This window comes from Pseudomonas sp. MT92 (genome assembly GCF_058792515.1).
On the sequence record NZ_JBXAFA010000006.1, the window covers coordinates 325,847 to 378,477 of the forward strand.

The following is a 52,631-nucleotide window of genomic DNA, read 5'->3' on the forward strand; positions in this document are numbered from 1 at the left end:
TTGGCGGGGGTCAGCCGCTTTGCGCCGTTTTCATTTCGTGAACGCGATTACCTCAAGGCGTACACCGGCAACGGCATGCGCCTGATCGACGCCGTGCGCCAGCTGGTCAGCGAAGCCATCGGCCATGTGCCGCAAGGCTCGATCTGCCTGCTGACCCAACCGCGCAGTTGGGGCTTGTCGTTCAATCCGGTGAGTTTTTTCTATTGCCATGAAGCCGATGGGCAACTGGCGGCAATCGTCTGCGAAGTCAGCAACACGCCGTGGCGCGAGCGTTATCACTACGTGTTGCCTGCCAAGGCACCGCAGGACCTGTTGGATTTTCATCAACACTTTGCCGTGCCCAAGGCTTTTCACGTTTCGCCATTCCTGCCGCGCGATATCCAGTACCGCATGAGCTTCAGCCCGGTGGCCAAACGACTTGGCGTGCACTTGGCCGACTGGCAGGGCGAAGAGAAACTGTTCGACGCCACGCTCACGCTCGAACGCGAACCCCTCGATCGCGCCAGCCTGCACCGTTACTTGCGGCGCTTTCCATGGATGACCGCGAAAACTGCCCTGGCCATCTATTGGCAAGCCCTGCGCCTGTTGCTCAAGCGCGTACCGTTGTTTGCTCATCAGACGGCCGACGGCAACGTTCAAATCGCCACCACCCTGCCCAAGGATCGCCACCATGAAAGCCTCTAGCGTCTCGGCCAAAGCCAACTTGTTCAATACCCAGGGCCTGACCGGATCGCTGCTGCGTCGCGGCGTGCTTCGGCAATTGACGCAACTCAAACACGGACAGTTGGTGCTGATCGAAGATGGCGTACGCCATGTGTTCGGCAGTGCCAGCCATGAATTGCTGGGGGAGATCCATATCCTCGATGCCGCAGCCTGGGGACTGGTGGCGAGCAACGGTTCGATTGGCGCGGGCGAAGCGTTCATCCAGGGCTACTGGAGTTCGCCGGACCTGACCTCGGTGGTCAGGGTGTTCGTCAGCAACCTTGATGTGCTCGATGGCCTCGAAGGTGGCCTGGCGAAACTCGGTCGGCCACTGGTCCAGGCCCTGCACTGGCTCAATCGCAACACCCGCAAGGGCTCGCAGAAAAACATCGCCGCCCACTACGACCTGGGTAATGACCTGTTTGAGCAGTTTCTCGACCCAACCATGATGTATTCGGCGGCGCAGTTTTTGACCGATGAGGACAGCCTTGAACAGGCGCAGTTGAACAAACTGCAGCGGATTTGCCAGAAGCTTGCCCTCAAACCAACGGATCACTTGCTGGAGATCGGCACCGGCTGGGGCAGCATGGCGCTGTACGCGGCCCAACACTACGGCTGCAAAGTCACCACCACCACCTTGTCCAAAGAGCAATATGCCTTCACCGCACAACGCATCGATGCCCTCGGACTGCAAGATCAGGTCACGTTGCTGCTCAAGGACTACCGCGACCTCACTGGCCAATACGACAAACTGGTATCGATCGAGATGATCGAGGCTGTCGGCCATCGCTTCCTGCCGACCTACTTCAAGCAATGCGCTCAGCTGCTCAAGAGCAACGGTCTGATGCTCTTGCAAGCCATCACCATCCGCGAGCAGCGCTATGAACAGGCCAGGAACAGCGTCGATTTCATTCAACGCTACATCTTCCCCGGCGGCGCCTTGCCCTGTGTGCAGAAGATGCTGGAGATCGTGAGCCGCGACACCGACATGAACCTGCTGCACATGGAAGACTTCGGCCTGCATTACGCTCGAACCTTGCGTATGTGGCGCGAGAATTTTCGCCGCGCCCAGGGTCGCTTGAGTGAGCTGGGTTACGACGACTATTTCCTGCGACTGTGGGAGTTTTACCTGTGCTACTGCGAAGGCGGCTTTATGGAGCGCACCATCGGCACCGCGCAACTGCTGCTGGCCAAGCCTTCGGCAATCACGGCGCCGCTGTTGGGTCGCTTCGATGCTTGATGACCGGGCGTCCCGTCTGAGTGTTCACACAGCGGCGGGCGACTGACTTACACTGCGCGCCATGAAAACCATACCTCACACGCAAATCGCCGAACCGGCCGTCACGTGCTCGACCTGTGCAGCCTGCTGCTGCCAGCTCGAAGTCATGCTGATCACCGACACAGGCGTGCCCGAGCGGTTCATCGATACCGATGACTGGGGTGGGGAAGTCATGCTGCGCCTGGACGACGGCTGGTGCGCCGCGCTGGATCGCAACACGATGATGTGCACCATCTACGAAAAGCGCCCGCTGATCTGCCGGGAATTCGAGATGGGCGCGCCGGAATGCATCGATGAGCGCCAGGGCATTTCCACGGCGTATCGCTGAATGTGCGCTCTGTGGGGGCCAGCTGGCTCCCACAGAGGGGCACGACAAATTGTCCAGGCCGTGATCGTTACAACGGCATCGTATAGTGCAACGCGTAACTCTCTGTGCCGTCGTTCGGGTTGGTCATCCCTGCGTTGGAATAATGCGTGGCCCGAATACCGACTTCATGCCCGCCGGCAAAACGCAGACCAAAACCCAAGCGGTCCTCAAACTGGAAGGCGCTGCCCAGGTGATTGTCTTCGACCTGGGTGTTGGAGAACAACGCCACGCCTACCCCCAGTTCCACGTACGGTTTGACGCTCTGGCCGGCAAACTCGTAAACGAACACTGGCGAGAACGAAAGACTGTTGTTACTGGCACTCTTGTCGCCTTCCCAGTAGGTGTAGGCGCCACTCCAGTAACCGGTCAGGCGGCCGACATCGCTCTGCCACCAACTCTTGTCCCAATCGAACTGCATGCCCAATCGATAAGTCATGGTCGAGTCGCTGGTCTGGCCGATCCCGAATTCCACACCTGCCGCTTGTGCGGTAAAACTGTGCCCCATCAGTGCGGCCGCAATCGCGGCCAAGCAGAATAGTCGCTTCATTAGAAACTTCCTTTTCCGAACGATTACGTTTGGTTTTTTTGTTGCTCGACACTCACAGCTATAGAAGTCGGCGATTTATCAGAAGTTCACCCCAATTATTCGCTTGCCCCACAACCTTCTTACTCGTTGAAGCTTTGCACAACGCCAGCGGTATTCCACAGTATCGGCAAAATATTTGCGAAGTGTAGGGGATCGGCACTGGTCCAGAATTGCGCCGCGCGAGCAGGGCCTCGAGCGAGCAAATTGCGCTCGGCCAGCAGACGTTGAAGTTGGCGCGCAACAGCGGCGCCGGTGTCAATCAAGCTGATGTCATCGGGGATCATCTGCTTGAGCATCGGCTTGAGGAAAGGGTAATGGGTGCAGCCCAGGATGATGGTGTCAGCACCTTCGGCAAGCAGGGGCTCGACGTAACCGGCCAACAATTGACGCAGTGCGGGACTGTGCAGATCACCCTTTTCAATCAGCTCCACCAGCCCTGGACAAGGCTGGGTGATCACGCGCACATCCGTGGCGAAACGATCGAGCAATGCCGCGAACTTGGCACTCTGCAATGTACCGGTCGTGGCCAGCACGCCGACCACGCCACTGCGGGTCGCGGCAGCGGCCGGCTTGACCGCCGGCTCCATGCCGACGATAGGCCATTGCGGGTAATCGCGTCGCAGGTCGGCAACGCCCGCTACGGTGGCAGTGTTGCAGGCCAGCACCAGGGCCTTGGCGCCCTGCCGTTGAAAGAAACCGGCCATGACGCTACAACGCTGCCGGATGAATTCCGGGGTTTTCTCGCCGTAGGGAATATTGCCGCAATCGGCGACGTACAGCAGTGACTCGTTGGGCAACAAACGCTGGATCTCGGCCAGCACCGACAGCCCACCGACGCCGGAGTCGAACACGCCAATCGGCGCTTCACGCATGCTTTGGCCCACAAACGCTGCAACCCGGGTCGCGCTTGACTCGCAATTCACGAAAGCGTGAGCCCAAGGCATCGATCAACAACAGGCGCCCCACCAGCGGCTCGCCGAAACCCGCCAACAGCTTCAGCGCTTCAAGGGCTTGCAGGCTGCCGACCAGGCCCACCAGCGGACCGACCACCCCGGCCTCGCTGCAGGTCAGTTCGGCCTCGCTGCCGTGTCCGTATAAGCAGTGGTAGCACGGACTCTCCGGACGACGCGGGTCGAACACCGACAACTGCCCTTCAAGGCGAATCGCCGCGCCACTGACCAGCGGCTTTGCGGCGGCTACGCAAGCGGCATTGACCGCTTCACGGGTGGAGAAATTGTCCGAACAGTCGAGGACCAGGTCCACACCCGCCACCGCAGCCGCCAGGGAATCTTCATCCAGCGCCGTGCGGTGGGCGACCAGTTGAACCTCGGGATTGATGGCCGTCAGACGCTGGATCGCCGAATCGACCTTGCTCATGCCGACACTGTCGGTGTCATGAATGATCTGGCGCTGCAGGTTGGTCAGGTCGACTGTATCGAAGTCCGCCAGATGCAACTCGCCGACACCCGCCGCGGCCAGATACAACGCCACCGGCGCACCCAACCCACCGAGGCCGACAATCAGCACGCGGCTTTCTTTCAAGCGCAACTGGCCGTCGATATCGATGTGGTGCAACAGAATCTGCCGGCTGTAGCGCAGCAATTCCTGATCATTCAGCATGGCAGGCGCCCCAGACTGATGCGTTGATGACCGCCCAGATCGGTGCGGCTGTGGACCTCTTCAAAGCCACGGGTCAGCAGCAAATCACGCACCGCCTCGGCCTGGTCGTAACCGTGTTCAAGCATCAGCCAGCCACCGGCCTCCAGATGCTCCGGCGCCTGGGCGACGATCAAGCGCAGATCGTCGAGCCCGTCGACACCGGCCACCAGGGCACTGGCCGGCTCGAAGCGCACATCGCCTTCCACCAGATGCGGATCGGCTGCCGCGATGTAGGGCGGATTGCTGATGATCAACTGAAAACGCTGACCTTCCAGAGCGCTGAACCAATGACTGCTCAACACTGTGGCGTTGTTCAGGTTCAGACGCTGGCGATTGCGTTCGGCCAGAGCCACGGCCTCCGGCACGCGATCGACGGCGGTGACCTTCCACGCCGGACGCTCACTGGCCAGGGCCAGGGCAATGGCACCGCTGCCGGTGCCAAGGTCGAGAACTGTGCACGGTGTGGCCGGCAACAGTTCGAGCGCGGCTTCCACCAACAGCTCGGTGTCCGGACGCGGGATCAGCGTGTGCGGCGCCACTTCCAGGTCGAGCTTCCAGAAACCCTGCTGACCCAGAATGTAGGCCACCGGCTCACCGCTGCGGCGGCGCTGAAGGTATTCGGCGAACGTCAGCGCCGCTTCGCTCGGAACGATACGTTCCGGCCAGGTGTGCAGAAAACTGCGGGACTTGCCCAACGCTGCCGCCAGCAACAATTCGGCATCCAGACGCGCCGTGGGCGAGTCGGGCAGATCGGCGGCGCGCAACAAACTGGCGATGATCGTCATTTACTCACCTATCGCCGCCAGTTGATCGGCCTGATATTCGGCCAGCAACGGCTCGATCACCGCATCGACGCCGCCGGCGAGGATTTCGTCGAGGGAATACAGCGTCAGGTTGACCCGGTGGTCGGTGACCCGACCCTGGGCGAAGTTGTAGGTGCGAATGCGTTCGGAGCGATCACCCGAGCCCACCAGCAATTTACGTTCGCTGGCAATGGCATTGGCGGCGGCACTGGTCTGCTGATCGTTGAGCTTGGCCGACAGCCAGGACATCGCCCGCGCACGGTTCTTGTGCTGGGAACGTTCTTCCTGGCACTCGACCACGATGCCCGACGGCAAGTGGGTGATACGGATCGCCGAGTCGGTCTTGTTGACGTGCTGACCGCCGGCACCGGAGGAACGATAAGTGTCGATCCGCAGGTCCGCCGGGTTGATCTCGATCGCTTCCTGCTCATCCGGCTCGGGCAATACGGCCACTGTGCAGGCCGAGGTATGGATGCGCCCTTGGGATTCGGTGGCCGGAACCCGCTGCACGCGGTGCGCACCGGACTCGAATTTCAGCTTGCCGTAGACGTTGTCGCCTTCCACGCGAGCAATGACTTCTTTATAACCGCCGTGCTCACCCTCGTTCTCGGAGAGGATTTCCACCCGCCAGCCGCGACGCTCGGCGTAACGCGAATACATGCGGAACAGGTCGCCGGAGAAAATCGCCGCCTCGTCACCGCCCGTACCCGCGCGGATTTCCAGAAACACGTTACGCCCGTCATTCGGGTCCTTGGGCAGCAGCATGCGTTGCAGGCCGGCTTCCAGTTCGACCAGGCGCTCCTTGGCTTCGCGGACTTCTTCCACGGCCATCTCGCGCATGTCCGGGTCGCTGTCCTTGAGCAATGCCTGGGCGCCTTCCAGGTCGCCCTGCACTTTGAGCAACTGTTTATAGGTCTCGACGATCGGCTCGACTTCCGCGTATTCCTTGGAATAGGTGCGGAATTTGTTCTGATCGGAAATGACCTCGCCATCGCCAAGCAAGGCGGTCAATTCCTCGAAACGGTCCTGGAGGATGTCCAGCTTATTGAGCAGTGACGCTTTCATTGCGGTTTCTTATCCGAAAAGCTTTCCGATGAGCCCTCACCGAGGGCAAAGAGTTCCTGGGCCATCGCCAGCGCATCGAGGCGACCTTCGGCAGAGAGCTTTTTCAACTGCACGCTGGGTGCGTGCATCAATTTGTTGGTCAATCCACGGGCCAGTTGCAGCAGCACATCTTCGGCGCTGGCACCGTTGGCCAGCAGACGCTGGGCTTTTTGCAATTCTTCGTCGCGCAAGCGTTCGCTTTGTTGACGATAGGCCTTGAGCACGTCCACCGCCGCCAATTCACGCAGGCGGACCATGAAATCTTCGGCACCGACCGACACCATCTCTTCAGCCGCTTGCGCAGCGCCTTGCCGGCTCTTGAGGTTCTCGGCGACCACCTCATGGAGATCGTCGACGCTATACAGGTAAACGTCGTCCAACTCGCCGACTTCTGGCTCGATATCCCGAGGAACGGCGATATCCACCATGAAAATGGGTTTGTGCTTGCGCAGTTTCAGGGCGCTTTCCACGGCGCCCTTGCCCAGGATCGGCAATTGGCTGGCGGTGGAACTGATGACGATGTCGCTGCGCACCAGTTCCGCCGGGATGTCCGACAGCAACACCGCGTGGGCACCGAACTGCTCGGCCAGCAGGCTCGCCCGCTCCAGTGTGCGATTGGCGACCACGATTCGCTTTACGCCGAGGTCATGCAGATGGCGGGCGACCAGGGTGATGGTCTCGCCGGCGCCGATCAGCAAGGCCTGACTGCGTTGCAAGTCGCTGAAAATCTGTTTCGCCAGGCTGACTGCGGCGAACGCCACGGACACCGGGTTTTCACCGATGGCGGTGTCGGTGCGCACCTGCTTGGCGGCATTGAACGTGGCCTGGAACAGGCGTCCGAGCAGCGGGCCGATGGTGCCGGCCTCCCGAGCCACGGCGTAGGCCGATTTCATCTGGCCAAGAATCTGCGGTTCGCCCAACACCAGCGAATCGAGCCCGGAGGCCACCCGCATCATGTGACGAACTGCCGCATCATCTTCGTGCACATAGGCGCTCGCGCGCAGTTCCTCGAGGCTCAAATGATGGTATTCGGCCAGCCAGCGCAGGACGATATCCGCCGACAGGTGATCCTGTTCTATATAGAGCTCACTGCGATTGCAGGTGGAGAGGATCGCAGCTTCGCGGCTGTCGGTGAGTCGGCAGAGCTGCTGCAAGGCCTCCACCAGCTGCTCAGGGGTAAAGGCCACGCGCTCGCGGACGTCTACTGAAGCAGTCTTATGGTTAATACCGAGTGCAAGGAAGGCCATTCAAAGTCGCTGATGGTGACGTGAAGCCGGCAATTGTCCTACTTCGACGGAATCAGAACAACTATTCGATATCTATTGCCATGGCGGGCACATGCCCGTATTGCGAGATATTCTCGTTTACAGGCGTGCACATGCGAAAATGGCAGGCCGGTTATGTTTGACCCAAGGCTTGTGTCATGATGATCCGACCGCAGGTTAGTCGTCCTCTTCCTATATGAATAGATCCTCCGCGTTGCTCCTCGCTTTTGTCTTCCTCAGCGGCTGCCAGGCCTTGGCACCCGTATCGTCGGACAGTACGTCGCCGGCCGAAGACAGCACTCCGGCGCCTGAAAAGCCCAAGGTTTACAGCTCATTCAGCGAAGACACGGTCTTCAGCCTGCTGAGCGCCGAACTGGCTGGCCAGCGCAATCGTTTCGACATTGCCCTGGACAACTATGTGACCCAGGCCATCAATACCCAGGATCCGGGCATTTCCGAGCGGGCATTCCGCATCGCCGAGTACCTGGGCGCCGATCAGGCCGCCCTGGACACCGCACTGATCTGGGCCCGGAACGCCCCGGACGACCTCGAGGCGCAACGGGCCGCTGCCGTACAACTGGCCCGCGCCGGGCGCTACGACGACTCCATGGTCTATATGGAGAAAGTCCTGCAAGGCAAGGGCGACACCCACTTCGACTTCCTGGCCTTGTCCGCGTCCGACACCGACCAGGATACGCGTAACGGTTTGATGAAGAGTTTCGACCGTTTATTGCAGCGCCATCCGCACAATAGTCAGCTGATTTTCGGCAAGGCCTTGCTGATGCAACAGGACGGCGACGCCAAAGGTGCGCTGACCCTGCTCGAAGACAATCCGCCCGACGACGGCGAAATTGCCCCGATTCTGCTGCGCGCACGCCTGCTGCAAACCCTCGATCGCGGTGACGAGGCCTTGCCGCTGCTTCAAAAAAGCATCAAGAAATATCCGGACGACAAACGCCTGCGCCTGACTTATGCGCGCATGCTGGTTGAACAGGACCGGATGGACGACGCCAAAGCCGAGTTCTCGAGCCTGGTCCAGCAATATCCCGAAGACGACGAATTGCGTTACTCCCTGGCGCTGGTTTGCCTGGAAGCCAAGGCCTGGAACGAGGCCAAGGGCTATCTGGAAGACTTGATCGCCCGGGAAAGCCATGTCGATTCGGCACACCTGAACCTCGGCCGGATCGCCGAAGAGCGCAATGACCCGCAGGGCGCGCTGATCGAGTACGGCCAGGTGGGTCCGGGCAACGATTACCTGCCGGCACAATTGCGTCAGGCCGATATTCTGATGAACAACGGCAGGACCGCCGAAGCCCAATCCCGCCTGGCGACGGAACGCGACGAGCAACCGGACTACGCGATCCAGCTGTACCTGATCGAGGCGGAAACCCTGTCCGCCAACAAACAGGGCGACAAAGCCTGGAACGTGCTGGAAAAAGCCCTGCAGCAATACCCCGACGACCTGAACCTGCTTTACACCCGTGCCATGCTGGCGGAAAAACGCAATGACCTGGCGCAGATGGAAAAAGACCTGCGACTGATCATCAAGCACGACCCGGCCAATGCCATGGCGCTCAACGCCCTGGGCTACACCCTGTCCGACCGCACGACACGTTACGCCGAAGCCAAGGCCCTGATCGAACAGGCTCACCAGATCAATCCGGAAGACCCGGCGGTGCTCGACAGCCTCGGCTGGGTGAATTTCCGCATGGGCAACCTCGACGAAGCCGAACGCCTGCTGCGCCAGGCATTGCAACGCTTCCCAGATCAGGAAGTCGCCGCACACCTGGGTGAAGTCCTGTGGGCCAATGGCAAACAGCGCGAAGCCAGGCAAATATGGGGCAAATTCCTCAAGGAACAGCCTGACAGCCCAACACTGCGCGGTACCATCAAGCGCCTGACCGGATCAGAGACTCTTTAAGATTATGTTTTTGCGCCACATCATCGTTTTCAGTTTCATCGCCCTGCTCGCCGGTTGCGCGGGCTTCGGTGCCCGCGAATCCGTCGAGGGCCACGGTAACCCCGCCCAATGGCGCGAGCACAAACAGCAGCTTGCCGCCCTGGATGGCTGGCAGATCGACGGCAAGATCGGCATTCGCGCGCCAAAGGATTCGGGTAGCGGCACGCTGTTCTGGCTGCAGCGCCAGGACTATTACGACATCCGCCTTTCCGGCCCCCTGGGTCGCGGGGCGGCACGCCTGACCGGGCGGCCCGGCAAGGTTTCTCTGGAAGTTGCCAACCAGGGTCGCTATGAAGCGCCAAGCCCGGAAGTCCTGCTTGAAGAACAACTGGGCTGGAAGTTGCCGGTGTCCAATCTGGCCTGGTGGGTTCGCGGGCTTCCGGCTCCGGACAGCAAGAGCCGCCTGACCCTGGATGGCGACAGCCGCCTGGCCAGTCTTGAACAAGATGGCTGGCAGGTCGAGTACACCGCCTACACCGAGCAAAACGGCTACTGGCTGCCCGAGCGCATCAAGCTGCACGGCACCGACCTCGATGTCACGCTGGTGATCAAGGCCTGGCAACCACGCAAGCTGGGGCAATGACATGCCTGCCAGTCGCCTGACCCTGCCCTCCCCGGCCAAGCTCAACCTGATGTTGCACATTCTCGGTCGCCGCGAAGACGGCTACCACGAGTTGCAGACGCTGTTTCAGTTTCTCGACTATGGCGATGAAATCACCTTCGCCGTGCGCGATGACGGCGTCATTCATTTGCACACCGCGTTCGAAGGTGTTCCCCATGACAGCAACCTGATCGTCAAAGCCGCGAAAAAACTTCAGGAGCAATCCGGTTGTAGGCTCGGCATTGATATCTGGATCGACAAAGTTTTGCCCATGGGCGGTGGAATCGGTGGCGGCAGTTCGAATGCCGCGACGACCTTGCTTGGCCTCAATCATCTCTGGCAATTGGGCTGGGATGAAGATCGGCTGGCCGCACTGGGCCTGACACTGGGCGCCGATGTCCCGGTTTTCGTGCGCGGCCACGCGGCTTTCGCCGAAGGCGTGGGGGAGAAACTGACCCCGGTAGACCCGGAAGAACCGTGGTATCTGGTGCTGGTGCCGCAAGTATCTGTAAGTACGGCAGAAATTTTTTCCGATCCGTTGTTGACACGTAACTCGCCGCCCATTAAAGTGCGCCCCGTTCCCAAGGGAAACAGTCGAAATGACTGCTTGCCGGTAGTAGCAAGGCGTTATCCAGAGGTACGTAACGCATTGAATTTGTTAGGTAATTTTACCGAAGCAAAACTCACCGGAACTGGAAGTTGTGTGTTTGGGGGCTTCCCAAGCAAAGCTGAAGCTGATAAAGTCTCGGCCCTTCTTACAGAGACCCTTACAGGGTTTGTAGCAAAAGGAAGCAACGTTTCGATGTTGCATCGCAAGCTGCAAAGTCTGCTCTAAAGGAATCGATTACTGGGTAATCGTTGCAACAGATACAGGGGCGTCGCCAAGCGGTAAGGCAGCAGGTTTTGATCCTGCCATGCGTTGGTTCGAATCCAGCCGCCCCTGCCATTTTCCTATACTCATCCAGGTTACCCTCAGCCTTCAGGTACTGCGCGTGTCCAAGATGATGGTCTTTACGGGGAACGCTAACCCCGATCTGGCTCGGCGTGTCGTACGTCAGCTGCATATCCCTCTCGGTGACATCTCTGTCGGTAAGTTTTCCGACGGCGAAATTACAGCCGAGATCAATGAAAACGTCCGCGGTAAAGACGTCTTCATTATTCAGCCGACTTGCGCTCCGACCAACGATAACCTGATGGAACTGGTAGTGATGGCTGATGCCTTCCGCCGCTCCTCAGCTACTCGTATCACTGCTGTTATTCCTTACTTTGGTTATGCCCGTCAGGATCGCCGTCCGCGTTCCGCACGTGTGGCTATCAGCGCGAAAGTCGTCGCTGACATGCTTACCGTAGTCGGCATCGACCGTGTTCTCACGGTTGATCTGCATGCTGACCAAATCCAGGGTTTCTTCGATATTCCGGTAGATAACATCTACGGCTCCCCGGTTCTGGTGGATGACATTGAAGATCAGCGCTTCGAAAACCTGATGATCGTGTCCCCGGACATTGGTGGCGTCGTGCGTGCACGTGCCGTTGCCAAATCCCTGGGCGTGGATCTCGGGATCATCGACAAACGCCGTGAGAAAGCCAATCACTCTGAAGTGATGCATATCATCGGTGATGTCGAAGGGCGCACCTGTATTCTGGTCGATGACATGGTCGATACCGCCGGCACCCTGTGCCACGCGGCCAAGGCCCTGAAAGAGCATGGCGCTGCCAAGGTTTTCGCCTACTGCACGCACCCTGTGCTGTCGGGTCGGGCGATCGAAAACATTGAAAATTCCGTGCTGGACGAGCTGGTGGTGACCAACACCATTCCGCTGTCCGCTGCAGCACAAGCCTGTGCGCGTATCCGTCAACTGGATATCGCACCGGTAGTTGCCGAGGCGGTACGCCGCATCAGCAATGAAGAATCGATCAGCGCGATGTTCCGCTAAGGGCCCTGCCCTTCTCGAACATCTCGTTGACGAAAAGCGCCCCGCCCCGGCATTCCTGTCGGGGCGGGGCTTTTTTGCCCATATCGCCTTTAGCGCTGGTCGCAAACGCTGGGGCGAATGTGGTTATTTTGGAGATACAACATGAACGATTTTACTCTGAATGCTGAAGTGCGTTCCGACCTGGGGAAAGGTGCGAGCCGCCGCCTGCGTCGTCTCGCAAGCCTGGTTCCAGCTGTAGTTTACGGTGGCGAAAAAGCCCCTGAATCCATCAGCATGCTGGCTAAAGAAGTTGCCAAACTGCTCGAAAACGAAGCGGCTTACAGCCACATCATCGAGCTGAACGTTGGTGGCACCAAGCAAAACGTAATCATCAAGGCTCTGCAGCGTCACCCGGCCAAAGGCCACGTGATGCACGCTGACTTCGTACGCGTAGTAGCCGGCCAGAAGCTGACTGCTGTCGTTCCAGTGCACTTCATCAACGAAGCTGCCCCGGTGAAGAAAGGCGGCGAGATTTCGCACGTTGTTGCTGAAATCGAAGTGTCCTGCCTGCCGAAAGACCTGCCTGAATTCATCGAAGTTGACCTGGCTAACGCCGAAGTCGGCTCGATCATTCACCTGTCCGACATCAGCGCTCCTAAAGGCGTTGAGTTCGTTGCTCTGGCTCACGGTAACGACCTGGCTGTTGCCAACGTTCACGCTCCACGTGTTGCTCCAGAAGCTACCGAAGAAGGCGCAGCAGAGTAATTTCACTCTGTTCGCCGGAGTGACGGAAACATCGCGGACTGGAACGTAGCGAGAAAGCGGGCGAGAACGCGGAGTTTACATAATGGTAAATGAGCAACTTTCGTCCACTTTCGCCGCGTTCTCCACTTGCGGCGATGTTATCCACCACTCCTAGGAAGGGCCCCTATCGTGACTGCCATTAAACTGATCGTTGGCTTGGGAAATCCAGGCGCAGAATACGAACAGACCCGGCATAACGCAGGGGCCCTTTTTGTTGAGCGCATCGCGAACGCACAAGGCGTAAACCTTGTGGCCGATCGCAAATATTTCGGCCTGACCGGGCGCTATACGCACCAGGGTCAGGATGTTCGTCTGCTGATCCCCACCACCTACATGAACCGCAGCGGCCAGGCCGTAGCGGCACTCGCCGGATTCTTCCGCATCAAGCCCGAAGAGATCCTGGTGGCGCACGACGAACTCGACCTGCCTCCGGGCGTCGCCAAGCTCAAACAGGGCGGCGGCCATGGCGGTCACAACGGGTTGCGCGACATCATCGCGCAACTGGGCAATCAGAATACCTTTCACCGCTTGCGGCTTGGCATTGGCCACCCGGGCGTTGCCAGTATGGTTTCAAATTTCGTCCTGGGTCGTGCGCCACGCGCCGAACAGGAAAAACTCGATGCCAGCATCGACTTTGCCCTCGGCGTGCTGCCGGATATCCTCGCCGGTGAATGGAACCGCGCGATGAAAAACCTGCACAGCCAGAAGGCCTGACTCTTATCCGAGGGGAAACACCATGGGATTCAATTGCGGCATCGTCGGCCTGCCTAACGTCGGCAAGTCCACCCTGTTCAACGCCCTGACCAAATCCGGTATCGCGGCCGAGAACTTCCCCTTCTGCACCATCGAGCCCAACAGCGGTATCGTGCCGATGCCTGACCCGCGCCTGGAAGCCCTGGCCGCGATCGTCAATCCGAAGCGCATCCTGCCGACCACCATGGAATTCGTCGACATCGCCGGCCTGGTGGCTGGTGCGTCGAAAGGTGAAGGCCTGGGCAACAAATTCCTGGCCAACATCCGCGAAACCGATGCCATCGCCCACGTGGTCCGCTGCTTCGAAGACGAGAACGTGATTCACGTCTCCAACAGCGTCGACCCGAAACGCGACATCGAAATCATCGACCTGGAACTGATCTTCGCCGACCTCGACAGCTGCGAGAAGCAACTGCAGAAAGTCGCGCGCAACGCCAAGGGTGGTGACAAGGACGCTGTGGTCCAGAAAGGCCTGCTGGAGCAATTGATCGCTCACTTCACCCTGGGCAAGCCTGCGCGCAGCCTGATGAAGAACATGAGCACCGACGAAAAGGCGGTCATCAAGGGTTTCCACCTGCTGACCACCAAGCCGGTCATGTACATCGCCAACGTTGCTGAAGACGGTTTCGAAAACAACCCGCACCTGGACGTGGTGAAAGCCATTGCCGAAGAAGAAGGCGCCATGGTTGTACCGGTCTGCAACAAGATCGAAGCGGAAATCGCCGAACTTGAAGACGGTGAAGAGAAAGACATGTTCCTCGAAGCCCTGGGCCTCGAAGAGCCAGGCCTGAACCGCGTGATCCGCGCTGGCTACGAGATGCTGCACCTGCAGACCTACTTCACCGCCGGTGTCGAAGAAGTCCGCGCCTGGACCGTCCGCGTCGGTGCCACCGCTCCGCAAGCGGCTGGCGTGATCCACACCGACTTCGAAAAAGGCTTCATCCGTGCCGAAGTCATCGCCTACAACGACTTCATCCAGTACAAGGGTGAGGCCGGTGCCAAGGAAGCTGGTAAATGGCGCCTGGAAGGCAAGGACTACATCGTCAAGGACGGCGACGTGATGCACTTCCGCTTCAACGTGTAATGGGTGCCGTGGATATCCACGGAACTCGATAGACGAAAAATCCCCGTAATCACTCGCTGATACGGGGATTTTTGCGTCTTGTAAGGGCTGAATCGAGCAGCACCGCAGAGCACGCAGAGTGCCACCCACACTACGCCAATTGAGCCCTGATTTTTTGCACCACGCCTTGCATCGCCGGCAGATACCGGCGGGCGGCTTCCTCAACCGACATCGCCTTGGCGATATAAACCAGATTCAGGCAACCCATCACCCGCTCCTCGTGCTCAACCGGAATCGCGATGGCAGCAATTTTGCGTTCCTGGCCCCAGTGGGAATTGTTTTCGCCATAGCCCTTGCCGAGAGTGTGCTCCACCAACCGGTCGACAAAGCCACGATCCGCCGCCAGCGCCGACTGCTCATCTTCGCGGCTGATCATCAACTCAATCAGCTCTTCGCGCTCTGCCGGGGGGCAGAACGCAAAGTACGCACGCCCAGTGGCCGTCATGAGCAACGGTAAGCGCCGACCGACCATGGAGCGGTGAAATGACAGGCGACTGAATCGATGAGTGGTCTCGCGAATCACCATGGCGTCGCCGTCCAGCGTGCACAGGTCGGTTGGCCAGACGACTTGTTGCAGCAGTTCGCCAAGCAGCGGTGCGGCAATCGAAGAAATCCATTGTTCATCGCGAAATCCCTCGCTCAGCTCGCGGACTTTCAACGTCAGGCGATAGCTGTCATCCGACTCACTGCGTCGCACGTAACCCTCGGTTTGCAAGGTCTCCAGCAATCGACGAACCGTGGTGCGATGTAGCCCGCTTTGCTCGGCCAACTGCGCCGTAGTGGCCCCGCCATCGAAACGATTCAAGCCATTGATCAGGGCCAAACCGCGCATTAGCCCACGAACGGCCTTGTATTCTGTTTCGCTCATGGAGGCTCCATTTTTCTATCAATCAAGGCTGTGCACCTGGTGCACACTAGCAAGGGTTTTCGTTGTCCACCAGCTACCTGATTTCCATACTGCGCCCAACAAGAAATCCAAAAGCGCTGTACGGAGATACCCATGAGTCTTGCACCCACTCCTTCCACGGTGGAGCTGAGCACCGACGTTGCCATCGTCGGCGCCGGCCCTGTCGGCCTGATGATTGCCAATTACCTGGGGCAATGTGGCGTGAACGTCACATTGGTGGAAAAGCTCGACAGCCTGATCGACTACCCCCGTGCCATCGGCCTGGACGATGAAAGCCTGCGTTCTTTCCAGTCCGTCAGTCTGGCCGACAAGGTGCTGCCGCATACCACGCCCTGGCACGCCATGCGCTTCCTGACGCCCAAGGGTCGCTGCTTTGCCGATATTCAACCTAAAACCGACGAGTTCGGCTGGTCTCGGCGCAACGCGTTCATTCAACCCTTGGCCGACCGGGTACTGTTCGACGGCCTGCAGCGTTTCAACAACGTCAAGGTACTGTTCAGCCGTGAGCTCAGCAGTTTTGAGCAAAGCGACAGCGCGGTGGTGCTCAACCTCACGGATCAGAACGGCCGCAACGAACGCCTGAATGCCCGTTACCTGATCGGTTGCGACGGCGGCAACAGCCTGGTGCGGCGCAGCCTGGACATCAGCTTCGAAGGCAAGACCGCGCCGAATCAATGGATCGTCGTCGACATTGCCAATGACCCGTTGAGCACACCCCACGTTTATCTGTGCTGCGACCCGGTGCGCCCTTACGTTTCCGCCGCCCTGCCCCATGGCGTGCGTCGTTTCGAGTTCATGGTCATGCCCGGCGAAACCGAAGCCGAGCTGAGCAAACCGGAAAACATGCGCAAGCTACTGGGCAAGGTGCTGCCGAACCCGGACAACATCGAACTGATCCGCAGCCGCGTCTATACCCATAACGCTCGTCTGGCCGGTCGGTTCCGTCAGGGCCGGGTGCTGCTGGCCGGCGATGCCGCGCACATCATGCCGGTATGGCAAGGCCAGGGTTACAACAGCGGCATGCGCGACGCGTCCAACCTGGCGTGGAAACTGTCGCTGGTGATCAAGGGCCTGGCCGCCGACAGCCTGCTCGACAGCTACGAACAGGAACGCCGCGACCATGCCAAGGCGATGATCGACCTTTCGGTGCTCGCCGGCCATGTGCTGGCGCCGCCGAAACGCTGGCAAGGCACCCTGCGCGATGGTGTGTCCTGGCTGCTCAATTACGTGCCGCCGGTCAAACGCTACTTCCTGGAAATGCGCTTCAAACCAATGCCGCAATACACCCGGGGCGCCTTGATCGTGCCGAGTGAAAAGGGCTCGCCAACAGGCAAGATGTTCATTCAACCGCAGGTGTTGACCGACGCCGGCACCACGGTGTTGCTGGATGAAGTGATCGGCGAAAACTTTGCGATTATCGCCTGGGGCTGCGATCCGACCTGGGGCCTGACGGCAGCGCAAATTACGCAATGGAAAAACCTGGGCACGCGCTTTATTCAAGTGTTGCCGGACGTCCAGCTCAGAGCTCCGAGCGATGCCGGCGACGACGTGATCCGCGTGGGTGACAGCAGCGGCCGGTTGAGAGAGTGGTTCGCTCGCGGCAATTCGTCCATCGCCCTGGTACGCCCCGACCGCTTCGTCGCCGGAGTGGCCATCCCCCAAACCGTTGGCCAGGCCTGCGATGAATTGGCCCGAGCGCTCAAAGTCCTGCCACAAACCGCTGCGAACGCTGTTGTCAGCAAGGTCGCTTGAGATGAGTGCCTATCTGCATTGTTTGTCTCACACGCCATTGGTGGGCTACGTCGATCCTGAACCGCACGTGTTGGCCGAAGTCGATGCCGTGATCAGCGATGCTCGCGAACGCATCGCCCGCTTCGACCCGCAGTTGGTGGTGTTGTTCGGACCGGACCATTACAACGGCTTTTTCTACGACGTGATGCCGGCCTTTTGCATCGGTATGGCGGCCGACGCCATCGGTGATTTCGACACCGCCGCCGGCCCACTGGACGTGCCTAAAGCGCTGGCTGAATCCTGCGCCAAGGCCGTGCTGGATGCCGGTGTCGACGCCGCGGTGTCGTATCGCATGCAGGTCGACCATGCGTTCGCGCAGCCGCTGGAACTGTTGCTCGGCGGCTTGCAGGGCTGTCCGGTGATTCCGGTGTTTATCAACTCCGTCGCCGTGCCCCTGCCTGGCTTCAATCGCGCCCGAATGCTGGGTGAGGCGATTGGCCAATGGGCGAAGTCGTTGAATAAGCGTGTGCTGTTTCTGGCCTCCGGCGGCCTGTCCCATCAGCCACCGGTACCGGAACTGGCCAAGGTCGATGCGCGTATGGCTGACCGTCTGATGGGCAGCGGGCGTCAGCTACCCGCCGATGAACGACAGGCACGCCAGAACCGGGTCATTCAAGCCGCCCGAGACTTCGTCGAAGACCCGCACAGCCTGCACCCCCTGAACCCGACGTGGGATCAGCAGTTTCTCGACACCCTCGAACAGGGCCGTATGAGCGACCTCGACAGCCTGAGCAATGACGAATTGTCGGCGCTGGCCGGCAAGTCGACCCACGAAGTGAAAACCTGGGTCGCCGCCTTCTGCGCCCTCAGTGCTTTCGGCCCCTATCAGACCGAAGGCCGCTACTACCGCCCGATTCCCGAGTGGATTGCAGGCTTCGGTGCCCTTGGCGCACAGCCGCTGAACAATCACTCATGAATTCAAGGAACACTGCCATGACAGCCACTGCATTCAGTGAAGCTTCCACCAGCCGCTTTGCCCGTATCAAGGAAGGCGACCTGGACCTGCAACTGCACTACAACGACCTTGGCGAAGGTGCCGAAACCGTGGTCATGCTGCACGGCTCCGGGCCGGGCGCCAGCGGCTGGGCCAACTTCAATCGCAATATCGAGCCGCTGGTGAATGCCGGTTTGCGCGTGATCCTGATGGACTGCCCGGGCTGGAGCAAAAGCGACACGATCGTCAGTGAAGGCTCGCGCTCGAACCTCAATGCACAAGCGCTCAAGGGCCTGCTCGATGTGCTGGACCTGGACCGCGTGCACATCATCGGCAACTCGATGGGCGCCCACAGCACCGTGGCCTTCGCCCTGGAATACCCTGAGCGGATCGGCAAACTGATCCTGATGGGCGGCGGCACCGGCGGCCCGAGCGCCTTCGTTCCCCAGCCCACCGAAGGCATCAAACTGATCGGCGCGCTGTACCGCGATCCGACCATCGAGAACTTGAAGAAGATGATGAACGTCTTCGTTTTCGATGCCAGCGGCCTGACCGACGAACTGTTCCAGACCCGCCTGGACAACATTCTGTCGCGCCGCGATCACCTGGAAAACTTCGTCAAGAGCAGCACGATCAACCCCAAGCAATTTCCGGATTTCAGCCATCGCCTGCACGAAATCAGCGCCGACACCCTGCTTGTCTGGGGCCGCGAGGACCGCTTCGTGCCCATGGACACTGGCTTGCGCCTGCTGGCCGGCCTGCCCAAGGCGCAGTTGCATGTGTTCAACCGTTGCGGCCACTGGGCGCAGTGGGAACACGCCGAGAAGTTCAACCGTATGGTCCTGGACTTCCTGACCCACTGATCATCGAGGCTGAAATGAATCTGACTCAACACACACTGCAACAACTCGCCGCTGATCTGCGCCAGGCCGAAGCCCACGGCGAAGCCATCGGGCCGCTGCGCGAGCAGATCGGTGAAGACAACGCCGAAGCCGCGTATGCCATCCAGCGCCTCAACGTCGACCACGGCATGGCCAACGGGCGCCGCGTGGTTGGCCGCAAGATCGGCCTGACCAATCCCAAGGTCCAGGCCCAGCTGGGCGTGGGCCAGCCAGACTTCGGTACGCTCTTCGCTGACATGTGCTACGGCGACAATGAAACCGTGCCAGTGGGCCGCGTGCTGCAACCAAAGATCGAGGCTGAAATTGCCCTGATCCTCGAACGCGATCTGCCCCGCGCCGATACCACCTTTGCCGACGTGATGGCGGCCACCGGCTGGGTCGTCCCGGCGCTGGAAATCGTCGGCAGTCGGGTCCAGGGCTGGAACATCCGCTTCGTCGATACCGTGGCTGACAACGCCTCCAGCGGCTGCTTCGTCCTGGGTGGGCCGGCTCGACGTATCGATGGGCTCGACCTGCGCCAGGCCAGCATGCGCATGACCCGCAATGGTGAAGACGTGTCCAGCGGCAGCGGTGCCGAATGCCTCGGCCATCCGCTCAATGCGGCCGTCTGGCTGGCCTGCACCATGGCTCGCCTGGGCGATCCGCTGCGGGCGGGCGACATCATTCTCACCGGTGCGCTGGGGCCGATGGTCGCGGTAGCCGCCGGTGATCGGTTCGAGGCCGAGATCGAAGGCATCGGCCGGGTCGGTGTGAATTTCTCGGTAGACAGTCGCGCCGAGTGATCGGCGACTTGCGTGCACATGAGGCAACAATAATGAACAAACTCAAAGTCGCCATCATCGGTTCCGGCAACATCGGCACCGACCTGATGATCAAGATCCTGCGTAACGCCAGGCACCTGGAAATGGCGGTGATGGTCGGCATCGACCCGGCCTCCGACGGTTTGGCCCGCGCCCAGCGCATGGGCGTGGCCACCACCCACGAAGGCGTCGAAGGCCTGACCCGCATGGACGTGTTCAAGGACATCGACTTCGTCTTCGATGCCACCTCGGCCGGCGCCCACGTGAAGAACGATGCGTTCCTGCGTTCGATCAACCCCGGCATTCGCCTGATCGACCTGACGCCCGCCGCCATCGGCCCGTACTGCGTGCCGGTGGTCAACCTGGAGCAGAATCTGGATCAGCTCAACGTCAACATGGTCACCTGCGGCGGCCAGGCGACCATCCCGATGGTCGCGGCGGTGTCGCGGGTGGCCAAGGTGCACTACGCCGAAATCGTCGCCTCGATTGCCAGCAAATCCGCCGGCCCCGGCACCCGCGCCAACATCGACGAATTCACCGAGACCACCTCCAAGGCCATCGAGGTGATCGGCGGCGCGGCCAAGGGCAAGGCGATCATCGTGATGAACCCCGCCGAGCCGCCGCTGATCATGCGCGACACGGTGTTCGTGTTGTCCGAAGCGGCGGATCAGGCACTGGTCGAAGCCTCCATCGTCGAAATGGCGGCCGCCGTGCAGGCCTACGTGCCGGGCTATCGCCTCAAGCAAAAAGTGCAGTTCGACGTGATTCCCGACGGCGCACCGTTGAACATCCCCGGCCTCGGAAAATTCTCCGGCCTGAAGACCTCGGTGTTCCTCGAAGTCGAAGGCGCCGCCCATTACCTGCCGGCCTACGCCGGTAACCTCGACATCATGACCTCCGCAGCCTTGGCCACCGCCGAGCGCATGGCGCAGTCGATGCAACAGGCCTGAGGAGAGCGACATGACTTTTAATCCCGGCAAAAAACTCTACATCTCCGACGTGACCCTGCGCGACGGCAGCCATGCGGTGCGTCATCAGTATTCCCTGCAAAACGTGCAGGACATTGCGCGCGCCCTGGACAAGGCGAAAGTCGACTCGATCGAAGTCGCCCACGGCGATGGCCTGCAAGGGTCGAGCTTCAACTATGGCTTCGCCGCGCACACCGATCTGGAATGGATCGAAGCGGCGGCCGATGTGATCCGTCACGCGAAAATCACGACGTTGCTGCTGCCCGGCATCGGCACGGTGCATGACCTGAAGGCGGCCTACAACGCCGGCGCCCGGGTGGTGCGCATCGCCACCCATTGCACCGAAGCCGACGTGTCGAAACAGCACATCGAATACGCCCGCGAGCTGGGCATGGACACCGTCGGTTTCCTGATGATGAGCCACATGATCCCGGCCGAGCAGCTCGCCGCCCAGGCGAAGCTGATGGAAAGCTACGGCGCGACCTGCGTGTACATGGCCGACTCGGGCGGCGCGATGAACATGCAGGACATCCGTGATCGATTCCGTGCCTTTAAAGCCGTGCTCAAACCGGAAACCGAAACCGGCATGCACGCCCACCACAACCTGTCGCTCGGCGTGGCCAACTCGATCACGGCCGTCGAGGAAGGCTGCGACCGCATCGACGCCAGCCTCGCCGGCATGGGCGCCGGCGCCGGTAACGCGCCGCTGGAAGTGTTCATCGCCGCCGCCGAGCGCCTGGGCTGGAACCACGGCACCGACCTGTACACGCTGATGGACGCTGCGGACGACATCGTGCGCCCATTGCAGGATCGGCCGGTGCGGGTCGACCGCGAAACCCTGGCCCTGGGTTATGCCGGGGTCTATTCGAGCTTCCTGCGCCACGCCGAAATCGCCGCAGCGAAGTACGGCCTCAAGACCCTCGACATCCTCGTCGAGCTGGGCAAGCGCCGGATGGTCGGTGGCCAGGAAGACATGATCGTCGACGTGGCGCTGGATCTGCTCAAGCGCTGAACCCTGCATCCCCCCCCGACTGGCCGCCCACGCAGCGGCCGGAAGGGCTTGCTTTGCCCATTACAACAATAAAACGGGTATTTCCCATGACATCGCTTAACGTGCTGACACCGTTATACATGGCACGGACCATCGGTCTGTGTTTCCTCGTTGCCCTGATGGAAGGCCTGGACCTGCAGGCCTCGGGGATCGCCGCCCAAGGTATGGCGGCGGCTTTCCAACTGGATAAATTACACATGGGCTGGGTCTTCAGCGCGGGCATTTTCGGCCTGCTGCCCGGTGCCTTTCTCGGCGGTTTGCTGGCCGATCGCATTGGCCGTAAACGCGTGTTGATGGCGTCGGTCGCCCTGTTCGGACTGTTCTCGCTGGTCACGACCATGGCCTGGGACTTCAACAGCCTGCTGGTTGCCCGCTGCCTCACGGGCGTCGGCCTGGGCGCCGCATTGCCTAACCTGATCGCGCTGAGCAGTGAAGTGGCTGGCCCGCGCCTGCGTGGCACGGCCGTGAGCCTGATGTATTGCGGCGTGCCCCTGGGCGCAGCGCTGGCTGCAAGCATTGGCATTGCCCAACTGGCCGGTGGCTGGCAAGTGGTGTTCTACGTCGGCGGCGTCGTGCCGTTGCTGATCGTGCCACTGCTGGGACTTTATCTGCCGGAATCAGCGGCGTTTCGCAGCGTCCGCGACGCTGCTCCGATCGGCGTGGTCAGCGGCCTGTTCCGCAACGGCGCGGCATTGCCGACCGTGATGATCTGGGTCAGCTACTTCTTTACGCTCATGGTGGTTTACATCCTGATCAACTGGCTGCCGAGCCTGTTGATCGGCCAGGGCTTCAGCGGGGCTCAAGCAAGCTGGGTGATGCTGGCGCTGCAATTTGGCGCGGCGGCAGGTACGTTGTTGCTGGGCTGGGTCATGGATCGTCTGCCGGCCTGGGCATTGTCGGCGTTGATTTACCTCGGCATTCTCGCGTCCCTGACCGCCCTGGGCATGGTCAGTCAATTGCAAAGCATGCTGGTGGCCGGCTTCGTCGCCGGTTTCTTCGCCACGGGCGGGCAATGTGTGCTGTATGCCTTGGCACCGCATTTCTATCGTCCGTCAATTCGCGCCACGGGTGTCGGCAGCGCCGTCGCCATCGGCCGGCTGGGCGCGATGAGCGGCCCGCTGGTGGCCGGCAAAATGCTGGCACTGGGCACTGGCACCACCGGCGTGATGATGGCCTCGGCACCGGGCATCGTCATGGCGGCGCTGGCGGTGTTTTACCTGTCAGTACGCCGCAACCGCTCCCCCGCTGACTGACTCATCCGCTCTCTTCCCCCCGTGCCTCGATGGCGCGGGGCGTTATCCCTACAACAATAAAAGTGAACACTGCCATGCTCAGGAATTTTCTTCGGGCCTTCAGCGCCTGCACCTGCGTTTTGTCCATTGGCCAGGCTTGCGCCGCCGGTTTTGTCGACGACAGCCATGCCGATCTGGTGATGCGCAACTATTACTTCGATCGCAATTACATCAACGCCACGCCTCAGGCGGCTGCTCGCGAGTGGGCGCAGGGCTTCATTCTCAACATGCGGTCGGGTTATACCGAAGGGCCTGTCGGCTTCGGCCTGGACGCCCAGGGATTGCTGGGGGTGCGCCTGGACTCGTCGCCTGACCGTACCGGGACCGGCCTGCTGCCGTACGACCCCACCACCCGCGAGCCGGCCAGCGAATATTCGGAGCTGGGCCTGACTGCCAAGGCCCGGGCGTCGAAGAGTGAGTTGCAACTGGGGACCATCAGCACGTTTCTGCCTATCGCCTTTGCCAGCCCTACCCGCTTGCTGCCGCAGACCTTCCGAGGCACGTACCTCAAGTCCCAGGAAATCGACAACCTGACCCTGCATGCCGGCTGGCTCGATCGCATCAACCTGCGCGATTCCACCAACTACCAGAAAATGTCGGTAGCCTCGCCTAACGGCCGCTTCAATGGCGCCGCCGAATCCGACCGCTTTACCTTCCTCGGCGGCGACTATGCCTGGTCGCCGCAACTGACGCTGAAGTACTACCACGCCGAACTGGCTGACCTTTACCGCAAGGACTTCTTCGGCTTCGTCGACAATCGTCCGATCGGCCCCGGCAGCCTGAAAAGCGACTTCCGCCTGTTCGTCACTGGCGAGGACGGCGCGGCCAAGGCGGGCCCCGTGGACAACCGCAATGCGGCACTGATGCTGACCTATGCCTTGGGTGCCCACAAATTCGGTGCCGGCTACATGCAACTGACCGGCAAGACCGCAATGCCCTACCTGTTCGGCACCGAGCCGTTAGTCATCACCGAAGGCACGCTGAGCTCCGAGTTTCTTAACCCCAAGGAGCGCAGCTGGCAGGTGCGCTATGACTACAACTTCATAGCCATTGGCTTGCCCGGGCTCAACGGTATGCTGCGCTATGTGAGTGGCGACAATATCGAGCTGCCCAAGCTGGGAGGCTCCAATCTGAAAGAGAGTGAGAAGGATATCGAGGTCAACTACGTGCTGCAGGGCACACCCCTCAAAGGCCTGGCTCTGCGCGTGCGCAACGCGTGGTACCGCAATGATTTCGCCGCGCGGGCCAGTCACAGGGATGACAATGAGCTACGGGTAAACGTCGATTACACATGGAAGCTATGGTGAGCTCCCGTCCAGCGAGTAGACGTGTGTTGAACGTCGCCACCCTGGCGAGTGCGGCCTGTCGAGCGCAACGCAACGGCCCTTGAAATACACAACGCCCGATGCAGTGCATCGGGCGTCAGGCCTTTTTGGTTCGCGGCAAAAAAATCGCCAGGACACCCAATAGCGGCAGGAACGAACACAGCCAATACACGTATTCGATACCGCGAATATCCGCTAGATGGCCCAGTAATGCCGCACCAATACCACCAAACCCGAACATCAGACCGAAGAACACCCCGGCAATCATCCCGACATTACCCGGGACCAGTTCCTGGGCGTACACCACGATGGCCGAGAACGCCGAAGCCAGAATGAAACCGATGACCACGCTGAGAATGCTGGTCCAGAACAGATCGACGTGCGGCAAAACCAGGGTGAACGGCGCGACACCCAGGATCGAAAACCAGATCACCGCCTTGCGCCCGATCTTGTCGCCGATCGGCCCACCGAAGAAGGTCCCCGCCGCGACCGCACCGAGGAACAGGAACAGGTGCAGTTGCGAACTGGCCACCGACAGGTCGAATTTTTCGATCAGGTAGAAGGTGAAGTAACTGGTGAAACTGGCCATGTAGAAATACTTGGAGAACACCAGCAGCCCCAGCACCACCAACGCGCTGATTACCCTGCTCCTGGACAAGCCATGCGTCGCGGCCTGACCCTGTTTGAGCTTGAACAGACTCAAGTGATTGGCGTACCAGCGGCTGATCCGGTAGAGCACGAACAGCGCAAACACGGCGAACAGACCGAACCAGGCCACATGCCCCTGGCCATAGGGAATGATGATCGCTGCCGCCAGCAAGGGACCGAAGGCCGAGCCTGCGTTGCCGCCGACCTGAAAGGTCGATTGCGCCAGCCCAAAACGCCCGCCCGAGGCCAGTCGCGCCACGCGTGAAGCCTCCGGGTGAAAGGTCGAGGAGCCGATACCGATCAGCCCCGCCGCCAGCAGAATCAACGGAAAGCTGCCGACCACCGACATCATCAGAATTCCGACCAGCGTGCACACAGTGCCGGCGGGCAAGAGCCATGGCTTGGGATGGCGATCGGTGTGATAACCGACCCACGGCTGCAATAGCGAAGCGGTCAGTTGAAACGTCAGGGTGATCAAGCCGACCTGGGTGAACGTCAGGCCGTAATTGGCCTTGAGCATTGGATAAATCGACGGCAATACCGACTGGATCAGGTCATTGATCAGGTGCGCCAGCGCGACTGCGCCGATGATTCGCATGACCAGAGGACTGCTTTGTGAAGGAGCAGGCGCCGATGCAGCGGCGGACTGAACATTGCTGATAGCCATGAGAATTTCCGGACAACAAGTAAGTGCGCACAGGCAGGTTCGTCAATGTGCCATTTTTCAGTGCGACAGCGCCATCCCCTTAGCCTGCTAACGACTTTAATATTCATCGGAAAGACGGTGATAGCCCAACGCCATGGTCTGAATCTTGCCTCGCTCTTGCGCTTCAACGCGGCCCCTTACAAAGGGGACCGAGAATGGGAAGTTTCACCACAGCGTTGGCTTACACAGCCGGCAAAGGTGAACTTTCGAGGCCGTTTACGGGGACACAGGTCGCGGTCGCAACGACCTCGATACACGCCGATGGCGCGTGGTGTCCGAAGGAGTCATGGGGCATGCAGGCTTTTTTATCACCGGGGATCAGGCTGCTGGGGCGCTTTGGCTTCGCACGCAAATTTCAGCTGTTGTTTCTGCTGTTTATCCTGCCGCTGGCCGGCAGTCTATGGATGATTGGTCTGGACTACCGAGACAAACTGAACCTGATCTCCGGCGAACGGGCCGGGGTTCGCCAGTTACTCGCCCTCGATGCGCTCGATAACCTGCTGGAAGCCCAGCGTGACCGTGCCGCTCGCTGGCGCGCCACCGAAACCAATCGCCAGCCAACGCCGGCAACCCTCAGCGCCATGGCCGCATTCGACGCGGTCCAGCCTGCTGTCGCCCAAGCCACCTCAGACCTGAGCAGCGCCCTGCAAAAGGAGGGCGCGGAAGGCGAAACCCTGACCCGTTTTCAAGCACTGCAAAATGCCCTCAACGGCCTGGACTCCAAGAGCCTGAGCAGCGTCGGTTGGTGGCCGGACGGCTACGATCGCTTCACCAACGCCTTGAGTGCCCTGCAAGCCTTGCGCGAACAGATCGCCATGGATAATCGCCTGACGCTGGCCCCCTGGCTGGAAACCTACCTGCTGACGCAGATCTCCACCCAGCACGCGCCCGACCTGATCGAACGCGTCGGTCGCCTGGCCAGTGTCGGTCAGGCCTCGGTGGTGTCCGGGCAATTCACGCTGCAAAGTCGCCTGCAACTGCGCGACTTGCGCAGCCGCATCGGCGACGCCCGGGAGCAACTGGTCAAAACGGCAGGCTTGCTTGAAGCGCGGTTGCCCAGCGCCCTGCAAGCCTGGGCCGGGCAATACCATGACAGCCTCAAGCACCTCGACGCCGGCCTGAAAGTTCTGGACGACGGTGTGTTCGGCGGCAGCATCACCCTCAAGCCCGAAGACTTCGAACGCAGCCTCGATGCGCTGCTTTCCGACCTCGCCGCGTTGCGCCAGCAATCCTTGGTTTCACTGGATCAGCGCCTGGATGACTACCAGGGTTCGGCCATACGCCAGTTCATTGTGGCGGCGAGCATACTGGGCTGCCTGCTGCTGGCCGCGCTGTACCTGTTCATCTGTTTGCAGGCGTCGATCCGCCGTAGCGCCAGCGGTATCACCTTGCTGGCCGAGGCCTTGCGCGATGGCAACCTGAGCTTGCAGGTGCCAGTGCACGGCCGCGACGAACTGGCAGCCATCAGTACCGCCCTCAACGTTGCGGTGGTGCAATTGCGCGCCAGCCTGCTGGGGGTCGATCACGAAACCCTGCAACTGAGCAACGCGGTGCAAACCCTCAATCATCACTCCGCCGACGCCTTGGGCGAGGTCGAAACCCAGCAATTGCAAATCAGCCAGATTGCGGCGGCGGCGACACAACTGGCCGCGACCTCCCAAGGGGTCTCCGACAGCTGCGAACGAGCGTCCGGCAGTGCTCAGCAAACCCAGCGTATCGCCGCCGACAGCAGCCGTGACAGCCAGCGCACGACGGCCAGCATCCAACAACTCAATCAACGCCTGAATGACACGGCGGCGGCGCTGGGGCGGGTCAGTGAGCAGGGGCAACAGATTCAACTGGTGGTCGATACCATTCGCGGCGTCGCCGAACAGACCAACCTGCTGGCGCTCAATGCCGCCATCGAAGCGGCTCGCGCCGGTGAACAGGGCCGCGGTTTTGCCGTGGTGGCCGATGAAGTGCGCAGCCTGTCGCAACGCACCCAGTCTTCGACCGCGCAGATCGCCGGCACCGTCGACAGCTTGCGCAGCACCGTGAACGAAGCCGTCAGCCTCATGGAAGCGGCTTGCGGGCAAGCTCAGACCGATGCGCAAGCCGTCACCCGCCTCGGCGAACGATTGGGGGAAATTGCCAGCGCCGTACAGGGTGTCACCGACACCCTGGCGCAGATCGCCACGGCGGTCGATGAGCAAGCGAGCACCGCCGATGAGGTCAGCGGCAACATCCAGCAAGTCGATCAGGCGGCGGTCCGCTTGCTCGAAGGCGCTCGGGCCGTGAACCTTGCGGCAGACACCTTGAGCCAGGGCAGCAAGGCTTTGAGCGCCAATACCGGCAGATTTCAGCTCAAATGATGCCCTCCCCTGACCCGTTTTTTCGGGTCAGGAGGATAAGCGGTTGAAAGCGTAGAGAAATATTTTAGATTTATGCTTGACGCATCCCCGTTACCGGTGAATAATGCGCGCCACTTGGCTACATAGCTCAGTTGGTTAGAGCATAGCATTCATAATGCTGGGGTCCGGGGTTCAAGTCCCTGTGTAGCCACCAAGTACTAAAAACGGCTTACCGCAAGGTAAGCCGTTTTTTTATGCCTGCTTTTTATGCCTGCTCGCGATGGTCGTCAACGATGACGCGGCGAGCCTGATACCCCGCAGCGTCTTTGGATTCATCGCGAGCAGGCTCGCTCCTACATAAAACAGCGGCCTCAGACTCGAACCGTCGCCAACGCCGACAACGCCCGCTCCCATATCTGCCAGGTGCGCAGCCAGACCATCGCCTGCCAGTCGTTGTCGGCCGGATAGAACTGTTCCAGCAGATTCAATTTGATCTGCCGCCCCACCGCGTCGGCGGGATTGCCGTGCAGATGAAGCCAGTGGTCATCGCGCAGATGACGATGCACCTGCGCCCCCGGATACGTTCCGCACTCAATGACGAATGGCATCAACCGCACCTGCGGCAGGGCATTGATCAATGCCTGCGAGGTATAGCCGGTCGCGGTCGCCGCCACACCGGTTTCACTCAAGGTGTCGGCACCGGTGTGCAAGGTGTAGAGCCACGGACCATAAAGCGCCTGCGCATCGGCCAGCGCCGGATAGGCTGCTTCGGTAATCGTCAGCAGCATCGGATGACCGTATTCGCCGGCACCGGTGTGCAAGTCGAAACACATGGCGACATCGGCATGGGCGACATGCTTCTGGATGATCTGGTGCAAGGTGCGATTCGACCAGCTCGGCGCCAGCCCGCCATAGAACAACCCATCGGGATGCGCATGCTGCCCGCCTTCGACAATCGACATGACCGCCGGCCAGCCGTGTTCGCGAATCTGCGCATCCAGCAAGGCGTCCGTGCGCTCACGCTCGGGACCTTGCAACTGGGTGCAGGCGTAGATTTCGTGCAACCCCTCATACGCCTGGTTATCCGGCAGCGGGCGTTCGAAGTTCAGGTGATTGCGGTTCAGGTCGATGTTGTCTTCGTTGACCCGGCGCAGCCACGCCGTCCCCCAGGGGTTGATCAGATGGATCATCACCACGGCGACATCGGCCGGCAGCGAACGCTTGCCGAGCTCCTGCAGCCACTTGATCTGACACCCCGAACCATAGAAGCCTTCGACCCCATGGGTGCCGCTAAGCGCGATCAGCAGACGCTTGGCGCCGGGATCGCCGAGGACCGCCACATCGGTGCTCAAGGCCTCACCGAAGGGGCCTGTGAGCGGGTGTGGATACTCGGTCAGCGTCGCCCCGGCCGTGGTGGCCGCCGCGAGGAATTGTTCACGCTGGGAGCGGTAGCTTGGCTGGGGCGGGAACTCGGTCTGCATGTCTGCCTCTTGTTGATCTTCTGGCCTGCGTGGTGGCATCGACCCTACAGAAAATCCATCCAATGATGAAGGATAAAAGCGTCCTGGCCGTGGGACACGTTTGCGTCACCGGGTGGTGGCCGATAAAGTCCACCAACCCTTTATCCCACGGACGGAGTGCCCCGCGTGTTCTCAGCCTTCCACTTGAGGCGCATGCGCCTGTCAGCGTTGTCGCTGATCACTGCGGCTTTAGCCCTGACCGCCTGCAACGCGCCATCGGTCTCGACGCTGCCCGTCGCGCCGGAAAGCGCGTCCGGTTATCGCACCGACCTGCAAGCCCGGCACGCCTCCAGGCACATGGCAGCAGCCGCCAACCCGCTGGCGGCCGCTGCCGGGCGGGAAATGCTGCGTCGTGGCGGTTCGGCCATCGATGCAGCGATTGCAATGCAAGCGGTATTGACGCTGGTCGAGCCGCAATCTTCCGGCATCGGCGGTGGCGCGTTGATCATGCTGTGGGACGGCAAAAACGTGCGCACTTATGACGGACGAGAAACGGCACCGGCCGGCGCCACGGAAAGGCTTTTCCTGCAAGCCGATGGTACTCCCATGCCTTTCACCCGGGCGCAGATTGGTGGTCGTTCGGTGGGGACGCCAGGCGTACTGCGCGCCCTTGAACTGGCCCACAAAAAACATGGCCGCCTGCCTTGGGCGCAGCTGTTCGAACCGGCGATCAAACTGGCGGAGCAAGGTTTCGCCATTTCGCCACGCCTGCACCAGTTGATCGCGTCGGATTCGTCGCTGCGCAGTTCGCCCGACATGGTGGCCTACTTCCTGAATGCCGATGGCAGCCCGAAAGCCATTGGCACCCGCCTGAAAAACCCGGCATTGGCCGCCGTACTGCAACGCATCGCCAACGAAGGGCCGGATGCGCTGTACCGGGGTGTCGTCGCGCAGGAGATCGTGAGAAAGGTTCAGGGCCACGCCAACCCCGGCAGCCTGTCACTGAACGACCTCAAGGACTATACCGCCAAGGAGCGCGCGCCACTGTGCACCGACTATCAGCGCTGGCAGGTCTGCGGCATGCCGCCACCGTCGTCGGGCGGCATCGCCGTGGCGCAGATCCTCGGTACGCTGCAAGCCTTGGAGGCACGCGACAAACACTACGCCCTGGCGCCGTTGAAACCGGTAAAAACCAACGCGCCTGCGGGGATAGAACCCGACCCGCAAGCCGTGCACCTGATTTCCGAAGCCGAGCGCCTGGCCTATGCCGATCGCGCGCAGTACGTGGCGGATACGGACTTCGTGCCGGTTCCGGTCAAGGGCCTGGTAGACCCGAGTTACCTGGCCAGCCGCGCCGCCCTGATCGGTGAGCGCAGCATGGGCACGGCTGAACCGGGCACGCCTCCAGGCATTCAGGTTGCTTACGCGCCGGACCGCTCGCCGTTGCGCATCTCCACCTCTCAGGTGGTCGCCGTCGACGACGAAGGCGGCGCGGTGTCCATGACCACCACCATCGAGTCTGCCTTTGGTTCGCATCTGATGGTTCAAGGATTCCTGCTCAACAATGAGATGACAGACTTCTCGTTCATCCCCGAAGAGAACGGACAAAAAGTCGCCAACCGTGTCGAACCCGGCAAGCGCCCACGTTCGTCCATGGCCCCGACCTTGATCTTCGACCGCCAGAGCGGTGAATTCCTCGCCACCATCGGCTCACCCGGTGGTTCGCAAATCATCGAATACGTTGCCAAGTCCACCCTCGGCCTGCTCGACTGGAACCTCGATGCGCAGCAAGCCATCAACCTGCCCAACTTCGGCAGCCGCAATGGCCCCACCGAGCTGGAACGCGGGCAGTTCAGCCCGGCGTTGATTCAGGCGTTGAAAGCCAAAGGGCACGAGGTGAATGAAATCGACATGACCAGCGGCACCCAGGCGATTGTTCGAGCCAGGGATGCACAGGGCAAAGTATCGCTGACCGGTGGCGCCGACCCTCGGCGTGAGGGAGAAGCGCTGGGGGATTGAGTCTTGCGGCTATGTGAGAAAGGGCTTACCGAGGGATAGGCCCTTTTTTATAAACATCAGCTCCTGATCGCTTTTCAACTCAGCCAGTTCCTACCCGCAAGCGATTGCTACTTCAGTAGAGTTAACTGAGAGCACTTTCAACTGCCCATCATCGACTCGCTCGTTGCGCCAGTTTTGAGAATGACTCGAGCATCGAAGTCAAATCAGCCCTGCTCGCCATACATCGGTTGCACTTTCTGAGACTTGCACGAGTCCCACCACGGGACTAGGATCATGCCATGAGAATCATCGCCATCAGTCAGCTAAAAAGATTCTGGAAGAAATACCCCGAATCGGAACAATCCTTCCTGGCCTGGATTGATGAGGCAAGAAACTCCGACTGGAGAACACCTTCAGACATAAAGATGCACTTCGCGACCGCCAGCATTCTCAAAAGCCGCCGAGTGGTATTCAACATCAAGGGCAACGACTTTCGGCTGATCGTCGCAGTGGCCTATCGCTTTGGGGCCGTGTACATAAAATTTGTCGGCACTCACAAACAATACGACGCAATCGACGCTGACACCGTCGAGATGGAGTAACCCATGAACATTCGCCCCATTCGCACTGACGAGGATTACCGTGAAGCGCTCAACAATGTGTCAGCGCTGTTCGATAACGAACCAGATCCTGGCACCCCTGAAGGTGACTACTTTGAGATCATGATCACGCTTATCGAAGCCTACGAATCGAAGCAGTTCCCAGTCGATCTCCCCAACCCGATCGATGCGATCAAATTTCGCATGGAGCAATCCGGCTTGTCCGCTGCAGACCTCGCACCTGCGATTGGCAGAACAAACCGGGTCTATGAAGTACTGAATGGAAAACGAGCGCTGACACTTCCCATGATCTGGAAACTGCATGATCTATTTGGAATACCAGCGCAGAGCCTGATCAAGCCAATCAAACAGGCCTGATCGAGCATCGGACGAACTTCAGAATCAGGCCAGCAGGCGACACCCCTTGATCACCGCCGTCACGCCGGCTTATCGACTGATTTTCAGCGCCTGCCGACTCCGGTGTTTCTCCAACGCCAGTTCGATCAACCGCGTGACCAGTTCACTGTAGGTCATGCCAGCGGCCTGCCACAGTTTCGGGTACATACTGATGCGGGTGAATCCGGGCAGCGAATTGATTTCGTTGATCAGCACTTCACCGCTGTCGGTCAGAAACACATCGACCCGCGCCAGCCCGGAACAGCCCAGGACGTGGAACGCTTCGACGGCCATGGCACGAATACGTTCGCTGGCCTCGTGACTGATGCTGGCCGGCACCACCACTTCAGCGGCCTTGTCATCGATGTACTTGCTGTCGTAGGAATAAAACCCGCTGTGCACCACGATTTCGCCACAACCGCTGGCGATGGCGTCTTCGTTACCGAGCACCGCGCATTCGATCTCGCGGCCACTGACGGCAGACTCGACCAGCACTTTGGCATCGAAACTCAATGCCAGCTCGACGGCCGCGGTGTATTCGGCTTCGTCGTTGACTTTGCTCACCCCCACGGAAGAGCCCTGGTTTGCAGGTTTGACGAACAACGGCAAACCGAGCTTGTCCGCCATCTCGGCAAATCCGTTGCGCGCCACGGTAGCTCGGGTCAGGGTCACGAAGGGCGTGACCGCCAGCCCGGCATCGCGCAGCAGACGTTTGCTGATGTCCTTGTCCATGCACACCGCCGAACCGAGCACATCGGAGCCGACAAACGGCAGGTCGGCCATGCGCAACAGCCCTTGCAGGCAACCGTCTTCACCGAGGGTCCCGTGGACAATCGGGAAGATCACATCGACATGGCCCAACAATTCCTGACTGGAGGTTTCGACCAATTGCTGGCTGACCTTGCCCGGCACGACGGCCAATTCGCGATTGGACTGATTGAGGGCGATCAGCGCCGGGTTTTCCTGATTCAGCAGGAAATTCGACGGGTCATTGAGGTGCCAGTGGCCTTGTTTATCGATACCGATCAACACCGGTTCGAAGCGCGAACGATCCAGCGCATCGACGATGTTTTTCGCCGACTGCAACGACACTTCGTGCTCTGCCGACCGGCCCCCGAAAACAATCCCCACCCGCAACTTGCTCATTGCCTGACCTCTTCGTGAATCTCTTTATGGCTAGGGTAGCAGCCAACTCAGGGCTGTAAGGTTTTGCCATCCACCGGGTTGCCGATGGTCAGAAAGTGCCCACCGGCGACGTGGTGCAGGGTGCGCAACGCGTCCTGGCCCTCAAAGTGCCAACGTCCGTCACTGAATACCCGCTCGTCGGCCTGAGCGGCAATCACCTGCGCCAGAAACAGATCGTACTGCTGATGGTTGTCGGGTTCCGGCAGCAACCGGCATTCGAGCCAGGCAACGCAGCCTTCGAGCATCGGCGCGTCGATCAGCTCGGCATCGAATGTCGGCAAGTCATAGATCTGGAATTTGTCGCGCCCTTGCTCCCGCGTCAGCTCCAGGCCAGATGTCGACCCAACGGTTTGGACGATATCGGCCTGGGCGGCGCAGGGAACGTTCAGCACGAAGGTCCCGGAGGCTTCCAGCAGCTGTCGGGTCCAGGTGGACTTGTCCAGCACCACAGCGATTTTCGGTGGTTCGAAATCCAGCGGCATGGCCCAGGCCGCCGCCATGATATTGCGCTGACCGTCATGGGCCGCGCTAACCAGAACGGTGGGCCCATGATTGAGCAGACGGTAGGCTTTGGACAACGGGACCGGGCGACGGTGAGAAACGCTCATGGATGTCTGCTCCTGGGGGAAAGAGCCGATTGTAACGACATCTTGCGAGAGCTGGCTTGATCAGGTGTAAGGATCAGAGCCTGCTCCGCGTCGACACCGGATGTGAACCCGAAGGCAGCGATCTTTTAGCGGATCAGGTCGCCAACTGATTGGCAAACTGCCCCACCGCATTCACCACTTTCTGCGCACCGTCCTGGATCTCGACAATCACCGTGCCGGCTTCCGCCGCCAGCGTCAGCCCGTGTTCGGCCTGCAGCTTGCCGTCGGTGACCAGGGCCACGGCGTTGCGCGCCATATCCTGGTTCTGCCGCACCACCACAACAATTTCGTCGGTGGCCTGGCTGGTCCGCGAAGCCAGTTGCCGGACTTCATCCGCCACCACGGCAAACCCTCGGCCCTGCTCACCGGCACGTGCCGCTTCGATGGCCGCGTTGAGCGCCAGCAGGTTGGTTTGTTCGGCGATGCCGCTGATGGTTTTGACGATGGTGCCAATCACCAGCGACTGCTCATTGAGCGCCTCAATGCCATCACCTGCGGTTTGCATGTGCTTGGCCAGATCACGCATCACTTCCACCGCCTGATTGACCACGGTACTGCCTCGCTGGGCGCTCTGATCGGTTTGCTGCGAGGTGCTGTAGGCGATGTTCGCTGCTTCGGCGACGGCTTGCTCCTGATTGACCTGATCGGTGACCACCGTGGCGAATTTCACCACTTTGTAAAGTTTGTTATTGGCATCGACCACCGGATTGTAAGAGGCCTCCAGCCATACCGTACGACCCTGGCTATCGAGGCGCTTGAAGCGATCAACCACATACTCACCCGCGTTCAGTCGACGCCAGAAGTCCTGATACTCGGCACTGTTGGCCTCTTCCGGCAGGCAAAACATGCGGTGATGCTTGCCCTTGATCTGCGCCAGGCTGTAACCCATGCCGCTGAGAAAGCGGTCGTTGGCGCTCAACACATTGCCATCGAGATCGAACTCGATCACCGCCGTCGAACGCATCAGCGCACCGATCAGGTTTTCGTGTTCACGGGAGGTCTCGATGGTGCGGGTCAGGTCGCTGGAGAAAATCGAAAAATGCTTGATTTGGCCACTGGCCGAGCGCACTGGCTGCAGGATCGAACGCAACCATGCTTCCTGGCCGGTGCCCCGCAACAGGCGCACCGCGCCGGCAAAGTGCTCGCCACGGCTCATCGCCGCCTTGAAACGCAACTGGAATTCGTCGTTTCTCACATGCTCGGGAACGATTTCTTCGATGCGCCGGCCAATCAGCTCGTCGCTCTTGTAGTGCATTTCGCTGAGGAAATTCTGATTAACCGATTGGACCCGCCCATCTGTATCGAGGGTCAACACAAGCATCTCGCTTTCCAGGCTTTCCTTCACTTGCTGAAGGCTGGAGAGTTCTTCGCGAAGAGCCGATAGCTCCTGCTTCAAGCGTTTATTGAACATGGGGATGCACCGATGGACTGGGGTAGAAAGCGATTTACAGCCTAGCCATCGGCCTTGCGGGTCTTTTCTGAAGAGTGTTTCAGCTTTGTCCTACAAAAATAGTTCAGGCACCCCCATCGTGTTGTTGATTCACGCAGCGCCAACGGTCGAACACCTTGCGATTTTCGGCATCCGCGTGCCGAAGTATGCCGCGCTGCTTACGCCCACCGCCCCCATCACCGCGCAGAAAATCACACAGACCCACGGACTCCACGGCATCAGACCGATCAACAGCAGCGGTGTGATACTGGCCCAGGCCGCGTAGGCAATGTTGTAGGTGAACGAGATGCCCGACACACGAACCCGCGCCGGGAACAGGCTGACCATCACCGAGGGCACCGCACCGACCACTCCGCAACCGAGCCCCGCCACCGCGTAGGCCAGACCGACCCAGTCGCCGCCGCTGATCAGACAGGTGTAAAGCACGCCGATACCCAACGGCAGCAGCAGGCTATACAACATCACTGTGCGCCACGCGCCAATGCGATCGACCAGTAACCCGGCGAGCACGCAGCCAATGTTCAGAAAAACAATGCCCAACGCGCTCAGGGCGAAGGTGTGACTAGCGGTCATGCCGAATGTTTTCTGCATCATGGTTGGCGTGATGACCACGAACACCACCACCGCCGACGTCAACACACAGGTGAGGATCATTGCCGGCAGCATGGCCAGGCGATGTTCACGCAGGACACTGCGCAGCGGCAGCTCCACGGTTTGCTCGCGCCGCGCCTGCATGGCCATGAATACCGGCGTTTCACTGAGCCAGCGGCGCAGCCAGACGCCGATCACACCAAACACGCCGCCCAGCAGAAACGGGTAACGCCAGGCGTAATCGAGGATTTCGACCGGGGTGAAGGCCTGCGCCAGGAAGGTGGCCGTCAAGGCACCGAGCAGATAACCGAAGGTCAGTCCTGCCTGCAAAAAACCCAGGGCATAGCCCCGATGGCCCGCAGGCGCATGCTCGGCGACGAACACCCAGGCGCTCGGCACTTCACCGCCCACGGCCGCCCCTTGAAACACTCTCAGGAGCAACAGCAGCAGCGGGGCGAAATAGCCGATTTGCGCGTAGGTCGGCATGATTCCGATCAGCAGACAGGGCAACGCCATCATCAGGATGCTCAGGCTGAAGACCTTCTTGCGGCCCAAACGGTCGGCGAAATGCGCCATCAGAATCCCGCCCAGAGGACGTGCCAGATAGCCGGTGACGAAGATGCCGAAGCTTTGCAGCAAGCGCAGCCATTCAGGCATTTCCGGCGGGAAGAACAACTGGCTCAGGGTCAGCGCGAAAAATACGAAGATGATGAAATCGTAGATTTCCAGCGCACCGCCGAGGGCCGCAAGCCCCAGGGTTTTGTAGTCCGAGCGGTTGAAGGGCATCGGGGGTGAATCGGTGTGGGCAGTCATGAAAAGAACTCTGGTGCAGGCAAAAACCAAGGCGCCCATGGTCTACGCAAACGCGCCAGCGGACAACCCGCTAGACTAAAGTCGCATAGTCGCAAAACAGCCCCGCACAAAACTTTCGGGTGAATTAATGTCGATGTCTGTCCGAGCGGGCCGCTACCGCCCCGAAGACCACAATAAACATAATAATTCGAGGTACTCCCGTGGCCGCTGATATCGAAGATAGCCGCTCCGCCCGCTTTGCCCTGCGCTGCTCAAGTTTTGCCGAACGCTGGTTCCCCGATTCCTGGGTGTTTGCCGCGCTGGCCGTGATTATCGTCGCCCTCGCCACCATGGCCATGGGCGCCAAACCCACCGACGCGGCCATGGCGTTCGGCGACGGTTTCTGGAGCCTGATCCCGTTCACCATGCAAATGGCGTTCGTGGTGATCGGCGGGTATGTGGTCGCCAGCTCGCCACCGGCAGTCAAGCTGATCGACCGTCTGGCGAAAATCCCGAAAAACGGCCGCTCCGCCGTGGCCTGGGTGGCGCTGATCTCCATGGTTGCATCGCTGCTGAACTGGGGCCTGTCGCTGGTGTTCGGCGGCTTGCTGGTGCGCGCCCTCGCCCGCCGTACCGACCTGAAAATGGACTATCGCGCCGCCGGTGCCGCAGCGTACCTGGGCCTTGGCGCGGTGTGGGCCTTGGGCTTGTCATCGTCCGCGGCACAATTGCAGGCCAACCCGGCCAGCCTGCCGCCGTCGATTCTGTCAATCACCGGGGTCATTCCCTTCACCCAGACCATCTTTCTCTGGCAGTCGGGTGTGATGCTGTTGGCGCTGGTCGTCGTCTCGATCATCATCGCCTACGCAACCGCCCCCGGCCCCAACTCGGCACGGGACGCCAAGGACTGCGGTGTCGACCCGAGTTTCAATCTACCGCCCCTGCAACCACGCACCCGTCCCGGCGAATGGCTGGAGCACAGCCCGCTGCTCATCATACTGTTGGTGCTGCTGGCCGCCGGATGGCTGTTCCATGAGTTCTCGACCAAACCGGCGATCAGTGCGATCTCCGGCCTCAACACCTATAACTTCCTGTTCATCATGCTTGGTGCGCTGCTGCACTGGCGCCCGCGCAGCTTCCTCGACGCCGTGGCCCGTGCGGTACCGACCACCACCGGCGTGCTGATCCAGTTCCCCCTGTACGGCTCGATCGCCGCGTTGATGACCACGGTCAAAGGTGCCGATGCCCAGACCCTGGCCCATCACATCTCGACCTTCTTCGTCAGCATCGCTTCCCACGATACCTATGCGCTGCTGATGGGCGTGTACTCGGCGATCCTCGGCTTCTTCATTCCGTCCGGTGGCGGCAAGTGGATCATCGAGGCGCCGTATGTGATGCAAGTCGCCACGGATCTGAACTACCACCTGGGTTGGGCCGTGCAGATCTACAACGCCGCCGAAGCCCTGCCCAACCTGATCAACCCGTTCTATATGCTGCCGCTGCTGGGCGTGCTCGGGCTGAAAGCACGGGACCTGATCGGATTTTCGTTCGTGCAACTGCTGGTGCACACGCCGTTGGTGTTGCTGTTGCTTTGGGCGCTGGGAACGACGCTGGCGTATACGCCACCGGTAATGCCGTAGACCGCTGGAACTTTTGTGGGAGGCGGTGCAGCTCCCACATTTGAGACGGACCCACAGGCTAAAAAGGATCTGAGCATGATTAAACTCGTAGGACTGACGCTCGCGGCACTCACCCTGAGCGCCGCCGCCCACGCCGATGTGACCCTGAACCTGGGCAGCACCGAACGCCTCACGCGTCTTTTTGCTTATCCCAACAACTGCAACGTGATTTGCTTTCGCAACTGGACACTGGAGCAAACGGTCGAGCATTACCTGACCCAAAGCGTGCAGCGCGATGGCTACGGCACCGCGAAGGTTCTGGTCAAAACCGATAATGGTCAGCTCTTCACTGTCATCAGCGGCGTACCCGCCGACTATCAAAAACCCTTGACGGCGCTGCTCGACGCCGGCGATCTGGCTTACACCGGCGCCAGCAAACTGAATGCCGACGGCAAGTGGGCCTATAACTGGTATTTTTTCCTGCCGCTGGGCATGCCCCTGGAAAACCGCAGAAGCGTCGAATTGCTGCACTTCCCGCCCGACTATTCATTGACCCAGGCCCAGGATTACCTCAAGTCAGCCACGACGGATCGCTGGGCCTCATTACTGACGATCAATGGCGTCCCGGCCGAGCAGACGCCGAGCTACCAGACGATCATCGACATCGCTCCGATTGCCGCGCCGTCCAACGCCGGCAAGGACCTGGAAGGTGTCTACGATTACTTCAAGGACTACCAGACCACCATGGTCAAGAACCTCAGCCGAAATGCCAGCGGCGAGGCCGTGCCGATGGTTGCGTTTGGTTCACCGGTGCGTGACTGGATCAAACAACACTACGGGCCGACGGTGAATGTACTGGGCCTGGTGAATATCAGCCCGAACGAAGGGCTGAAAGTACCCGTTCTGGGTGCCAACCACCCGAGCTACATTTGGTACGCCGCCGACCCGGCAAACTACACCGGCACCGATGCCAAGGCCAAAGCCGATGCAGCGGGACTGAAAGTCATGGGACAGGACCTGAGCGCCGCGTGCTGGCAGGCCGCCATGGGCCGCGAGACTGACAGCAATGCTGATATTGAGCTCAGGAGTTGCACGCAAACCTGGCAAGTGGCCCAGAAAGATAAAACCTGCGAGCTGTTCTACACCTCGATCCGCAATCTGACGCCTCAACAAGCTGCAGGCAAATGCGCGTCGGCAACGATCCAGGCCCAGCTCAAACAACTCAAGGCACCTGCACCGGAAACCGCACTTCCCGCTCCAGCGTTTTAGACCAAAGAACCGATGAACGGCCGGTCTCGCTGTCAGTTATGACAGTAGACCCGCCGACTCATCTGCGAGAGGCTTGGGCGAAACCATGTTGCAGCGCTGACAGGATCGTCAGTTGGAGGAAGTCGCAGCATCCAGCCAACAAGGATCGTTATGAAAGCCAATGCCCCTCGCAATCCCCTCGCCGCACCGCCAGCCGGTGTCTATCCGTTTGCGCACCTTCCGGTTCGCCTGGGATTCCCCTCCCGGGCCGACTTCGAGGTCATCACCAACGACAAAGGCGCAGCGATCGCCATTGCTGCCTTGCGCGAGTTTCCCCGTATCAGCCGAATTTGCCGGATATCGGGACAACTACTGCCCTATCGTTGCCGACATACCAGGCAACTCGCTCCCGGCGTGCATGTCTTCGACCCACGCTTCTGTGGATTGCTGCAACACGCTTGCGACCCAAATGTCTTTCTCGACATGGGCGAGCTATGGCTGTGGGCGCTGAAGGACATACAGAAAGGTGACTGGCTGACGATCGACTACGCCGCCACCGAAGACAAACTGTTGCGTCAGTTCGCCTGTCAATGCGGTTCGTACAAATGTCGCGGCTGGATCACCGGCTACAACGAATCGCCAAACGCCGACGGCCAGGCCTTTTTACAGCGCTGGCGTCGGCATCTGTTCGACTGAATGCGTTACTTCGCTTCGACCGGACGCAGGCGGTACTGTGGCGGCAATTGCTCGAAGCCACTGATCGTAGTGTTCAGGCTTTTCCAGCGACCGTCCTTGATGCCGTAGATGCAACCGTGGATCGACAGGCTCTGTCCGCGGTGCCAGGCGTTTTGCACGATGCTGGTATGGGCGACATTGGCCACTTGCTGAACCACATTGAGTTCGCAGAGCCGATCGACCTGCTCCTCTTCAGTGGCCAGTTTGGCGAGTTCTTCGCGCTTCTCGTAGTAAAGGTCGCGAATCGAACGCAGCCAGCCGTCGATCAGGCCGAACTGGCGATCCTGCATCGAGGCTCGAACACCACCGCAACCATAGTGGCCGGTGACCAGAATGTGTTTGACCTTGAGTACGTCAACCGCGTACTGAATCACCGACAGGCAGTTGAGGTCGGTGTGCAACACCACATTGGCCACGTTGCGGTGTACGAACAAATCGCCCGGCAGCATGCCGACGATCTCGTTGGCCGGCACCCGGGCATCGGAACAGCCGATCCACAGGTACTCGGGAGTCTGTTGGCGAGCCAGCTTGGCGAAGAAGTCAGGATCTTCTTTGGTGATCGCGTCAGCCCAGCGCTCGTTGTTGTCGATCAGATCTTGTAGTTCGTTCATGCAATGAAGCCTCGAGAATGATGCGCTGCTTTGACAGACAACCGCCCGTCGAGGTCACGCGCTTTATGCACATGCCACCGAAAGCTCGTAAATGGCGCTCCATGCCGGTGGAATTCTCGGTAACCCAGTGGGTCCACCTAGTAAGGCCCACAGTATGAGGAATTGCCATGACTGATTCACGACGTCCATATGATGCGGTGCAACCAGAACCCATCGATGACAACGAAGACCGCATGGGTTCGGTGCATGAGCTGGATTTCGACGAGGAAGAACCCGATGCCAGGATCGGCGACGAGTTGCCGGACAGCGAGCGAGCGCAACTGATGTCTCGTCGGCGCGTACGCGAAGCCGGCATGACCGGTGCATCGACCGCTGATCACGAACCCACGGATGATGACATGAGCCCGGAAACCCTGATCCGCGAAGACGGCGCCCGCGATGCCCATGAAGCGGGTCAAGGGGATCAGGCTGATTGGGACTTGAGCATTGTCGATGAAGACGACATCGGTGGGGGCAATGGGCTGGATGAAGAGGAAATGGCCCGGCGCGATCCGCTGGACCGCAAGCGTTGATCGATCCTGGACAGGAGCCTTTGGTGGCTCCTGCGCAGCAATCGGCGTTTAAGTTGTAACAAAGATGTTCAATCTACCAGCGTACAGGCCATGACCACCGCATCTTCGCGTCCGCCCACCGCCGGGTAGTAATCCCGCCGACGTCCGATCTCGTTGAAGCCATAGCGCTCATACAACTTGAACGCCGCCGTGTTGCTGTCGCGGACCTCCAGGAAACATTCCCGGGCATCGGCCTTGTAGGCAATCGACATCAAATGCTCCAGCAGCGTCAAACCCAGGCCACGACCCTGGCTTTCCGGTTTGACGGTGATGTTCAGCAGGTGCGCCTCATCGAGAATGATCTGCACCACACCGTGGCCCACCTGCTGCTGCCCTTCGAACATCAGCCAGATCTGGTACTTGCCCAGGCCATCGAGAAAAATCCCTCGGGTCCAGGGATGGCTGTAGGCCGCGTATTCGATTTTCAGTACAGCTTCCAGGTCCGCCTCGGTCATCGGGCGGAACGATACAGCGTCACTCATTCGATTCTTTCCAGCGCGCCATCAGCCGACGCATGGCTTGCCAGACATCAGCCTTACGCTGTGGCTCTTCCATTAATAATTCCAGGCCAGGCAAGGCCCAGACCGAGCCCAGGCCTTCGACCTGGCGTTCACGATTGAAGGATTCGGCATTGGCCTCCCCGGCAAAACGCACGGCAGGCAGGCCGATCAGCCATAGACAGACGCACGGCGCGTCTTCCAGCCGGGCCGAGATAAAGCCCTGTACGAAGTCACGCGCCGCTTCCGGGCCCTGATCCATGGTGCCTCGGGCCAGCAGCGGCCAGCGCACCGGCTCGCCGATGATCTGCGGGCTGTCCGGCAGGCCGGCGGCGCGCAACATGTCCTTGAGCAACAGATAAGCGGGATCGCGGGCCTGGAACGCCTCGCCTGTGGGTAACTCCACCAGCAGCAGGCAACGCCCTGCCCGCAGCAACTGCAGGGCAAAACGAGGTGGCGGTACGGGGGCGACCCTGGTGACGACCGGCGCTTCTACGACTTCTTCCACCGGTTTGGCCCCGGTGCGCGAGCTTGCCAACGATGGCCGTGGTACTTCGATTTTCACCCGCTCGGCCAGTTTGACCTGCGGCTCCACAGGCGCCTGGGCCGCAGGTGCCGGCACTGCCGGGGCGACGGGCAACGGCTCGGGCAGCTCCAGCAGTTCGGGCCGCGACGGTGCAGCAAAGGGCAATTCGGTGCGCGGCAGCCAATTGACCACCTGCATGGCGTTCAAATAGGCGCGGCGGCGAGACTCGATAAGCAAAGGTCGGCCACTTGTGGATAACTAAAGTGCGGTGATTCTACCGCCCTTCGCTCAAGATCGCCCGCAGTTGATCGTTAGAAAAGCGACAGTCCGTCCCGAGAGTGAATCGCATCGGTCCCGATGCAGTACAATCTCGGCTTTTAATCGCCAACCAGCCGGCCATTCCGATGATCGAACCCAAGCGCGTCTTGCGCGCCCTCGCTGAACACTGGGCACTTCTGGAGCCATTGTGCGAGCACTTCGACCAAGGCACACTGAGCCTCAACGAACTGCGTTCACAGCTGGCCGCCCAGCAACTCGACAGTACGCCGCAGGACATCACCAGCCTGCTGGACGTGTGGATTCGCCTCGACATTCTGGTTCCCGTGGCGAAAAGCCCGAACCGGTTCGAGCTCAACGCGCAGATCCACGACTTCCTCGCTTACCTGCGCCGTGAACACCGTCTGGGCCTGTGTCTGGAGATCGAAGCCTATTTGCGTCATCTCGAACGCCTGGCCGGCTACATCCAGGACGCCTTCGACATCCGCGACGGCAATGATCTGGCGCGCCAACTGCGTCTGCTGGACATGCGCGTACGCGATGTATTGAAAAAACTCGCCAACGACGAACAGGCCCTGGTGGCCGTTGCCGAGCGGGCCAAGACCAGCGACCGGCAGATCCCGCTGCGCCAGCGTTACGCTGAGGTCCTCGCGACCTGGGACGAATACGTCGAGCCGATGATTCAGTTGGTCAACGCCGACGGCGCCTTTGAACAGGGTGTGCGCAAGGTCGAAAACGTGCTGCTGCGCATGCTCACCGAGCAGCAACGCCTCGGCCATCTGGTTGATGACGACATGCTGCTGCGCACCCACGCGCGGATCCTCGAAATGCAGACCAGTGCGCAACTGACCCTGCGTCACGCCCGTGAGTTGCTGCTGCCGCTGCGTGAAGAAGCCCGTCGTCACAACGCCGTGACCCGCGGTGCGGCGCTGGCCCTGTCGATGATTCGCCGCAAGGGTATCGACGCGGTGCCACAAGCCGCGATGCCGATGTTCACGCGGCCGCAAAGCACCTTTCTCGGCAGTGCCAGTCAGGTCGAGGCCTATGTTTACGCGCTGGCCCGTTTCGAGCCGAAACCGGCGCGCTTCCCCAAGGCACACAAGACCCACAAGGGCGGCGATGCCCCGCGTGCGCCACGCACGGTCCGGGAGATGCTCGACCGTTGCGAAGACGCCCTGCCGATGCCAGACCTGATGACCTGGCTGCTGGAGCAGGAACCGGACGGCGCCACCGACGAACTGCTGTATTGGTTCTCGCGCCTGTCGCGGGAAAAGCGCTTCAAACGCGAACGTCTGGAACGCCGCGATTACTTCACACACGAGCACCAGGTCAGCCTGCGCTCCTTCGCCCTGCTCTCGGCCGGTCCTGACGCCTCCGAGAATTCTGCGAGCACCCTCCATGCCAGTACTCCCCATGCAAGTTGATCTATCCGAACTGTCTCAGCTGGCGCCGATCTTTCGCGAGCTGTTCAAGGGCTACCACGTCAGCCGTCGCGATCCAGAGCTGTACGCGCAGCTGTCGAACTTTCAGGACCAGTACCGCACGCTGTTCAAGGCGCTGGGCTTTGAACTGGTCTGCGACACCCGTGGTTTCTACTACTTCGTGCCGGACCTCGCGGCGGCGGCGGTGAACAAGACGGCCCAGCGCCTGGCACTGTTCACGTTCATCCTCGTCGAGCACCTGGCCGACCAGGGCCGCGACCCGATCGCCGTGCTCGACGGCGGCAGCCTCGGCCGTGATGAACTGCCATCGTTGCTCGAGAAGTATCGCGACCTGTTCATCCAGGCCGAAGTGCAGACCCAGGACGAACTGGAAGAAAAAATCATGCGCCGCATGACCCAGCTCGGCTTCGCCAGTGAAGAAAACGGCGTCTACCGCTTCCTGCCGCCGATGCACCGCTTCCTCGATGTGTGCCTGTCGGTTCAACAGGACCGTGATCTGGCGGCCAGCCTGCACAGCGTGCTGCCACTGCCGGCGCCGGTGCTGATCGACGAAGACAGCGATGAAAAGCTGCTGCAGACCGACGACCCGCTCGATTTGAGCGAATTCGATGGTGAAAGCGAAGAAGATGCTCTGGCCCGCGCCATCGCCGAAGAACAGGAGCTCGACGCATGAGCAAGGAACGCTACGGCATCCGCCGCTTTGCCCTACTGAACACCGCCGGTTACAGCCTCGGGCTGTTCCCGCTGGAAGAACCGCTGTCGGTCTACGGCGCGAACAACCTGGGCAAATCCGCCTCGATCAACGCCTTGCAGTTCCCGATCCTGGCGCGCATGTCGGACATGAGTTTCGGCAAGTACAGCCTGGAACAATCCCGGCGCTTCTATTTTGCCTCGGACACCAGTTACATCCTCGTCGAAGTGAACCTGCCCCACGGTCCGCACGTGATCGGCGTGGTCGGTCGTGGTCCGGGCGGCGGTTTCGGTCACCAGTTCTTTGCCTATGCCGGCAAACTGGACCTAGCCCATTATCAGAAAAACGATACCTGCCTGCGTCAGAAGGAACTGTTCACCAACCTTGAACGCGAAGGCCTGAAAGCCTACGAACTCAAGCCGGATGAATTGCGTCGCTTGCTGGTCGGTGGCCACACCTCGATCCCGCTGGACCTGACGCTGATCCCGCTGCGCTCCACCAGCGAGCAGAGCCTGAAGACCTTCCGCGCCCTGTTCATCAACCTGCTGCACATGCGTGAAATCACAGCGGCCAAGCTCAAGCAATTGTTCCTGGATGCCTTCGAACACAGCCTGCGTTCCGGTAGCGTGGATTACATTGCGGCGTGCGAAGAAGCCTTCCGCGATGTACGACGCATGGAGCAGGACTACAACTCGCTGGTCGCCGCCGGCCCATTGGTCGAAGCCTTGGCCAACGGCGTGAAACAGCGCGACATCCTGCGTGGCAAACTGCACCGGATTTCGCCTTTGCTCGACTCTTTGCTCGGCACTTGGTCAGACTACGCTGGCGCACGCAAGGAAGAGCTGACGATCCAGGCCGAACACTACCGTCGCGAGCAGGACGAACTGCAAAACGATCAACGCGGCGGCACTCAGGAACTGATGCGTCTGGAGCGGGAAATTACCGGCATCCAGCGCTGGCTCGGCGAGCTGTCGGTGCTCAAGCATCGCTTTGCCCTGGTCGATGACGTCAAGGTGCTGGAGCAGCAATTGCTCGCGGCCAAGGACGCCCACGATGAACTGGCCGGTGCGCTGGCGCAGTCGCGACAATTCAGCGCCGAGGATCTGGAAGAGCGTCTGCGGGATCTGGAAAAACGTCTGAAGTCGGTCAAGCAGCAACTCGATCACGCCGACAACAACAGCTACGCCCGCTTGCGCGAAGAGTTCTCGCAGCAGGACGTCGAACGCTTGATGCGTCTGTTCAACAGCGCGCTGTTCAGCCTGCCCCTGGGCGAACACGGCATTGCGCTGGACGACAACGGCGACTGGGTCAAATCCGTAGAACTGATCCTCGACGGCTTCAAAGGCGAGCGTTTCGAAGTACCGGGGCTGTCCATCGACATCTCCCACATCGAGCCGCCAGCCTTGCAGGCCCTGGCTGACCGTGCGGCACTGCGCGACCAGAAAGAGCGCCTGGACAAAGAACTCAAGCAACTGAAAACCCAGCAAGCCGTGGCCGCTGACCGCGCCGCGAGCAAGACCCAGACCGAAGCGCTGTACCAGCAAGTGCTGGATGCGCAGAAGGCCCTGGAAGACTTCCGTCGCGCGCAAACCCTGAGCGCCGAAGAAGGCGACAAGCTTGAGCAACTGGCTCAAATGGAAGCCGCGCAGGACGAATTGAAGCGCTCCAGCGATGCCTTTACCGAACGCGTCCAGCAACTGTCGGCCAAGCTGCAACTGGTCGGCCGGCAGATCGCCGACATGGAAGCCAAGCAACGCACGCTCGATGACGCCTTGCGCCGCCGTCAGCTACTGCCGGCGGACCTGCCTTTCGGCACGCCGTTCATGGACCCGGTCGACGATTCCATGGATAACCTGTTGCCGCTGCTCAACGATTATCAGGACAGTTGGCAAGGTCTGCTTCGCGCCGACGGCCAGATCGAAGCGCTGTACGCGCAGGTGCGCCTCAAGGGCGTGGCCAAGTTCGACAGCGAAGACGATATGGAGCGGCGCCTGCAATTGTTGATCAACGCTTACGCGCACCGCACCGACGAAGCCCTGACCCTGGGCAAGGCACGTCGCGCCGCCGTTACCGACATCGCCCGCACCCTGCGCAACATCCGCAGCGACTACGACAGCCTCGAGCACCAGTTGGCGTTGTTCAACCGCGAGATCAACAAACGTCAGGTGTCGAACCTGCAGAGCTTCCGCATCGTGCTCGCGCCGAACAAGGAAGCGCTCAAGCACATCGACCAGATCATCCACAGCGCCGGCCAGTACGAAGAAGGCGAAACCCTGTCGGTGTTCGATCTGAGCCAGAGCGCGGAACAGGACAACAAGAACGAAGAGGCCAAGGAATACCTGGCACGCCTGGTGGCGGCGAACCACAACCAGCTCGGCCTCAAGGACTTGTTCGAACTGGCGTTCGAGATCACCAAGGTCAACGGTCAGCCAGTGATCCACACCGACATCGACGGCGCCGCGTCCAACGGCACCACGATGACCATCAAGGCGCTGACCAACATGTACTTGTTGCTGCACTTGATGGACCGCGACCTGGCCGGCCGTGTGCGCTTGCCGTACTACCTCGACGAGGCGGCGGACATCGACGAGAAGAACCAGGCAGCGTTGCTGGAAACCAGCCTGCAACTGGGCTTCGTACCGATCCTGGCAAGCGTGAAGCCACAGGTCTGCGCCAGTGTCGCTATCGACCTGGAAGGCGGCAGCGGCCCGGCTGGCATCTACATCGACGAGGCGGACTGGAAGTACATCCGTCGTCATGATCAGGTGAAGGCGATCATCAATGCTGAAGCGGACGAGCCGGAGCTGGACGCGGTCTGACGCTTGAATTGATGGCAACAAAAAAGGCCGCGATCCTCAGGATCGCGGCCTTTTTCATTGGTGCAGGGCTAAGGCCGATCCGGACTATTTACCGAGTAAGATCTTCGGCGCCCAGGTCAGCCATTCCTCTTCGAACTTGTCAAACAGCGGGAACGTCTGCTCCGCCCGCGCCGGAGTACCCATGCGTTCGCCATCCGGAGTGGCAAATGCAACCCCACCCTGAATCAGGGTCTCCAGCGATTCGGTACGAAGAGTCGCCCCCTTGAACAGCCCGACATCAAGACCAAAACCACTGGTGTTCCAGAAACGAGTGCCGCTGCGAACCAATGGTGCGTATTTCGGCTCGATCAGAATGTGGATCAACACGCGGTCCGCGGTCTGACCCAGTTCATACCCGGTCACTTTGCCGACCGTGATTTCACGGTACGTCACCGGCACACCGGCTTTCAGTGAACCACGCCGCGCCGCGCTCAACACCAGGCTCAACCCGGCTTCAACCCTGGCGCTCTCGGGGGGGCTGGCCAGGGCTGTGAAGTTTTTCTGCGGACCAAGGTTCTTTGGTGCTGGCTGGACCTCGATGTATTGCCCGGTGACCAAGGTCTCCAGGTTAGAGGTCTTGATCAAGCCCAGCTCGGGCTTGACCACCCAGAATTGGCTACCGACGCGGGCGATGCGCTCAGGCACTTCAGTGAGTCGCGCGGTGATAAGCACCGATTGCAGGTCGTCCGTGAGGTCGACGCCTTCAATCTTGCCGACATCCAGCCCTTTGAAACGAATCGGTGTACCGGCGCGCAAGCCATCGGCGCGATCGACCCTGATCGTGATCACCTCGCCTTTTTGCGTAGCCTCATCATGACTGGCAAACAACCGGAAACGCGGAATCCGCTTTTGCAAAGGCGCCTTGGCCTGTGGCGTTTCAAAGGCAATGCCGCCCGCCATCAAGCTTTGCAACGACTCACTTTTGACTTGAATACCTCCGGTCAGCCCACCCGTCAGGGTAATGCCGCTGGCATTCCAGAATCGGGTCGACGCATTGACCAGGTTTTCGTATTCCTTCTCGATGTGAACACCGATCACCAGTTGGTTCTTCTTGCGTGAAAACTGATAGCTCTGTACCGAGCCGACCTTGACCTGCTTGTACAGAACAGGGCTGCCGACTTCCAGCGAACCAAGGTTCTCGGTGAACAACACCAGGTGCAGACCCGGCGAGCGCAAATCCAGCGGCGGCGCCTTGGGCCTCGCGACGAACTCGCGTTGCGGCGCTGCGCCTTTATCCCCGGGACGCACGGCGATGTAGTTACCTTTGACCAGCGCCTCAAGCCCCGTGATGCCGGCGAGCGAGATCGACGGTTTGACCACCCAGAACTGAGTGCCATCGACGAGGTAGTCTTCAGCCAACGGATCCAGCGTCAGTTCGGCGCTCGCAGCCGCCAAATCAGCGTCAACCTTGAGCGCCTTGAGTGTGCCAACCTGAATGCCCTTGTACATGACCGGCGTACGACCGGCCTGCAGACCTTCGAAGTCACTGAGTTTGACCTTGACCTTGATACCGGCCGCGGCGGCATCGAAGTCCTCATAGAGACGGAATGGCAGACTCGGATCCGTGGGTGGGCTGTCCCTGCGATTTTCCGGAGTGGCGAACGCGATGCCACCCGCGACAATGCTGGCAAGAGACTCGCTGCGCACCTTCACGCCCGACAGATTGGCATCGATGCTGATGCCGCTGGCGTTCCAGAAGCGCGTGTGTTTACGCACCAATTTGGCGTAGGTCGGCTCAATGAAGACCTTGAGTTCAACAGTGCTCTGATCTTCGGACAGCACGTAACTTTTGATCTGGCCGACCTTGATTTGTTTGTAGAACACCGGGCTACCGCGGTTCAACGAGCCCAGGCGATCAGCCTTGATCGTCAGGTGCAGCCCGGGCTGGGCGTCGGATAGCGGCGGCTCCTGGGCCAGGGCCTTGAATTTGCGCGTGGGCTCACCTTCCCCGGGACTGATCGCGACGTAATTGCCCGAAACCAGGGTCTCCAGGCCAGTGATCCCGGCCAGGGTTACGCTCGGCTTGACCAACCAGAATCGCGTGCTGGTCCGCAGGTATTGCTCCACGTCCTTATTCATTTCGACGGTGGCAATTACGCCCTTGGAGGCTCCTTCATCATCGAGTTTGAGCGTTTTAACCTTGCCGACCGGCATGCCTTTGTAGACGACTTCAGTCTTGTTGGCCTGAATGCCTTCGCCGCTTTCAAAGCGCACCTGGACCTCGATGCCAGTCTCGGAATAAGCACGCCAGCCAAGCCAGCTACCGATGATCAGGGCGATCAGGGGGAGTACCCAAATGGCTGACCAGTTCGAGGCCGGTCGGGTTTTCGCTGTTGGCAAATCAGTCATGGTCGTCGTCCGACTCCGTGTTATCCCAAATCAGTCGGGGATCGAAAGTTACTGCAGCCAGCATGGTCAGGATGACCACACTGGCAAAGGCTATGGCACCAAGATCGGCTTCGACGCTGGCCAGTCGCCCGAAGTTCACGACCGCCACCAGAATGGCGATCACAAAAATATCGAGCATCGACCAGCGGCCGATGAACTCGATGAAGCGGTACATCCATATACGTTGGCGGGCTGAAAGTGGCTGACGACGCTGTACGGAATACAGCAGCAGTGCAATGCCCACGAGTTTGAACGTGGGTACCAGAATACTGGCGATAAAAACCACGGCGGCAATAGGGATCATGCCGTGCTGAACCAATTGGATCACGCCAGACATGATAGTGCTGGGGTCACCCTTGCCCAGCGAACTCACGGTCATGATCGGCAACACATTGGCGGGTATGTAGAGAATGGCAGCAGTAATCAGCAACGCCCAGGTGCGCATCAGGCTATTCGGACGGCGGGCATGCACTATGGCACCACAGCGAGTACACACCTGCTCACCGGCATCAGCTTCCTGCTTGTTCAACTCATGGCATTCGGCGCAAATCAGAATGCCTGCATCAATCGCCCGCATGGGCATCCTCTCCTGATAAAGCCTGCCAGATCTGGTGAGGCGACATCACAACCTCCAGCCAGACTTGAACCAATAGCAAAGCAACGAAGCAGGCCAGCCCGATACCTATCGTCATTGCTGCCATATCTGCCAGTTTTACGATGGCGACGAGTACACCCATGAGGTAAACCTCGAGCATCCCCCAATCTCTTAAATGGTGATAAATACGGTAAAGCAGCAAACCGTAACTGCGGCCGACATCAAAATGAATGCTCAGCAATACCGTCAGCTGGCACAGCAGCTTGAGCAGCGGTATACCCATGCTGCACAGGAACACAATCACGGCAACGCCTTGCATACCCGAATTGAACAACCCCAAAACACCGCTCCAGACAGTATCTTGCGATGACTGCCCGAGTAGATTGAGCTGCATGATGGGTAAAAAGTTCGCGGGGACGTATAACAAAAGCGCCGCGATGACCAAAGCCAAGCTGCGGTGCACCACGTTGTGTCGATGGGCGTATAGCTCGTACCCGCAGCGCGGGCACAGGGCTTTCTCGCCATGGGCAAGCTTGGGCTTGCGCATCAGCAAGTCGCATTCGTGACACGCCACCAAATAGCCCAGTGGTAAATCTGACAGCCCGGAGGCGTCAACCGGATCTGGCATAAGGGCTCTGGCTCCGAAAAAGTTGGACCTATTCTAGTGCCCTGAATCAAAAATAACTGTTCAAATTTCTGCGGTGATTAATCGTGCTTTTTTGCGCCAAAAACAAAACCCCTACCTGCATGCGCAGATAGGGGTTTTGGAATTTAATCTTGACGATGACCTACTCTCACATGGGGAAACCCCACACTACCATCGGCGATGCATCGTTTCACTGC

The 52,631-nt window shown here is 60.2% G+C and carries 48 protein-coding genes, 2 tRNA genes and 1 pseudogene (1 of these 51 cut by a window edge); 31 read left to right on the plus strand and 20 right to left on the minus strand.

The features are described from left to right. From AC1Q6D_RS14125 to AC1Q6D_RS14135, 3 genes are all read left to right on the plus strand, one after another. On the plus strand, positions 1–684 hold the 3' portion of the coding sequence (locus AC1Q6D_RS14125; RefSeq protein WP_103405120.1) for a DUF1365 domain-containing protein. The gene continues 132 nt to the left of window position 1, outside the view; only the last 684 of its 816 coding nucleotides appear in the window; its start codon lies off the left edge, out of view; its stop codon occupies positions 682–684. Continuing rightward, positions 671–1,942, plus strand: a complete 1,272-nt coding sequence (locus tag AC1Q6D_RS14130) for an SAM-dependent methyltransferase (protein ID WP_103405119.1) — start codon at positions 671–673, stop codon at positions 1,940–1,942. The genes AC1Q6D_RS14125 and AC1Q6D_RS14130 overlap by 14 nt, the downstream gene beginning before the upstream one ends. A 61-nt stretch (positions 1,943–2,003) precedes the next feature. After that, positions 2,004–2,309 (plus strand): YkgJ family cysteine cluster protein, encoded by a 306-nt coding sequence (locus AC1Q6D_RS14135; RefSeq protein WP_007981864.1) that lies wholly within the window; start codon positions 2,004–2,006, stop codon positions 2,307–2,309. Between the two features lie 67 nt (positions 2,310–2,376). Here the strand turns inward: AC1Q6D_RS14135 and AC1Q6D_RS14140 are convergent, their stop codons facing one another. From AC1Q6D_RS14140 to hemA, 6 genes are all read right to left on the minus strand, one after another. Continuing rightward, on the minus strand, positions 2,377–2,895 hold the full coding sequence (locus AC1Q6D_RS14140) for an acyloxyacyl hydrolase (protein ID WP_090465038.1): 519 nt from the start codon (positions 2,893–2,895) through the stop codon (positions 2,377–2,379). 119 nt (positions 2,896–3,014) lie between these two features. Then, entirely contained in the window at positions 3,015–3,806 is a 792-nt protein-coding gene (murI, locus tag AC1Q6D_RS14145; RefSeq protein ID WP_090465041.1) for a glutamate racemase, read from the minus strand. Further along, on the minus strand, positions 3,799–4,554 hold the full coding sequence (locus tag AC1Q6D_RS14150; protein WP_047533163.1) for a molybdopterin-synthase adenylyltransferase MoeB: 756 nt from the start codon (positions 4,552–4,554) through the stop codon (positions 3,799–3,801). Before AC1Q6D_RS14150 ends, murI begins: the two co-directional genes overlap by 8 nt. Beyond that, a complete protein-coding gene (gene prmC, locus AC1Q6D_RS14155) occupies positions 4,548–5,378 on the minus strand; it encodes a peptide chain release factor N(5)-glutamine methyltransferase (RefSeq protein WP_103405118.1) in 831 nt (276 codons plus the stop codon). The genes AC1Q6D_RS14150 and prmC overlap by 7 nt, the downstream gene beginning before the upstream one ends. Then, the gene (prfA, locus tag AC1Q6D_RS14160; protein ID WP_103405117.1) at positions 5,379–6,461 is read right to left on the minus strand and encodes a peptide chain release factor 1; all 1,083 of its coding nucleotides are present in this window, start codon (positions 6,459–6,461) and stop codon (positions 5,379–5,381) included. It abuts the gene before it with no gap. Next, entirely contained in the window at positions 6,458–7,747 is a 1,290-nt protein-coding gene (gene hemA, locus AC1Q6D_RS14165) for a glutamyl-tRNA reductase (protein ID WP_090465049.1), read from the minus strand. Before hemA ends, prfA begins: the two co-directional genes overlap by 4 nt. Positions 7,748–7,961: 214 nt before the next feature. Between hemA and AC1Q6D_RS14170 the strand changes: the two genes are divergently transcribed. The 8 genes from AC1Q6D_RS14170 (at position 7,962) to ychF (ending at position 14,880) form a co-directional block, all read left to right on the plus strand. Continuing rightward, positions 7,962–9,686 carry a tetratricopeptide repeat protein gene (locus AC1Q6D_RS14170; RefSeq protein WP_103405116.1) on the plus strand — a complete coding sequence of 575 codons (1,725 nt, stop codon included), beginning with the start codon at positions 7,962–7,964 and terminating at the stop codon, positions 9,684–9,686. 4 nt (positions 9,687–9,690) lie between these two features. Then, positions 9,691–10,308 (plus strand): lipoprotein insertase outer membrane protein LolB, encoded by a 618-nt coding sequence (lolB, locus tag AC1Q6D_RS14175; RefSeq protein WP_047533176.1) that lies wholly within the window; start codon positions 9,691–9,693, stop codon positions 10,306–10,308. Between the two features lies 1 nt (position 10,309). Beyond that, the gene (gene ispE / locus AC1Q6D_RS14180) at positions 10,310–11,161 is read left to right on the plus strand and encodes a 4-(cytidine 5'-diphospho)-2-C-methyl-D-erythritol kinase (protein WP_103405115.1); all 852 of its coding nucleotides are present in this window, start codon (positions 10,310–10,312) and stop codon (positions 11,159–11,161) included. Positions 11,162–11,197: 36 nt separating this feature from the next. Continuing rightward, a tRNA-Gln gene (locus AC1Q6D_RS14185) sits at positions 11,198–11,272 on the plus strand. A 46-nt stretch (positions 11,273–11,318) separates the two neighbouring features. Next, positions 11,319–12,260, plus strand: coding sequence for a ribose-phosphate pyrophosphokinase (locus AC1Q6D_RS14190; RefSeq protein ID WP_003171603.1), 942 nt, complete (start codon positions 11,319–11,321; stop codon positions 12,258–12,260). Between the two features lie 141 nt (positions 12,261–12,401). Beyond that, positions 12,402–13,004: a 50S ribosomal protein L25/general stress protein Ctc gene (locus AC1Q6D_RS14195; RefSeq protein ID WP_047533180.1), complete on the plus strand. Its 603-nt coding sequence runs from the start codon at positions 12,402–12,404 to the stop codon at positions 13,002–13,004. Between the two features lie 168 nt (positions 13,005–13,172). After that, positions 13,173–13,757: an aminoacyl-tRNA hydrolase gene (pth, locus tag AC1Q6D_RS14200; RefSeq protein ID WP_047533182.1), complete on the plus strand. Its 585-nt coding sequence runs from the start codon at positions 13,173–13,175 to the stop codon at positions 13,755–13,757. Positions 13,758–13,779: 22 nt separating this feature from the next. Then, positions 13,780–14,880: a redox-regulated ATPase YchF gene (gene ychF, locus AC1Q6D_RS14205; protein WP_047533184.1), complete on the plus strand. Its 1,101-nt coding sequence runs from the start codon at positions 13,780–13,782 to the stop codon at positions 14,878–14,880. A 130-nt stretch (positions 14,881–15,010) separates the two neighbouring features. On the opposite strand, the gene AC1Q6D_RS14210 is transcribed toward ychF, so the two are convergent. Continuing rightward, positions 15,011–15,787 (minus strand): DNA-binding transcriptional regulator, encoded by a 777-nt coding sequence (locus AC1Q6D_RS14210; RefSeq protein WP_047533187.1) that lies wholly within the window; start codon positions 15,785–15,787, stop codon positions 15,011–15,013. 132 nt (positions 15,788–15,919) lie between these two features. Between AC1Q6D_RS14210 and AC1Q6D_RS14215 the strand changes: the two genes are divergently transcribed. From AC1Q6D_RS14215 to AC1Q6D_RS14250, 8 genes are all read left to right on the plus strand, one after another. Beyond that, the gene (locus AC1Q6D_RS14215) at positions 15,920–17,578 is read left to right on the plus strand and encodes a bifunctional 3-(3-hydroxy-phenyl)propionate/3-hydroxycinnamic acid hydroxylase (RefSeq protein ID WP_103405114.1); all 1,659 of its coding nucleotides are present in this window, start codon (positions 15,920–15,922) and stop codon (positions 17,576–17,578) included. A 1-nt stretch (position 17,579) separates the two neighbouring features. Beyond that, on the plus strand, positions 17,580–18,533 hold the full coding sequence (mhpB, locus tag AC1Q6D_RS14220; protein WP_103405113.1) for a 3-carboxyethylcatechol 2,3-dioxygenase: 954 nt from the start codon (positions 17,580–17,582) through the stop codon (positions 18,531–18,533). Positions 18,534–18,550: 17 nt separating this feature from the next. Beyond that, positions 18,551–19,414 (plus strand): alpha/beta fold hydrolase, encoded by an 864-nt coding sequence (locus tag AC1Q6D_RS14225; protein ID WP_103405112.1) that lies wholly within the window; start codon positions 18,551–18,553, stop codon positions 19,412–19,414. Positions 19,415–19,428: 14 nt separating this feature from the next. Beyond that, positions 19,429–20,235 (plus strand): 2-keto-4-pentenoate hydratase, encoded by an 807-nt coding sequence (mhpD, locus tag AC1Q6D_RS14230; protein ID WP_103405111.1) that lies wholly within the window; start codon positions 19,429–19,431, stop codon positions 20,233–20,235. Positions 20,236–20,267: 32 nt separating this feature from the next. Beyond that, positions 20,268–21,203: an acetaldehyde dehydrogenase (acetylating) gene (locus AC1Q6D_RS14235; RefSeq protein ID WP_178083141.1), complete on the plus strand. Its 936-nt coding sequence runs from the start codon at positions 20,268–20,270 to the stop codon at positions 21,201–21,203. Between the two features lie 10 nt (positions 21,204–21,213). Then, positions 21,214–22,233, plus strand: coding sequence for a 4-hydroxy-2-oxovalerate aldolase (dmpG, locus tag AC1Q6D_RS14240; protein ID WP_103405110.1), 1,020 nt, complete (start codon positions 21,214–21,216; stop codon positions 22,231–22,233). Between the two features lie 86 nt (positions 22,234–22,319). Continuing rightward, positions 22,320–23,525 (plus strand): 3-(3-hydroxy-phenyl)propionate transporter MhpT, encoded by a 1,206-nt coding sequence (gene mhpT / locus AC1Q6D_RS14245; protein ID WP_103405109.1) that lies wholly within the window; start codon positions 22,320–22,322, stop codon positions 23,523–23,525. 74 nt (positions 23,526–23,599) lie between these two features. Continuing rightward, on the plus strand, positions 23,600–24,871 hold the full coding sequence (locus tag AC1Q6D_RS14250; RefSeq protein ID WP_047533200.1) for an OprD family porin: 1,272 nt from the start codon (positions 23,600–23,602) through the stop codon (positions 24,869–24,871). A gap of 115 nt (positions 24,872–24,986) precedes the next feature. Here AC1Q6D_RS14250 and AC1Q6D_RS14255 read toward each other — a convergent pair whose 3' ends face one another. Beyond that, complete coding sequence (locus AC1Q6D_RS14255; protein WP_103405108.1) at positions 24,987–26,204, minus strand: MFS transporter; 1,218 nt, start codon at positions 26,202–26,204, stop codon at positions 24,987–24,989. 332 nt (positions 26,205–26,536) lie between these two features. Between AC1Q6D_RS14255 and AC1Q6D_RS14260 the strand changes: the two genes are divergently transcribed. Together AC1Q6D_RS14260 and AC1Q6D_RS14265 are read left to right on the plus strand one after the other, a co-directional pair. Next, on the plus strand, positions 26,537–28,594 hold the full coding sequence (locus AC1Q6D_RS14260) for a methyl-accepting chemotaxis protein (protein WP_103405107.1): 2,058 nt from the start codon (positions 26,537–26,539) through the stop codon (positions 28,592–28,594). A 116-nt stretch (positions 28,595–28,710) separates the two neighbouring features. After that, positions 28,711–28,787 (plus strand) — tRNA-Met (locus AC1Q6D_RS14265). Between the two features lie 157 nt (positions 28,788–28,944). On the opposite strand, the gene AC1Q6D_RS14270 is transcribed toward AC1Q6D_RS14265, so the two are convergent. Next, on the minus strand, positions 28,945–30,054 hold the full coding sequence (locus AC1Q6D_RS14270; protein WP_103405106.1) for a DUF2817 domain-containing protein: 1,110 nt from the start codon (positions 30,052–30,054) through the stop codon (positions 28,945–28,947). Between the two features lie 165 nt (positions 30,055–30,219). On the opposite strand from AC1Q6D_RS14270, the gene ggt reads away from it, so the two are divergent. The 3 genes from ggt (at position 30,220) to AC1Q6D_RS14285 (ending at position 33,008) form a co-directional block, all read left to right on the plus strand. Next, positions 30,220–32,052, plus strand: a complete 1,833-nt coding sequence (ggt, locus tag AC1Q6D_RS14275; RefSeq protein ID WP_103405105.1) for a gamma-glutamyltransferase — start codon at positions 30,220–30,222, stop codon at positions 32,050–32,052. Positions 32,053–32,330: 278 nt separating this feature from the next. After that, entirely contained in the window at positions 32,331–32,633 is a 303-nt protein-coding gene (locus AC1Q6D_RS14280) for a type II toxin-antitoxin system HigB family toxin (RefSeq protein ID WP_103405104.1), read from the plus strand. A 3-nt stretch (positions 32,634–32,636) separates the two neighbouring features. Beyond that, the gene (locus AC1Q6D_RS14285; RefSeq protein ID WP_103405103.1) at positions 32,637–33,008 is read left to right on the plus strand and encodes a helix-turn-helix domain-containing protein; all 372 of its coding nucleotides are present in this window, start codon (positions 32,637–32,639) and stop codon (positions 33,006–33,008) included. A gap of 69 nt (positions 33,009–33,077) precedes the next feature. On the opposite strand, the gene ddlA is transcribed toward AC1Q6D_RS14285, so the two are convergent. The 5 genes and pseudogenes from ddlA to AC1Q6D_RS14310 form a co-directional block, all read right to left on the minus strand. Further along, positions 33,078–34,172: a D-alanine--D-alanine ligase gene (ddlA, locus tag AC1Q6D_RS14290; RefSeq protein ID WP_103405102.1), complete on the minus strand. Its 1,095-nt coding sequence runs from the start codon at positions 34,170–34,172 to the stop codon at positions 33,078–33,080. Positions 34,173–34,219: 47 nt separating this feature from the next. Beyond that, positions 34,220–34,819: a flavin reductase family protein gene (locus AC1Q6D_RS14295; protein WP_047533219.1), complete on the minus strand. Its 600-nt coding sequence runs from the start codon at positions 34,817–34,819 to the stop codon at positions 34,220–34,222. A gap of 133 nt (positions 34,820–34,952) precedes the next feature. Further along, entirely contained in the window at positions 34,953–35,561 is a 609-nt protein-coding gene (locus AC1Q6D_RS14300) for a methyl-accepting chemotaxis protein (protein WP_404943289.1), read from the minus strand. Next, positions 35,541–36,269, minus strand: a pseudogene (locus AC1Q6D_RS14305) (PAS domain-containing protein); the annotation flags it as partial. The gene AC1Q6D_RS14300 and the pseudogene AC1Q6D_RS14305, both read right to left, overlap by 21 nt. A 129-nt stretch (positions 36,270–36,398) precedes the next feature. Further along, on the minus strand, positions 36,399–37,712 hold the full coding sequence (locus AC1Q6D_RS14310; protein ID WP_103405100.1) for an MFS transporter: 1,314 nt from the start codon (positions 37,710–37,712) through the stop codon (positions 36,399–36,401). 200 nt (positions 37,713–37,912) lie between these two features. On the opposite strand from AC1Q6D_RS14310, the gene AC1Q6D_RS14315 reads away from it, so the two are divergent. The 3 genes from AC1Q6D_RS14315 to AC1Q6D_RS14325 all read left to right on the plus strand — a co-directional run bounded on the left by AC1Q6D_RS14315 (position 37,913) and on the right by AC1Q6D_RS14325 (position 41,254). Beyond that, a complete protein-coding gene (locus AC1Q6D_RS14315) occupies positions 37,913–39,331 on the plus strand; it encodes a short-chain fatty acid transporter (RefSeq protein ID WP_103405099.1) in 1,419 nt (472 codons plus the stop codon). 75 nt (positions 39,332–39,406) lie between these two features. After that, positions 39,407–40,579: a hypothetical protein gene (locus AC1Q6D_RS14320; protein ID WP_103405098.1), complete on the plus strand. Its 1,173-nt coding sequence runs from the start codon at positions 39,407–39,409 to the stop codon at positions 40,577–40,579. Positions 40,580–40,729: 150 nt separating this feature from the next. Continuing rightward, positions 40,730–41,254 (plus strand): SET domain-containing protein-lysine N-methyltransferase, encoded by a 525-nt coding sequence (locus AC1Q6D_RS14325; protein WP_103405097.1) that lies wholly within the window; start codon positions 40,730–40,732, stop codon positions 41,252–41,254. Positions 41,255–41,259: 5 nt separating this feature from the next. Here the strand turns inward: AC1Q6D_RS14325 and can are convergent, their stop codons facing one another. Continuing rightward, positions 41,260–41,904, minus strand: coding sequence for a carbonate dehydratase (can, locus tag AC1Q6D_RS14330; RefSeq protein ID WP_103405096.1), 645 nt, complete (start codon positions 41,902–41,904; stop codon positions 41,260–41,262). 167 nt (positions 41,905–42,071) lie between these two features. Between can and AC1Q6D_RS14335 the strand changes: the two genes are divergently transcribed. Continuing rightward, positions 42,072–42,476, plus strand: coding sequence for a serine kinase/phosphatase (locus tag AC1Q6D_RS14335; protein WP_103405095.1), 405 nt, complete (start codon positions 42,072–42,074; stop codon positions 42,474–42,476). 68 nt (positions 42,477–42,544) lie between these two features. Here AC1Q6D_RS14335 and rimI read toward each other — a convergent pair whose 3' ends face one another. Continuing rightward, a complete protein-coding gene (gene rimI / locus AC1Q6D_RS14340; protein ID WP_103405094.1) occupies positions 42,545–42,997 on the minus strand; it encodes a ribosomal protein S18-alanine N-acetyltransferase in 453 nt (150 codons plus the stop codon). Then, entirely contained in the window at positions 42,990–43,736 is a 747-nt protein-coding gene (locus tag AC1Q6D_RS14345; protein WP_103405093.1) for an energy transducer TonB, read from the minus strand. Before AC1Q6D_RS14345 ends, rimI begins: the two co-directional genes overlap by 8 nt. Before the next feature lie 206 nt (positions 43,737–43,942). Here AC1Q6D_RS14345 and mksB point away from each other — a divergent pair, with 206 nt between their 5' ends. The 3 genes from mksB to mksF are packed head-to-tail and all read left to right on the plus strand — an operon-like array spanning position 43,943 to position 48,766. Next, positions 43,943–45,238, plus strand: coding sequence for an Mks condensin complex protein MksB (gene mksB, locus AC1Q6D_RS14350; protein ID WP_103405092.1), 1,296 nt, complete (start codon positions 43,943–43,945; stop codon positions 45,236–45,238). Beyond that, complete coding sequence (gene mksE / locus AC1Q6D_RS14355; protein WP_103405091.1) at positions 45,228–45,929, plus strand: Mks condensin complex protein MksE; 702 nt, start codon at positions 45,228–45,230, stop codon at positions 45,927–45,929. Before mksB ends, mksE begins: the two co-directional genes overlap by 11 nt. Then, on the plus strand, positions 45,926–48,766 hold the full coding sequence (gene mksF / locus AC1Q6D_RS14360; protein WP_103405090.1) for an Mks condensin complex protein MksF: 2,841 nt from the start codon (positions 45,926–45,928) through the stop codon (positions 48,764–48,766). The genes mksE and mksF overlap by 4 nt, the downstream gene beginning before the upstream one ends. An 84-nt stretch (positions 48,767–48,850) precedes the next feature. On the opposite strand, the gene AC1Q6D_RS14365 is transcribed toward mksF, so the two are convergent. Genes AC1Q6D_RS14365 through AC1Q6D_RS14375 form a run of 3 tightly spaced genes read right to left on the minus strand, consistent with a single transcriptional unit; the run spans position 48,851 to position 52,416 of the window. Then, positions 48,851–51,154 (minus strand): PqiB family protein, encoded by a 2,304-nt coding sequence (locus AC1Q6D_RS14365; RefSeq protein ID WP_103405089.1) that lies wholly within the window; start codon positions 51,152–51,154, stop codon positions 48,851–48,853. Next, on the minus strand, positions 51,147–51,770 hold the full coding sequence (locus AC1Q6D_RS14370; protein WP_103405088.1) for a paraquat-inducible protein A: 624 nt from the start codon (positions 51,768–51,770) through the stop codon (positions 51,147–51,149). Before AC1Q6D_RS14370 ends, AC1Q6D_RS14365 begins: the two co-directional genes overlap by 8 nt. After that, complete coding sequence (locus AC1Q6D_RS14375) at positions 51,757–52,416, minus strand: paraquat-inducible protein A (protein WP_103405087.1); 660 nt, start codon at positions 52,414–52,416, stop codon at positions 51,757–51,759. The genes AC1Q6D_RS14370 and AC1Q6D_RS14375 overlap by 14 nt, the downstream gene beginning before the upstream one ends. Between the last annotated feature and the right edge of the window lie 215 nt (positions 52,417–52,631).

Excerpts from the sequence above, each read along its gene's own strand:
- AC1Q6D_RS14130 (WP_103405119.1), top strand. The coding sequence starts at position 671 with ATGAAAGCCTCTAGCGTCTCGGCCAAAGCCAACTTGTTCAATACCCAG.
- AC1Q6D_RS14135 (WP_007981864.1), top strand. The coding sequence starts at position 2,004 with ATGAAAACCATACCTCACACGCAAATCGCCGAACCGGCCGTCACGTGC.
- AC1Q6D_RS14140 (WP_090465038.1), bottom strand. The coding sequence starts at position 2,895 with ATGAAGCGACTATTCTGCTTGGCCGCGATTGCGGCCGCACTGATGGGG.
- murI (WP_090465041.1), bottom strand. The coding sequence starts at position 3,806 with ATGCGTGAAGCGCCGATTGGCGTGTTCGACTCCGGCGTCGGTGGGCTG.
- AC1Q6D_RS14150 (WP_047533163.1), bottom strand. The coding sequence starts at position 4,554 with ATGCTGAATGATCAGGAATTGCTGCGCTACAGCCGGCAGATTCTGTTG.
- prmC (WP_103405118.1), bottom strand. The coding sequence starts at position 5,378 with ATGACGATCATCGCCAGTTTGTTGCGCGCCGCCGATCTGCCCGACTCG.
- prfA (WP_103405117.1), bottom strand. The coding sequence starts at position 6,461 with ATGAAAGCGTCACTGCTCAATAAGCTGGACATCCTCCAGGACCGTTTC.
- hemA (WP_090465049.1), bottom strand. The coding sequence starts at position 7,747 with ATGGCCTTCCTTGCACTCGGTATTAACCATAAGACTGCTTCAGTAGAC.
- AC1Q6D_RS14170 (WP_103405116.1), top strand. The coding sequence starts at position 7,962 with ATGAATAGATCCTCCGCGTTGCTCCTCGCTTTTGTCTTCCTCAGCGGC.
- lolB (WP_047533176.1), top strand. The coding sequence starts at position 9,691 with ATGTTTTTGCGCCACATCATCGTTTTCAGTTTCATCGCCCTGCTCGCC.
- ispE (WP_103405115.1), top strand. The coding sequence starts at position 10,310 with ATGCCTGCCAGTCGCCTGACCCTGCCCTCCCCGGCCAAGCTCAACCTG.
- AC1Q6D_RS14195 (WP_047533180.1), top strand. The coding sequence starts at position 12,402 with ATGAACGATTTTACTCTGAATGCTGAAGTGCGTTCCGACCTGGGGAAA.
- ychF (WP_047533184.1), top strand. The coding sequence starts at position 13,780 with ATGGGATTCAATTGCGGCATCGTCGGCCTGCCTAACGTCGGCAAGTCC.
- AC1Q6D_RS14210 (WP_047533187.1), bottom strand. The coding sequence starts at position 15,787 with ATGAGCGAAACAGAATACAAGGCCGTTCGTGGGCTAATGCGCGGTTTG.
- AC1Q6D_RS14215 (WP_103405114.1), top strand. The coding sequence starts at position 15,920 with ATGAGTCTTGCACCCACTCCTTCCACGGTGGAGCTGAGCACCGACGTT.
- mhpB (WP_103405113.1), top strand. The coding sequence starts at position 17,580 with ATGAGTGCCTATCTGCATTGTTTGTCTCACACGCCATTGGTGGGCTAC.
- AC1Q6D_RS14225 (WP_103405112.1), top strand. The coding sequence starts at position 18,551 with ATGACAGCCACTGCATTCAGTGAAGCTTCCACCAGCCGCTTTGCCCGT.
- mhpD (WP_103405111.1), top strand. The coding sequence starts at position 19,429 with ATGAATCTGACTCAACACACACTGCAACAACTCGCCGCTGATCTGCGC.
- AC1Q6D_RS14235 (WP_178083141.1), top strand. The coding sequence starts at position 20,268 with ATGAACAAACTCAAAGTCGCCATCATCGGTTCCGGCAACATCGGCACC.
- dmpG (WP_103405110.1), top strand. The coding sequence starts at position 21,214 with ATGACTTTTAATCCCGGCAAAAAACTCTACATCTCCGACGTGACCCTG.
- mhpT (WP_103405109.1), top strand. The coding sequence starts at position 22,320 with ATGACATCGCTTAACGTGCTGACACCGTTATACATGGCACGGACCATC.
- AC1Q6D_RS14250 (WP_047533200.1), top strand. The coding sequence starts at position 23,600 with ATGCTCAGGAATTTTCTTCGGGCCTTCAGCGCCTGCACCTGCGTTTTG.
- AC1Q6D_RS14255 (WP_103405108.1), bottom strand. The coding sequence starts at position 26,204 with ATGGCTATCAGCAATGTTCAGTCCGCCGCTGCATCGGCGCCTGCTCCT.
- AC1Q6D_RS14260 (WP_103405107.1), top strand. The coding sequence starts at position 26,537 with ATGCAGGCTTTTTTATCACCGGGGATCAGGCTGCTGGGGCGCTTTGGC.
- AC1Q6D_RS14270 (WP_103405106.1), bottom strand. The coding sequence starts at position 30,054 with ATGCAGACCGAGTTCCCGCCCCAGCCAAGCTACCGCTCCCAGCGTGAA.
- AC1Q6D_RS14280 (WP_103405104.1), top strand. The coding sequence starts at position 32,331 with ATGAGAATCATCGCCATCAGTCAGCTAAAAAGATTCTGGAAGAAATAC.
- AC1Q6D_RS14285 (WP_103405103.1), top strand. The coding sequence starts at position 32,637 with ATGAACATTCGCCCCATTCGCACTGACGAGGATTACCGTGAAGCGCTC.
- ddlA (WP_103405102.1), bottom strand. The coding sequence starts at position 34,172 with ATGAGCAAGTTGCGGGTGGGGATTGTTTTCGGGGGCCGGTCGGCAGAG.
- AC1Q6D_RS14295 (WP_047533219.1), bottom strand. The coding sequence starts at position 34,819 with ATGAGCGTTTCTCACCGTCGCCCGGTCCCGTTGTCCAAAGCCTACCGT.
- AC1Q6D_RS14310 (WP_103405100.1), bottom strand. The coding sequence starts at position 37,712 with ATGACTGCCCACACCGATTCACCCCCGATGCCCTTCAACCGCTCGGAC.
- AC1Q6D_RS14320 (WP_103405098.1), top strand. The coding sequence starts at position 39,407 with ATGATTAAACTCGTAGGACTGACGCTCGCGGCACTCACCCTGAGCGCC.
- AC1Q6D_RS14325 (WP_103405097.1), top strand. The coding sequence starts at position 40,730 with ATGAAAGCCAATGCCCCTCGCAATCCCCTCGCCGCACCGCCAGCCGGT.
- can (WP_103405096.1), bottom strand. The coding sequence starts at position 41,904 with ATGAACGAACTACAAGATCTGATCGACAACAACGAGCGCTGGGCTGAC.
- AC1Q6D_RS14335 (WP_103405095.1), top strand. The coding sequence starts at position 42,072 with ATGACTGATTCACGACGTCCATATGATGCGGTGCAACCAGAACCCATC.
- rimI (WP_103405094.1), bottom strand. The coding sequence starts at position 42,997 with ATGAGTGACGCTGTATCGTTCCGCCCGATGACCGAGGCGGACCTGGAA.
- AC1Q6D_RS14345 (WP_103405093.1), bottom strand. The coding sequence starts at position 43,736 with ATGCAGGTGGTCAATTGGCTGCCGCGCACCGAATTGCCCTTTGCTGCA.
- mksB (WP_103405092.1), top strand. The coding sequence starts at position 43,943 with ATGATCGAACCCAAGCGCGTCTTGCGCGCCCTCGCTGAACACTGGGCA.
- mksE (WP_103405091.1), top strand. The coding sequence starts at position 45,228 with ATGCAAGTTGATCTATCCGAACTGTCTCAGCTGGCGCCGATCTTTCGC.
- mksF (WP_103405090.1), top strand. The coding sequence starts at position 45,926 with ATGAGCAAGGAACGCTACGGCATCCGCCGCTTTGCCCTACTGAACACC.
- AC1Q6D_RS14365 (WP_103405089.1), bottom strand. The coding sequence starts at position 51,154 with ATGACTGATTTGCCAACAGCGAAAACCCGACCGGCCTCGAACTGGTCA.
- AC1Q6D_RS14370 (WP_103405088.1), bottom strand. The coding sequence starts at position 51,770 with ATGCGGGCGATTGATGCAGGCATTCTGATTTGCGCCGAATGCCATGAG.
- AC1Q6D_RS14375 (WP_103405087.1), bottom strand. The coding sequence starts at position 52,416 with ATGCCAGATCCGGTTGACGCCTCCGGGCTGTCAGATTTACCACTGGGC.